The 57,671-nt window shown below is 38.6% G+C and carries 53 protein-coding genes and 1 other RNA gene (1 of these 54 running past the window's edge); 24 read left to right on the top strand and 30 right to left on the bottom strand.

Translation table 11 applies throughout. The features are described 5' to 3' along the window. From topA to H4J38_RS14710, 3 genes are all read left to right on the top strand, one after another. Positions 1-2,209, top strand: partial view of a type I DNA topoisomerase gene (topA, locus tag H4J38_RS14720; protein ID WP_182132847.1) — the 3' portion only. The gene continues 461 nt to the left of window position 1, outside the view; the window shows 2,209 of its 2,670 coding nt (coding positions 462-2,670); its start codon lies beyond the left edge, outside the window; the stop codon is at positions 2,207-2,209. A 190-nt stretch (positions 2,210-2,399) separates the two neighbouring features. After that, complete coding sequence (gene ylqF / locus H4J38_RS14715) at positions 2,400-3,332, top strand: ribosome biogenesis GTPase YlqF (protein ID WP_182132845.1); 933 nt, start codon at positions 2,400-2,402, stop codon at positions 3,330-3,332. Between the two features lie 43 nt (positions 3,333-3,375). Further along, positions 3,376-3,807, top strand: a complete 432-nt coding sequence (locus H4J38_RS14710; RefSeq protein WP_182132843.1) for an HIT domain-containing protein — start codon at positions 3,376-3,378, stop codon at positions 3,805-3,807. Between the two features lie 67 nt (positions 3,808-3,874). Here the strand turns inward: H4J38_RS14710 and megL are convergent, their stop codons facing one another. Then, a complete protein-coding gene (gene megL, locus H4J38_RS14705; RefSeq protein ID WP_182132841.1) occupies positions 3,875-5,056 on the bottom strand; it encodes a methionine gamma-lyase in 1,182 nt (393 codons plus the stop codon). A 318-nt stretch (positions 5,057-5,374) separates the two neighbouring features. Here megL and H4J38_RS14700 point away from each other — a divergent pair, with 318 nt between their 5' ends. Next, positions 5,375-6,940, top strand: coding sequence for a sigma 54-interacting transcriptional regulator (locus H4J38_RS14700; protein WP_182132839.1), 1,566 nt, complete (start codon positions 5,375-5,377; stop codon positions 6,938-6,940). A gap of 27 nt (positions 6,941-6,967) precedes the next feature. Here H4J38_RS14700 and H4J38_RS14695 read toward each other — a convergent pair whose 3' ends face one another. The 4 genes from H4J38_RS14695 to H4J38_RS14680 all read right to left on the bottom strand — a co-directional run bounded on the left by H4J38_RS14695 (position 6,968) and on the right by H4J38_RS14680 (position 10,011). After that, a complete protein-coding gene (locus tag H4J38_RS14695) occupies positions 6,968-7,768 on the bottom strand; it encodes a response regulator (RefSeq protein ID WP_182132837.1) in 801 nt (266 codons plus the stop codon). A 21-nt stretch (positions 7,769-7,789) separates the two neighbouring features. After that, on the bottom strand, positions 7,790-8,134 hold the full coding sequence (locus H4J38_RS14690) for a stress response translation initiation inhibitor YciH (RefSeq protein WP_404842624.1): 345 nt from the start codon (positions 8,132-8,134) through the stop codon (positions 7,790-7,792). A 201-nt stretch (positions 8,135-8,335) separates the two neighbouring features. Continuing rightward, on the bottom strand, positions 8,336-9,262 hold the full coding sequence (locus H4J38_RS14685; RefSeq protein WP_182132833.1) for an electron transfer flavoprotein subunit alpha/FixB family protein: 927 nt from the start codon (positions 9,260-9,262) through the stop codon (positions 8,336-8,338). After that, on the bottom strand, positions 9,259-10,011 hold the full coding sequence (locus tag H4J38_RS14680) for an electron transfer flavoprotein subunit beta/FixA family protein (protein ID WP_182132831.1): 753 nt from the start codon (positions 10,009-10,011) through the stop codon (positions 9,259-9,261). Before H4J38_RS14680 ends, H4J38_RS14685 begins: the two co-directional genes overlap by 4 nt. Positions 10,012-10,299: 288 nt before the next feature. Here H4J38_RS14680 and H4J38_RS14675 point away from each other — a divergent pair, with 288 nt between their 5' ends. Next, positions 10,300-11,949, top strand: coding sequence for an electron transfer flavoprotein-ubiquinone oxidoreductase (locus H4J38_RS14675; protein ID WP_182132829.1), 1,650 nt, complete (start codon positions 10,300-10,302; stop codon positions 11,947-11,949). 210 nt (positions 11,950-12,159) lie between these two features. Here H4J38_RS14675 and H4J38_RS14670 read toward each other — a convergent pair whose 3' ends face one another. The 4 genes from H4J38_RS14670 to H4J38_RS14655 all read right to left on the bottom strand — a co-directional run bounded on the left by H4J38_RS14670 (position 12,160) and on the right by H4J38_RS14655 (position 16,485). Then, the gene (locus H4J38_RS14670) at positions 12,160-12,933 is read right to left on the bottom strand and encodes a DUF2884 family protein (protein ID WP_182132827.1); all 774 of its coding nucleotides are present in this window, start codon (positions 12,931-12,933) and stop codon (positions 12,160-12,162) included. A 38-nt stretch (positions 12,934-12,971) separates the two neighbouring features. Beyond that, positions 12,972-14,657 (bottom strand): DUF342 domain-containing protein, encoded by a 1,686-nt coding sequence (locus H4J38_RS14665; protein ID WP_182132825.1) that lies wholly within the window; start codon positions 14,655-14,657, stop codon positions 12,972-12,974. A 39-nt stretch (positions 14,658-14,696) separates the two neighbouring features. Next, positions 14,697-15,023, bottom strand: a complete 327-nt coding sequence (locus H4J38_RS14660) for a hypothetical protein (protein WP_182132823.1) — start codon at positions 15,021-15,023, stop codon at positions 14,697-14,699. Between the two features lie 181 nt (positions 15,024-15,204). Beyond that, positions 15,205-16,485, bottom strand: a complete 1,281-nt coding sequence (locus tag H4J38_RS14655) for a CinA family nicotinamide mononucleotide deamidase-related protein (protein ID WP_182132821.1) — start codon at positions 16,483-16,485, stop codon at positions 15,205-15,207. Positions 16,486-16,688: 203 nt separating this feature from the next. Here H4J38_RS14655 and H4J38_RS14650 point away from each other — a divergent pair, with 203 nt between their 5' ends. The 3 genes from H4J38_RS14650 (at position 16,689) to dapA (ending at position 18,852) form a co-directional block, all read left to right on the top strand. After that, entirely contained in the window at positions 16,689-17,435 is a 747-nt protein-coding gene (locus H4J38_RS14650) for a hypothetical protein (protein ID WP_182132819.1), read from the top strand. Positions 17,436-17,470: 35 nt separating this feature from the next. Further along, positions 17,471-17,866 (top strand): hypothetical protein, encoded by a 396-nt coding sequence (locus H4J38_RS14645; protein ID WP_182132817.1) that lies wholly within the window; start codon positions 17,471-17,473, stop codon positions 17,864-17,866. Between the two features lie 77 nt (positions 17,867-17,943). Next, entirely contained in the window at positions 17,944-18,852 is a 909-nt protein-coding gene (gene dapA, locus H4J38_RS14640; RefSeq protein WP_404842622.1) for a 4-hydroxy-tetrahydrodipicolinate synthase, read from the top strand. 109 nt (positions 18,853-18,961) lie between these two features. On the opposite strand, the gene H4J38_RS14635 is transcribed toward dapA, so the two are convergent. Continuing rightward, on the bottom strand, positions 18,962-19,858 hold the full coding sequence (locus H4J38_RS14635) for an RluA family pseudouridine synthase (RefSeq protein WP_182132813.1): 897 nt from the start codon (positions 19,856-19,858) through the stop codon (positions 18,962-18,964). Between the two features lie 206 nt (positions 19,859-20,064). Here H4J38_RS14635 and H4J38_RS14630 point away from each other — a divergent pair, with 206 nt between their 5' ends. Both H4J38_RS14630 and H4J38_RS14625 read left to right on the top strand, forming a co-directional pair. Further along, positions 20,065-20,415 (top strand): ribonuclease E inhibitor RraB, encoded by a 351-nt coding sequence (locus H4J38_RS14630; RefSeq protein ID WP_182132811.1) that lies wholly within the window; start codon positions 20,065-20,067, stop codon positions 20,413-20,415. 24 nt (positions 20,416-20,439) lie between these two features. Then, positions 20,440-20,652, top strand: coding sequence for a hypothetical protein (locus H4J38_RS14625; protein ID WP_182132809.1), 213 nt, complete (start codon positions 20,440-20,442; stop codon positions 20,650-20,652). A 64-nt stretch (positions 20,653-20,716) separates the two neighbouring features. Here H4J38_RS14625 and H4J38_RS14620 read toward each other — a convergent pair whose 3' ends face one another. Beyond that, positions 20,717-21,391, bottom strand: a complete 675-nt coding sequence (locus H4J38_RS14620; RefSeq protein WP_182132890.1) for a nitroreductase family protein — start codon at positions 21,389-21,391, stop codon at positions 20,717-20,719. Between the two features lie 132 nt (positions 21,392-21,523). Beyond that, entirely contained in the window at positions 21,524-21,799 is a 276-nt protein-coding gene (locus H4J38_RS14615) for a hypothetical protein (protein ID WP_182132807.1), read from the bottom strand. 312 nt (positions 21,800-22,111) lie between these two features. Between H4J38_RS14615 and H4J38_RS14610 the strand changes: the two genes are divergently transcribed. Beyond that, a complete protein-coding gene (locus H4J38_RS14610) occupies positions 22,112-22,990 on the top strand; it encodes a universal stress protein (protein ID WP_182132805.1) in 879 nt (292 codons plus the stop codon). A gap of 78 nt (positions 22,991-23,068) precedes the next feature. Here the strand turns inward: H4J38_RS14610 and purL are convergent, their stop codons facing one another. Continuing rightward, entirely contained in the window at positions 23,069-27,016 is a 3,948-nt protein-coding gene (gene purL, locus H4J38_RS14605) for a phosphoribosylformylglycinamidine synthase (RefSeq protein ID WP_182132803.1), read from the bottom strand. Positions 27,017-27,212: 196 nt separating this feature from the next. Here purL and mltF point away from each other — a divergent pair, with 196 nt between their 5' ends. After that, positions 27,213-28,649 (top strand): membrane-bound lytic murein transglycosylase MltF, encoded by a 1,437-nt coding sequence (gene mltF / locus H4J38_RS14600; RefSeq protein WP_182132801.1) that lies wholly within the window; start codon positions 27,213-27,215, stop codon positions 28,647-28,649. 398 nt (positions 28,650-29,047) lie between these two features. Here the strand turns inward: mltF and H4J38_RS14595 are convergent, their stop codons facing one another. Beyond that, positions 29,048-29,638 (bottom strand): carboxymuconolactone decarboxylase family protein, encoded by a 591-nt coding sequence (locus H4J38_RS14595; RefSeq protein WP_182132799.1) that lies wholly within the window; start codon positions 29,636-29,638, stop codon positions 29,048-29,050. A 324-nt stretch (positions 29,639-29,962) separates the two neighbouring features. On the opposite strand from H4J38_RS14595, the gene H4J38_RS14590 reads away from it, so the two are divergent. Both H4J38_RS14590 and H4J38_RS14585 read left to right on the top strand, forming a co-directional pair. Beyond that, positions 29,963-30,439, top strand: a complete 477-nt coding sequence (locus H4J38_RS14590; RefSeq protein WP_220465569.1) for a helix-turn-helix domain-containing protein — start codon at positions 29,963-29,965, stop codon at positions 30,437-30,439. 58 nt (positions 30,440-30,497) lie between these two features. Then, positions 30,498-30,878: a hypothetical protein gene (locus H4J38_RS14585; protein ID WP_182132797.1), complete on the top strand. Its 381-nt coding sequence runs from the start codon at positions 30,498-30,500 to the stop codon at positions 30,876-30,878. A gap of 61 nt (positions 30,879-30,939) precedes the next feature. Here H4J38_RS14585 and tadA read toward each other — a convergent pair whose 3' ends face one another. From tadA to H4J38_RS14550, 7 genes are all read right to left on the bottom strand, one after another. Then, complete coding sequence (tadA, locus tag H4J38_RS14580; RefSeq protein ID WP_404842623.1) at positions 30,940-31,419, bottom strand: tRNA adenosine(34) deaminase TadA; 480 nt, start codon at positions 31,417-31,419, stop codon at positions 30,940-30,942. A 123-nt stretch (positions 31,420-31,542) separates the two neighbouring features. Then, positions 31,543-32,688: a radical SAM family heme chaperone HemW gene (hemW, locus tag H4J38_RS14575; RefSeq protein WP_182132793.1), complete on the bottom strand. Its 1,146-nt coding sequence runs from the start codon at positions 32,686-32,688 to the stop codon at positions 31,543-31,545. A gap of 1 nt (position 32,689) precedes the next feature. After that, on the bottom strand, positions 32,690-33,289 hold the full coding sequence (locus tag H4J38_RS14570; RefSeq protein ID WP_182132791.1) for an XTP/dITP diphosphatase: 600 nt from the start codon (positions 33,287-33,289) through the stop codon (positions 32,690-32,692). A 468-nt stretch (positions 33,290-33,757) separates the two neighbouring features. Further along, positions 33,758-34,198 (bottom strand): DUF4426 domain-containing protein, encoded by a 441-nt coding sequence (locus H4J38_RS14565; protein WP_182132789.1) that lies wholly within the window; start codon positions 34,196-34,198, stop codon positions 33,758-33,760. A gap of 71 nt (positions 34,199-34,269) precedes the next feature. Beyond that, positions 34,270-34,818, bottom strand: a complete 549-nt coding sequence (locus H4J38_RS14560) for a YggT family protein (RefSeq protein ID WP_182132788.1) — start codon at positions 34,816-34,818, stop codon at positions 34,270-34,272. Between the two features lie 104 nt (positions 34,819-34,922). Continuing rightward, positions 34,923-35,735 (bottom strand): pyrroline-5-carboxylate reductase, encoded by an 813-nt coding sequence (gene proC / locus H4J38_RS14555; RefSeq protein ID WP_182132786.1) that lies wholly within the window; start codon positions 35,733-35,735, stop codon positions 34,923-34,925. 171 nt (positions 35,736-35,906) lie between these two features. Next, positions 35,907-36,581 (bottom strand): YggS family pyridoxal phosphate-dependent enzyme, encoded by a 675-nt coding sequence (locus H4J38_RS14550; RefSeq protein WP_182132784.1) that lies wholly within the window; start codon positions 36,579-36,581, stop codon positions 35,907-35,909. 69 nt (positions 36,582-36,650) lie between these two features. On the opposite strand from H4J38_RS14550, the gene H4J38_RS14545 reads away from it, so the two are divergent. The 3 genes from H4J38_RS14545 to H4J38_RS14535 all read left to right on the top strand — a co-directional run bounded on the left by H4J38_RS14545 (position 36,651) and on the right by H4J38_RS14535 (position 39,619). Continuing rightward, on the top strand, positions 36,651-37,694 hold the full coding sequence (locus H4J38_RS14545) for a type IV pilus twitching motility protein PilT (RefSeq protein WP_182132782.1): 1,044 nt from the start codon (positions 36,651-36,653) through the stop codon (positions 37,692-37,694). Positions 37,695-37,720: 26 nt separating this feature from the next. Continuing rightward, positions 37,721-38,848, top strand: coding sequence for a PilT/PilU family type 4a pilus ATPase (locus tag H4J38_RS14540; protein WP_182132780.1), 1,128 nt, complete (start codon positions 37,721-37,723; stop codon positions 38,846-38,848). 225 nt (positions 38,849-39,073) lie between these two features. Next, complete coding sequence (locus tag H4J38_RS14535) at positions 39,074-39,619, top strand: DsrE family protein (protein WP_182132778.1); 546 nt, start codon at positions 39,074-39,076, stop codon at positions 39,617-39,619. A gap of 18 nt (positions 39,620-39,637) precedes the next feature. Here the strand turns inward: H4J38_RS14535 and H4J38_RS14530 are convergent, their stop codons facing one another. The 9 genes from H4J38_RS14530 to H4J38_RS14490 all read right to left on the bottom strand — a co-directional run bounded on the left by H4J38_RS14530 (position 39,638) and on the right by H4J38_RS14490 (position 47,197). Continuing rightward, entirely contained in the window at positions 39,638-40,570 is a 933-nt protein-coding gene (locus tag H4J38_RS14530) for an AEC family transporter (RefSeq protein ID WP_182132776.1), read from the bottom strand. Between the two features lie 93 nt (positions 40,571-40,663). Then, positions 40,664-41,101: a Holliday junction resolvase RuvX gene (ruvX, locus tag H4J38_RS14525; RefSeq protein WP_182132774.1), complete on the bottom strand. Its 438-nt coding sequence runs from the start codon at positions 41,099-41,101 to the stop codon at positions 40,664-40,666. Then, positions 41,101-41,655, bottom strand: coding sequence for a YqgE/AlgH family protein (locus H4J38_RS14520; RefSeq protein WP_182132772.1), 555 nt, complete (start codon positions 41,653-41,655; stop codon positions 41,101-41,103). Before H4J38_RS14520 ends, ruvX begins: the two co-directional genes overlap by 1 nt. A 75-nt stretch (positions 41,656-41,730) precedes the next feature. After that, a complete protein-coding gene (gene gshB, locus H4J38_RS14515) occupies positions 41,731-42,684 on the bottom strand; it encodes a glutathione synthase (protein WP_182132770.1) in 954 nt (317 codons plus the stop codon). A gap of 109 nt (positions 42,685-42,793) precedes the next feature. Beyond that, positions 42,794-43,540 (bottom strand): 16S rRNA (uracil(1498)-N(3))-methyltransferase, encoded by a 747-nt coding sequence (rsmE, locus tag H4J38_RS14510; protein ID WP_182132768.1) that lies wholly within the window; start codon positions 43,538-43,540, stop codon positions 42,794-42,796. A gap of 426 nt (positions 43,541-43,966) precedes the next feature. Further along, positions 43,967-45,154, bottom strand: coding sequence for a methionine adenosyltransferase (gene metK / locus H4J38_RS14505; RefSeq protein ID WP_182132766.1), 1,188 nt, complete (start codon positions 45,152-45,154; stop codon positions 43,967-43,969). 229 nt (positions 45,155-45,383) lie between these two features. Next, on the bottom strand, positions 45,384-46,238 hold the full coding sequence (gene murI, locus H4J38_RS14500; protein WP_220465568.1) for a glutamate racemase: 855 nt from the start codon (positions 46,236-46,238) through the stop codon (positions 45,384-45,386). 332 nt (positions 46,239-46,570) lie between these two features. Next, positions 46,571-46,752: non-coding RNA, 6S RNA (gene ssrS / locus H4J38_RS14495), on the bottom strand. Between the two features lie 139 nt (positions 46,753-46,891). After that, positions 46,892-47,197, bottom strand: a complete 306-nt coding sequence (locus H4J38_RS14490; protein ID WP_182132764.1) for a cell division protein ZapA — start codon at positions 47,195-47,197, stop codon at positions 46,892-46,894. 235 nt (positions 47,198-47,432) lie between these two features. Between H4J38_RS14490 and H4J38_RS14485 the strand changes: the two genes are divergently transcribed. From H4J38_RS14485 to gcvP, 7 genes are all read left to right on the top strand, one after another. Continuing rightward, positions 47,433-48,002, top strand: a complete 570-nt coding sequence (locus H4J38_RS14485; RefSeq protein WP_182132762.1) for a UPF0149 family protein — start codon at positions 47,433-47,435, stop codon at positions 48,000-48,002. Positions 48,003-48,062: 60 nt separating this feature from the next. Then, positions 48,063-49,403 (top strand): Xaa-Pro aminopeptidase, encoded by a 1,341-nt coding sequence (gene pepP, locus H4J38_RS14480; RefSeq protein ID WP_182132760.1) that lies wholly within the window; start codon positions 48,063-48,065, stop codon positions 49,401-49,403. A gap of 212 nt (positions 49,404-49,615) precedes the next feature. Further along, positions 49,616-50,953: a 2-octaprenyl-6-methoxyphenyl hydroxylase gene (gene ubiH / locus H4J38_RS14475; RefSeq protein WP_182132758.1), complete on the top strand. Its 1,338-nt coding sequence runs from the start codon at positions 49,616-49,618 to the stop codon at positions 50,951-50,953. A 39-nt stretch (positions 50,954-50,992) separates the two neighbouring features. Beyond that, positions 50,993-52,300 (top strand): UbiH/UbiF/VisC/COQ6 family ubiquinone biosynthesis hydroxylase, encoded by a 1,308-nt coding sequence (locus tag H4J38_RS14470; protein ID WP_182132756.1) that lies wholly within the window; start codon positions 50,993-50,995, stop codon positions 52,298-52,300. 397 nt (positions 52,301-52,697) lie between these two features. Then, positions 52,698-53,786, top strand: a complete 1,089-nt coding sequence (gene gcvT, locus H4J38_RS14465) for a glycine cleavage system aminomethyltransferase GcvT (protein WP_182132754.1) — start codon at positions 52,698-52,700, stop codon at positions 53,784-53,786. A gap of 152 nt (positions 53,787-53,938) precedes the next feature. Next, positions 53,939-54,328: a glycine cleavage system protein GcvH gene (gene gcvH / locus H4J38_RS14460; protein WP_182132752.1), complete on the top strand. Its 390-nt coding sequence runs from the start codon at positions 53,939-53,941 to the stop codon at positions 54,326-54,328. Between the two features lie 203 nt (positions 54,329-54,531). Next, the gene (gene gcvP, locus H4J38_RS14455; protein WP_182132750.1) at positions 54,532-57,432 is read left to right on the top strand and encodes an aminomethyl-transferring glycine dehydrogenase; all 2,901 of its coding nucleotides are present in this window, start codon (positions 54,532-54,534) and stop codon (positions 57,430-57,432) included. Positions 57,433-57,671 lie beyond the last annotated feature (239 nt).

Raw genomic sequence — 57,671 nt, 5'->3', positions numbered from 1 at the left:
TCAACAAGCATTTTCTACGCCTGGTGAATTAAGTATGCCAGGTGTAAATGCTCAACAAGCACGACGTTTCCTCGATCGAATCGTTGGTTTTATGGTTAGCCCACTATTGTGGAAAAAAGTTGCTCGAGGCTTATCTGCCGGTCGCGTTCAGTCTGTTGCCGTAAAATTAGTGGTTGAAAAAGAACGTGAAATCAAAGCCTTTGACCCGAAAGAATTTTGGGAAATTAGCGCTGATACGAAAACAGCTTCAGGTTTAGATTTTCCATTAGATGTTACCCACGAAAATGGTAAAGCATTTAAACCAACCAATGAAACTGAAACAAATAAAGCCTTAGCCACATTAAAAGATTCAGCATATACCGTTAATAAAAGAGATGACAAACCGTCTAAAAGTACGCCTTCAGCGCCTTTTATTACTTCAACTTTACAACAAGCGGCAAGTACTAAATTAGGTTTTGGTGTTAAACGTACAATGGGTCTTGCTCAACGTTTATATGAAGCAGGTCATATTACCTATATGCGTACCGACTCGACCAATTTAAGTAAAGACGCGGTTGAAATGTGTCGAGGCTATATTAGCGAAAATTTTGGCGAGAATTACTTGCCAGAAAAAGCCAAAATATACAGCAGTAAATCAGGTGCTCAAGAAGCCCATGAAGCGATTCGCCCGTCAAATGTAAAAATTGAATCTGCTTTTATGGAAGGTATTGAAGCCGACGCTAAAAAACTGTACGACCTTATTTGGCGTCAGTTTGTTGCTTGTCAAATGACAGCAGCACGCTACACGGTTAGTACCATTACCGTTGGTGCTTCTGGTTTTGATTTAAAAGCCAAAGGTCGGGTGATGCAATTTGATGGTTGGACTCGTGTACATCCACAATTATCAAAAGGTGATGATAAACATTTACCAGACTTATCTGTCGGTGAAGTATTATCACTCGAACAACTTAATCCTACTCAACACTTTACCAAGCCACCAGCACGTTTTGGTGAAGCATCATTAGTAAAAGAGTTAGAAAAACGTTCAATTGGTCGTCCTTCTACTTATGCGTCAATTATTTCTACCATTCAAGATCGTGGTTATGTTCGTTTAGAAACAAAACGTTTTTACGCCGAAAAAATGGGTGAAATCGTTACGGATAGTTTATCTGAAAGTTTTAAAAACCTAATGAGCTACGACTTTACCGCCAACATGGAGCAAGAGCTTGATGAAGTGGCTGATGGTAAAGCGAATTGGAAAGACGTGCTAAATGGTTTTTATAAAAACTTTACTAAGCAACTTGGCCAAGCCGATATGCCTACCGAAGAAGGTGGTATGCGCAATAACGAACCGGTATTAACCGATATTGACTGCCCAACCTGTGGTCGTAAAATGGGCATTCGTACTGCGCAAACAGGTGTTTTCTTAGGTTGTTCTGGCTATGCTTTACCACCCAAAGAACGTTGTACTAAAACAATGAACCTTACGCCAGGTGAAGAAGCCGTTAGCGTATTGGCTGAAGATCAAGAAACTGAAGCATTACGCGCTATGCATCGTTGTAAAAAATGTGGCACGGCTATGGATAGTTACCTGATTGATGAAACACGTAAATTGCATGTTTGTGGTAATAACCCCGTTTGTGATGGTATCGAAGTTGAAATTGGTGAATTCAAACTAAAAGGTTACGATGGTCCTATTTTAGAATGTGACCGTTGTGAAGCAGAAATGGAGCTTAAATCTGGTCGTTTCGGCAAGTATTTTGATTGTACTAACAGTGAATGTAAAAACACTCGTAAGTTATTAGCGAGTGGCGAAGCAGCGCCACCTAAAGAAGACCCAGTACAATTGCCTGAACTAGAATGTGAAAAGTCTGAAGCACATTTTGTTTTACGCGATGGTGCGGCCGGTATATTTTTAGCCGCGAATACTTTCCCAAGGTCACGTGAAACACGTGCGCCTAAAGTGGCCGAGTTAGCACGTTTTCGCGATAGAATTTCAGAAAAGTTCTATTACCTTGCTGATGCACCAACGCAAGATCCAGACGGCAATTTAGCTGTTGTACGTTATAGCCGAAAAACTAAATCACAATATGTGATGACAGAAGTTGAAGGTAAAGCGACAGGCTGGAATGCCAAGTATGTTGATGATAAGTGGGTTGAAGAGCTTGCCAAGAAAAAAGTCGTAAAAGCCAAAGCTAAAGCTAAGCCTAAAGCGAAAAAAACCGCATAGTTCAATGGCTAGCTCAGTATAAGACCATAATAAAAAGCGCTCATTGAGCGCTTTTTTTATGTTCAGGACGAACGATATATCCTGTTCACATGGATGTGAAAGAATGATGATGTAAAAAACAATATAGAGTTTCAAAAGCTTTTCATTAACATCAGTGATAAAATCTGGTTTATTTTCTAAAAGATTTATTATGGCGATTAATTGGTTCCCGGGGCATATGCATAAAGCCCAAAGAGAGATTAAAGAGATTTTACCGCAAATTGATGTGGTGATTGAAGTTTGTGATGCGCGATTACCTTTCAGTAGTGAAAATCCTATGATCACTGAAATTCGTGGTGATAAACCGTTAATTAAAATCTTAAATAAATCAGATTTAGCTGACCCTAAAGTTACACAGCTGTGGCTTGATTATTTAGAATCTCAGCACAACGTTAAAGCGATTGCATTAACCACAGAATCGCCTTCTGTCGCCAAGACTCTTCCCGCCTTAATTCGTAAATTGGCTGCCAGTAAAGATGAAGCAGGCAAGCAAATAAATGCCGTAATCATGGGTATTCCCAATGTAGGTAAATCTACTTTATTAAATACACTTGTTGGTAAAGCGAAGGCAAAAGTTGGTAACGAGCCTGCGGTTACCAAAGGCCAGCAACGCATTCGTTTAGATGATGGTTTATATTTATATGATACCCCTGGTATGCTTTGGCCTAAGATCGTAAATGAAAATAGTGGCTATCGTTTAGCGATTACGAGTGCAGTTAAAGATACTGCATTTGACCATGAAGAAATTGCCTGTTTTGCTGCTGAGTATTTATTAGCCGCTTACCCTGAGCGGTTAAAAGAGCGCTATAAAATTGAAGAGCTCCCAGAGCAAGAAGTTGAGTTGATTGAAGCTATCGGCAAACGTCGTGGCTGTGTTAAAAGCGGTGGTCATATTGACTTTCACAAAGCATCTGAAATATTGATTAATGAAATTCGTGATAAAACGCTAGGCGCTATCTCATTTGAAACACCGGAAATGGTGGTGGCCGAAGTTATTCACTTTGACAAGGTTGAAGCGGACAAAGTAGCCGCCCGAGAAGCAAAAAAAGTCGCCCGTGGCAGAGGTCGCCGTAATAAGCGTTAATCTTCATTAAAGTTTAATTATAAGATTAAGATAAGGCAGCAATATGAGTGAACAATTCCAATTACATCCACAATTAGCTAATGACTGTTTTGTTATTTGTGACTTTCCACTTTCACGTTTATTACTGTGTAATGACAGTGCCTTTCCTTGGTTTATTTTAGTGCCCAAAGTCGATGGCATTAAAGAAATATATCAACTGGATTGGCAACAACAACAACAGTTATTAAATGAATCAAGTATGCTGAGTGAAGTGCTGATGCAAGAATTTAATGGTGATAAAATGAATGTGGCCGCATTGGGTAATGTCGTGCCACAATTGCATTTACACCATATAGTGCGCTTTGAAAATGATGCTTGTTGGCCAAAGCCAATTTGGGGGCAGAAAGCGCTAACACCTTATACCGATGAAGAGCTAGAAGCGATTAAAAGCCGTATAATACCTAAGCTATCAGCGATATTATCCACTGACAGCTAAGAATTAAAACTCGTTCACATTAGCGTTGTTTAAGGGGCTTAAGCAACGTTACTACAACTGATTGTTTTTATATCAGTGCCAGCGATTGAGTCAAGTCTGCAATTAAATCATCAACATTTTCAAGACCAACAGATATTCTAATTAAACTATCGCTAATGCCTGCCGCTAAACGCTCTTCTTGCGTATAAGGTGAGTGTGTCATTGACGCAGGATGTTGAATAAGTGATTCTGCATCACCCAAACTTACCGCAATTGAAAATAACTGCATACGGTTAATAAAGTCACCACCACCAGATAAGTCGGTATCAATTTCAAAAGCAATGACACCACCAGCCGCTTTCATTTGTGAACCAATAAATTTATGCCCAGGATGACTTTTTAGGCCCGGATAATAAACTTGGGTTACTTTTTCATGATTCTCTAAAAATTCGGCTATTTTTTCAGCGTTGTTACAATGACGTTCCATACGAATAGGTAATGTTTTTAGACCTCGCATGATAAGCCAAGCATCGTGCGGGCTTATCGTTGCGCCAATATCTTTCAATACCGTCATTTTTATATTCATGATCATTTCATTAGTACCACAAATAATACCTGCAACAACATCACCATGACCGTTTAAATATTTGGTCGCACTATGTACAACGATGTCGATACCATACTTTCTCGGTTGCTGTAATACCGGTGTTAAAAATGTGTTGTCGACAATAGAAATAATGTTGTGTTTTTGAGCTATTTTGCCAATAACTGCTAAGTCGTATACCGCTAAGTTTGGATTAACCGGCGTTTCTAAGAAGATAACTTTAGTATTTGGCTTGATGGCAGCTTCAACCTCAGCAGGGTTTGCCATATCAACAAAGCTAACTTCGATGCCCCATCGGGTCAGTTGATGATTCATTAATGCAAATGAGCAACCATAAACAGCTTTTGATGAAATTAAATGATCACCACAAGATAAATTTGCCAGCAAAGCACCAGATACCGCACCCATGCCAGTAGCTGTTGCAGCAGCGTCTTCCATGCCTTCCATTGCTGCTACTCGCATTTCTAATTGTCGAGTTGTTGGGTTACCTAATCGGCTGTAAATATAACCTTCAGCTTCGCCTGCGAATCTATCTGCGCCTTGTTGCGCGTTGTCGAAGATAAATGTAGATGTTTGATAAAGTGGTGTGGCTAATGAACCAAATTGCTCGTCGTTAATACGGCCTGAATGAATTGCTTGAGTCTCAATATGTTTACTTTCCGACATGGGATACCTTATCTATAGGAGAATTATTATTGTTGCTAACGTTTAGTCGAACACTTATTAACTTCAGTATTGCAATTATACTGCCAATAATTTATATGTAAATATATCAATGGTTTATGTCGATATATTTATATCGCCTATTGATTTGTAATTTTTTTATTACAAACTCTTGTTGTTTTTAAAGCTGTTTGGTAATAATAAATTAATAAGTACCGTTTTATTTGGCTTTGCTCGATGTTTTCTTTCTTGTAATATTTTAGTTACAATGTAATTTAAATATTACAAAATTAATGTGTACTGTATTTATTAGGGGCTTTTGTGCGAATAGAGATAAAATCTGAAGACCGAATGGGTATTAGCCAAGAAATATTGGCAACTTTCACTCGCTTAGCTTTAAACATTCAAGCAATGGAGGTGAGTTCACAATTTATATTTGTTCATTTGGTAAAAAGCACAGTAAGTTTTAATAAAGTCAAAAAAGCGCTAATGAGCGTATCTGGAATTATTCACTGTTGTAAAGTTGATTTATTGCCATCAGAAAGTCGTGAGCGGCATTTAAGGGCGTTAGTTAACCGTTTACCTGACGCTATTATAGATATTGATGAAAACGCGCGTGTAATGGCATTAAACCAAGCGAGTGAAAAGCTATTAGTTAATCATCAACGCCATAAAGGTGTTTCGCCATTACTGGGTGAACAACTCAAAGGGGTGAAAGTTAACAGCCTACTAGATATAGACATAGTGCTGCCTTTATTGGATAAAATTAGCTCTCAAAATGTCGATATTGCTGGGCAAAGTTATCTAGCAGAAATTAGTCCTATCAGTGAACAAGAAAACAGCTCTGGTGCTGTCATATCATTAAAATCAATTACCAGTTTAGGTCGTCAAATTTCGATATTGCAGACGCGAGATGAGCAAGGTATCGATAATATTATTGGACGCTCAGCCAGTATTTTATTATTAAAAGAGCAAACCGCTCGATTTGCTGAATTAGAATTGCCGGTATTAATTAATGGTGAAACAGGTACAGGTAAAGAGCTTGTTGCTCGAGCATTACATAATGCGAGTAATCGCCAACAAGCGCCTTTTTTAGCACTAAATTGTGCTGCCTTGCCTGAGCATTTACTTGAAAGTGAGTTGTTTGGCTATGCCAACGGTGCTTTTACTGGTGCCCAAAAAGGTGGTAAACCGGGTTTACTTGAGCTAGCTGAAGGTGGGACATTATTTTTAGATGAAATTGCTGAAATGTCACCTTATCTGCAGGCAAAATTATTAAGGTTTCTACAAGATTTTAAATTTCGTCGGCTTGGTGGTACTAAAGAATTGCAAGCAAACATTAGGGTGCTGAGTGCGACTCATCAAAATTTATTAGCCATGATAGGTAAGCAGAAGTTTAGAGAAGATTTGTTTTATCGCTTAAATGTACTTAATTTAAATTCGCCGCCATTACGTGACCGATCAGAAGATATTGCTTTAATAGCGCGTCACTTTGTGGTGCTCGCGGCAACGCAAATGAACTTAAAACAACCGATAATAGATGAAAGTGCGATACAACTTCTGTCGTCTCATCAGTGGCCTGGTAATATTCGAGAGTTACAAAATGTGTTGTTTAGGGCCGTGGCACTAAATGAACGTGGTGATATCTCTTCGCAAGATATTAGTGTAGCTTTGGCTCAGTTTAAGCAAAAAGAAGTCACTAATTCGGTTGAGCTTACAGTCGAAAGCGAGGTTGGTAATTGGGCCAGTGCCCAAGCAAAGTTTGAAGAGCAGCTTATCAGGGCTTTATATCCTTATTACCCAACAACGCGAAAATTGGCAGAGCGATTAGAGGTATCACACAACAAAATTGCCATGAAGTTACGGCAGTTTTGCATTAGAAACTAAGACCTTTGTGATAGCTGTGAAGCTGAATTATTCTTCTAGTATCTTATAAAGAATTTTTTTAACATTTTCTGGCTCAAACGGTTTGTCACACATAGCTGTAACGCCTTCGGTAAGTATATTAGCTAGGTGTGTATCATTACTTTCACTGGTTACCATCAGTATGGGTAGGTGCGATTGCTCGCTTTCACTGCGAATATATCGCGTTAGCTCTTTACCATTAACTTCCGGCATATTGTAGTCAGTAACGACAAGATCAAACATATTTTCTTTCAATAAAGCAATCGCTTCACTACCATCAACCGCTTCGGTTATTTTTAATAAGCCTAAGTTATTTAGTACGCGTTTAATATGATTTCTGGCCAGGCGGCTATCATCAACGAGCAAAACACGAACTTGATGAACATCAAAGTATTCAAGTTCTAATTCATCAGTGGATAATAAATCAATGGTAGTACTTATTGCTGTTGCTAAGTGGTTAGAAGTAAAGGGTTTAGGGAGTAAAGCAATAACACCTGATTGCTTAAGTTCTTCTAAGTTTTCACGGCGATGCTCACTGGTTACTAGCATAAAAGGCGTTTCAGCAATGGTTGGGGTATTTCTGATTTTATGCAGCAATTCTATGGCGTCACCATCATCAAAATACATGGCGCTGGTAATTAAATCGCGAGGATGTTTTTTGGCACTTGCATAAGCTTCAGCAATGTTTTTAGCTTCTGCTACCTGGGTAATACCTTGTTGTGCTAACCCTTTAATTATTATCTTTCTTTGTAAATCAGAAGGTTCAACAACCAGTAAGGATAATTCGCTTGGGTTCATAGTATGACTCATATTTTTATCGGAAATGTTTTTCTAGCCACCAATGAATTTGACTTTAAATCCATTTTTCTCAAGTACTGATTTTATTTCTTCACGCTTATCACCCTGAACCTCGATCACTTCGCCAACCACACTACCGCCGGTACCACAGGTTTTCTTAAGTTTTTTTGCCAGCTCTTTTAAGGCTTTATTATCTAAAGCTAAACCGGTAATTGTGACGACCCCTTTACCTTTTCTGCCTTTAGTTTCTCGACGAACTTTTGCAAAGCCATCAGAAGGGGTTACCTTAGTACTTTTAGTGTGGGTGATTCTTCCGTCAGCCGTTGAATATACCAAAGATTGATCGTTATTATTTTGCTTATGGGTCGTATCGTCAATATTTTTACCAAAGGCACTTGCTAAGTCACTGAGGCTAGAAAATGTTTTTGTCATAATAATTTCTATAACTTCTAAAATTTAAATAAAATAAAACCACTACAAGAGTGGTTTTATTATATACCCGTTCTACTTCAATATACAGATTTCTGCATTTCAAGATGTAGAGCGGGTAAGTTTGATTTTGAGCGCGAAAAAGTTAACTTACAGCTTACTTTCTAACTCAGGTAAAGCGTCAAACAAATCTGCCACTAACCCGTAATCGGCTACTTGGAAGATTGGTGCTTCTGCATCTTTGTTAATAGCAACGATAACTTTAGAGTCTTTCATGCCGGCTAAATGTTGAATAGCACCTGAAATACCTACGGCAATGTATAAGTCAGGTGCAACAATTTTACCTGTTTGACCTACTTGCATATCGTTTGGTACAAAACCAGCATCAACAGCAGCACGAGAAGCGCCAATGGCTGCGCCTAACTTATCAGCAATACCTTCAAGTAACTTGAAGTTTTCACCGTTTTGCATACCACGACCACCAGAAATGACAATGCTTGCAGCGCCTAGGTCAGGTCGCTCTGAAACAGAAAGCTCATCATTTACATGGCTAGAAATACCGGCATCAGTAACTTTATCTACAGCAACAATTTCAGCATTACCATCGGTTGCTACAGCGTCAAAACCTGTAGAGCGAACGGTAATTACTTTTTTGCTATCTAAACTTTGTACTGTTGCAATAGCATTACCTGCGTAGATTGGACGTACAAAAGTGTCGCTACTTTCTACGGCAATAATGTCTGAAATTTGCGCAACGTCTAATAACGCAGCAACACGTGGCATAAAGTTTTTGCCCGTTGTTAGTGCTGTCGCTAAGATATGACTATAATCTGCTGCAAGCTCAGTGACGAGTAACGATACATTTTCAGCTAGTTGATGTTCATAAGCGGCGTTATCAGCCACTAACACTTTTGAAACACCATTGACCTTACTTGCTGCTTCAGCAACTGCTTGACAGTTGTGACCAGCGACTAAAAGGTGAATGTCACCGCCGATAGCTTGAGCTGCAGCAACTGTTTTTAATGTATCAGATTTTAATTCGCTATTATCGTGTTCGGCAAATACTAAAATGCTCATGAGATCACCTTCGCTTCATTTTTTAATTTTTCTACTAATTCATCAATGCTTTCAACAATAATACCGGCTTTACGCTGCGCAGGAGGTGTTACTTTAATTAAATTAGTACGTGCGGTTAAATCAATACCAAAGTCAGCGGCAGATTTTACATCTAAAGGCTTACGTTTTGCTTTCATAATATTAGGTAATGATGCATAACGAGGCTCATTCAAGCGTAAGTCAGTTGTTACAATAGCAGGCAAAGTTAAGGCTATAGTTTGTAAACCGCTATCAACTTCACGAGTTACGTTAACTTTATCGCCATCAACATTTACAGCAGAAGCGAATGTACCTTGTGCCATGCCAGTAAGGGCGGCTAACATTTGACCTGTTTGGTTGTTGTCGCTATCGATTGATTGCTTACCAAGAATAACCAGTTGTGGTTGTTCTTCTTCAACTATTTTTTGTAATAGTTTAGCAACGTTGATTGAATCTAAGTTTTCATCAGTCTCAATTTGAATAGCACGATCAGCGCCTAATGCCAGTGCTGTACGTAACTGTTCTTGGCAAGATTTATTACCAATAGATACCGCGATAACTTCAGTAGCTATGCCCGCTTCTTTTAAACGAACTGCCTCTTCAACTGCGATTTCACAAAATGGGTTGATTGCCATTTTTACATTAGCAAGATCGACATTGGAATTGTCTGCTTTCACACGTACTTTTACGTTATAGTCAATAACGCGTTTGATGGGTACTAATACTTTCATCGTTGCCTCTGATTATGCTTGTTGCATGTAATGTTGGTTAAACTAAAGTTAATTCAACTTAACGCTATAATAATGGTTTGAAGACTACTTGTAGATAACGTTTACGTCAACGTGTTCTGTCGATTACGTCACTCAAATTACGCTTAAATAAATATTATCAGTAAATAATGTAATACAGGATAGTATTTAACACGAAAATATCTATAATGATTGATATTATCAAACAGGTGTTTGAAAATCAAACGTGTGTTTGAATATTTCATATAAAATTGAATGATGGGAGAAATTATGGAACGCGAATCAATGGAATTTGATGTTGTAATTGTTGGTGCCGGTCCTGCAGGCCTTTCAACTGCTTGTCAACTTATGAAGTTAGCACAAGAAAAAGAACAAGAACTTATGGTGTGCGTAGTTGAAAAGGGCTCTGAAGTTGGCGCTCATATTCTTTCTGGCGCTGTTTTTGAACCTCGAGCATTAAATGAGCTGTTTCCAGATTGGAAAGAAAAGGGTGCTCCTTTAAATACCGCTGTTACTGGCGATGATATTTATTTATTTAATGGCGAAAGTAGTGCGATTAAATTACCTGGTTTTAGTGTGCCTAAAACCATGCACAATGACGGTAACTACATTGTTAGTATGGGCAATGTTTGTCGTTGGTTAGCAGAACAAGCAGAGCAATTAGGGGTGGAAATATTTCCAGGCTTTCCTGCGCAAGAAATTATTTATAATGAAGATGGTAGTGTTGGCGGTGTAATTACTGGTGATATGGGGCTCGACAAAGAAGGCAAACCAAAAGATTCATTTATGCCTGGTATGGAGCTAAAAGCGAAATATACCGTGTTTGCTGAAGGTTGTCGTGGTCATTTAGGCAAAGAACTTATCGCTAAGTTTTCCCTAGATGCTGATAAGTCACCACAACATTACGGTTTAGGCTTTAAAGAAATTTGGGATATTGCCCCTGAAAAGCATCAAGAAGGTTTAGTGGTGCATTCTGCAGGTTGGCCGCTTGAAAAAGACACCAACGGTGGCGGTTATTTATATCATGCAGAAAATAACCAAGTATTCGTTGGTTTAATTGTAGATCTTAGTTATAGCAATCCGCATTTAAGTCCGTTTGATGAGTTTCAACGTTACAAGCATCATCCTAAAATTGCCCAATACCTTGAAGGTGGTAAACGTGTGTCTTATGGCGCAAGAGCCATGGCAAAAGGTGGCTTTAATTCATTGCCTAAAATGACTATGCCAGGTGGTGTAATAGTAGGCTGTGACGCTGGTACCATTAATTTTGCCAAAATTAAAGGTAATCATACGGCGATGAAGTCGGGTATGTTAGCGGCTGAATCCATTTTTGAAAGCTTATTGTCGGGTGATGAAGGGGGTAAAGATCTCACCAGTTTTACTGAGAAATATCAAAACTCTTGGTTATATGAAGAGCTCTATAATACGCGTAACTTTGGCCCAGCTATGCACAAGTTTGGCACCTTTTGGGGCGGCGCTTATAATACGCTAGACCAAAACTTTTTTGGTGGTAAGTTACCATTCAACTTTAAAGATGACAGCTTAGATCATGAGCAATTAAAGCTAGCAGCAGATGCGCCGGTGATTAATTATCCAAAACCTGATAATAAATTGAGTTTTGATAAATTGACCTCAGTATTCTTATCGAACACCAATCATGAAGAAGAGCAGCCATGCCACTTAAAACTGGCTGATAGTAGCATTCCTATTGATGTTAACTTAGTGAAATATGGTGAGCCAGCCCGACTTTATTGTCCCGCTGGCGTATATGAAGTTGAAAGTACAGCAGAAGGTGATAAATTCGTTATTAACTCACAAAACTGCGTGCACTGTAAAACTTGTGACATAAAAGATCCAAGTCAAAATATTACTTGGGTAACACCTGAAGGTACTGGTGGCCCTAATTATCCTAATATGTAGGTATAAAATGGATTAATGAGTTTCGCGCGCTTAGCTATTTATATTTTCGCGGCTAAACTTATGCTAAATAAAAACCTGCAATTGCAGGTTTTTTTATCTTCTGAAGTTGGTGTTTTAATAAAAATATATTCGGGTAGGTAATATAGCGTTAAGTTTTCTTCAATTTAATTTATAGCTGAGAAAAGTCAGGTATTAACATGAAGGCAATTGCTAATTGGTTACTATTAAATTGAATTCAGCTAAGGCTGGGATTTCAAGTTGAAGTTTGTTTTCTATCTGATCAAGTTTTACCAAGTTTGCACAAATTATTTCTGCTTTATTTTCTAAAGCATTGGCTTGGTTGCTAATATCGATCTTTATATCATTTCCCATTGTTTCAATGCGTTGATCAAACGTTTCAACACGTTGCTCAGTACTTTGCTCTTCCCTGTGGGTCATAGCTTCACCGACAGCGACTAAAATGGTGCCAACAGAATCTGTGACAATAGTTTCGATTTCTTTTTCAAACTCACCAGCGAAAATTTCATCAAAATCATCGAAATCTTGTGGCGCAATATAGTAGCTATCATCACTATGGTTAAAACGAGTACGTAGTCGCCATTTCATTTCATCAAATTTTTCTTGGAACTGTTGATGTGATGCGCTGTTTTCGCCAGTTAAGCTACTAATAACTTTATTTACCGCTTTAAGTCCAAGCTCAACACCCTCTATGGCAATAGAAACGATAGCGGGCACTTGCGATCTAATACCATTGCTGTATTCGCTCAATTGTTTTTTTTGTTCATTATTGAGGGAGATTTCACGACCACTAACAAAAAGCTGATGCTGCCCATTTATTTGTACGTAAGTTTGACCCTGACTAATAATACGCAGGTGAGCGGGATCAATGATCACGCCATAATTAAAATTAATATCACATTGTTGAGCATTTGCTGCGCTAATAAATAAACAGCTAACAAATAAGCTGCGGGCGATGAATGCCATAGCAAAACTCCATATTATATTGAATAGTAGCCTAGACTTTATACTGAAACTAATGGGGCTATATGAATTTTTCGTTCTTTGTAGGTGAAACGGGTTGGACCATATTCCCGGCGTGTTTTATCGTGATATTCACCAACGGTTACCTGCACTCCATGATACACCCTTTCGTTTGCATCAACATACACGCTAGTCATATATTCTTGCAATATCTCTTCAAGCGATTCTTTTTCAAAAAGAAATGTACCCATTTGTTTTATATGGTACTGATAAGTAGAAATTACTTTCGCTAATATTTCTGGTTTGGCTTTATCTTTAGGTAGTTTATTTAATTTATTCGCCGCCACTTTTAACTCTGAAGATTTGTCAGACTCACTTTGAATCGACTCATCAATATCTGCAATTCTACCTAAGTATTCATTAACTTTATCTGCAAAAGTGATGATGGTGAAACTACCCGCTGTTGCGCCTATTGTACCTGCACATACTGACTCGCCAGCACTAATATGGCCGGCAATAAGTTTACCATTGGCTTTGTCTTTGCTGCCAACCCACAACGTTTTATCAACTTTTACGATGTTATGCATTATTTGTTTTTCAATACGTAATGAGTCACAAGTGATGTCAGCGTATTGGCTATATTTAGCAAAAATATTGCCTCCGGCTTTAATATTCACGCTCATCCTCATTTTAGAAACATCAAGAGCTTCAACCTCTTGTTTTTTACCAATAATACCTGTACCAATCGTTATGTCTCCGCCAGCATCTAGCGTTGCTGACTCAACAAAACCACCGATTGAAATATCGCCTGTAGCCGTTACCTTCATACTTTCACCAACGTCACCATCTATAATGACACTGCCTTCAAAGTTAACGTGGCCAGTACCGACATTAACATTTTTAAGATGGTAAACACTGTCAACTTGCATACCGTTTTCGATAATACGAGGAAGGCCAACTAAGGTGGAAATTAAAATACTATTATTTTTTGGACTTAAAACTGTGCCTTCACCTACACTCATTTGTATATCAGCGCCTGGCGCAGGTTCTAATATATCGCCAGTGACGGTATAACCTGAAATGCCGTTAGTAAGGGGGATTTTTTTCGCGAGAGGGTCACCTATCTTTACACAGATAATATCGCCAAGATCACGCATGTCTACACTGCCATCTTCACGTTTTTTGGGTTTCAATATTCTATCTTGTGCACTTTCTACCAAGAGTTTAATGTAAGCGTCTTTGCCGTCTATTGGCAGTTTACCACGGGCTATTTCACCCTTAACTGTTGAACCTGCCGGCTCTTTAGCCGAACGCCCGGCAAGTTTCACTAATTGTTCTTTACTAAAGCCTTTGCGCACATTAGCGGCTTGAGCCGCGTCAAGTATTGCTTTTGCGCTCATGTGTTGGCCACCCAACGCCGTGGTAATTTCAGCCGACGCTGACATGTTGTCGTTATCAATTTCAATTGCAATTGTAGCATCGCGTCGTTCAAGTACTTGGTATTTTATCTCACGGCCAACGTGGTCTTCTTTTAAAGGTTTTAAAACACTCTCTAATTCAGCAATGGCATTTTTAATATTGCCGTTAACAACATACAATTTACTGTATTCAGAGTTTTCAATTAGCTCATGAATATCAGCTTCAGTTAGTGTCGTCTTAGTTTTAACAGGAGACAACACTAAGTCGATGTTATTTTTATCGTTACTTACTAAGCTTGCCTTGGTCACACGCGTATAACTCCATTATTTTATAAAATTCATCGTTCCCTAAATATAATTTTCTTGATGAACTTTAATAAAATTATCTGTGCCTACTTTTGAATAATCTAATTTGTATTCTTTATTATCTAATGCTTGGACAAAAACTAACGTTTTTTCATCGCCAAACACTTCAGATGTACTCACATCGACAAGTTCTTGATAGGCTTTTTTCGCCTCAGAACGTCGTTGTGGCATAACACCTGTATATATGTTTATGCCGGTGTGGCTCACTATAGCCACTGGATGTTCACCATTAACCACAAGTAAATCAATTTTTTTGTTTTTATGAATGATGGTATTACGGCCACTGGTAATAAAGTTTTTATCGTTCAAAGTATTCCCCTTTATGATAATAAGTGGTTTGCCACTTTACCCTTTTGTAAAAGCAAATGTTGAAATTTATTGCTTTTATATCAATATGAACTATCAATAGCTTTTAATGAGTACAAATATATAAAGATTTGAATTACTAAGCAATATAAAAGCAACTAGATGTCTGAATTTATTCTTGAAATTAATTTACTCGGTCGTAGTGTGGATTCGCTTCACTAGCTATTAACATTCTTCGAACTAAATCGAGACTGCGAGCAGCAACGATTTGCTGAAAATACTGTCTAGCTACTGGGATACAATAATACTTTGTATGTAACACTTGTTTATTCCCCCAAGCTATCCAAACTGAACCTACAGGTTTATCTTTCGTGCCGCCATCGGGCCCTGCTATACCGGAAACCGCGATAACATAATCAGCACTAGATTTTGCTAAAGCGCCTTTTGCCATAGCTAACACCGTTTCTTCGCTAACAGCGCCGTGGCTAACTAATGTAGACTCAGGTACATCAATGAGTTTACTTTTCATATGATTAGAATAGGTGACGAAACCTGCTTCAAAAGCTGCAGAAGCACCCGCTATAGCGGTTATTTGGCTAGCAATTAATCCGCCAGTGCAAGATTCTGCAACAGTAATTTTTTGTTGTGACTTTATCAGTAATGGCACCAAGTAATCTGCGATTGTTACATGGTTACTTTTACCTGTTGCTAGAATATGGTCGCCTAATAACTGACTCAGTTTTTTTTGCCATTGTGGTAATAATTTATTTCCTTTTGGGCATTGCACGCTCAACTTTATTTCAAGTACTGGCATTGCTGCGCGAAAGCCAATCACTATTTCATCAGGCCAATCGGGTAGGTTGTCGTTCACTAGTGCCTGTAACGTCGATTCGCCAAGGCCAAAAGTTTGAAAACGAATGAGACTTTGCTTGTTTCTCATTGGAAAAACTTGCTGCAAGTTAGGAATTATTTCATCTTTTAGCATGTGGGATAATTCACTTGGCACACCAGGGGTACAAATAATAAGGCACTGGCCTAGTTTAATGCTAATACCGACAGCACTGCCGGTTGCATTGGCAACAACCTTGCTGCCTAAAGGTAGGTAGGCTTGTTTTAAATTAGGTTGATTGAGTGTTGTGTTTCGACGCTCAGCCCATTTCTTTAAGTGTAAATGGGCCTGGGGATTTAGGTGTAGGTCAACCCCGCAAGCTTGAGCTAGTGCTTGTGATGTAAGATCGTCAATAGTTGGGCCTAAGCCACCATTAATAAGTAGTAAATCTGCTGTTTGACTGAGTTGAATTATTTCTGCACGTAATAGTGCTAAATCATCGGAAATAGTAACTTTTTTTCTGATGTTTAGGCCAATGTCACTGAGCTGCTGTGCAAACATTACTGAATTTGTATCAATAACATCGCCATTCATCAATTCGTTACCCGTCAACAATAGGTTCACCTGAGTAGTCATACGGTTCCATAATTCAATTTTACTTAAGTTTATGTTAACGAAAAAGCTTAACGATTGCGCTGTAAATTTAAGTCGCATAGCTTTGGCTGTTTTTTACACAATTTATAATTTGGACTATTATGATTATATTAGATTCAATGTAGGTTAAAAAATTGGGCTATCAATCGAAACAAATAAAAAATTTAAGGTCATTCAGTGCTTTAATGTTTCACATTGTTGTTATTCTATCGTTCAGCAATAGTAACTTGCAGGCTAAAGAATATATTATTGGCGTAGAAGACGTTAACTACTATCCCTTTTATGACTTTTCTGCAGATGAGCTTGACCGAAAAAGCTTTACTAATGAGTTGCTCAGCACTTTTTTTCGTCGTCAAGGTTATAAATTTAAGTTTGTCTCACTTCCGTTGAAACGATTTGATAAATGGTATGTTGAAGAAGCGATAGATTTTAAATTTCCTGATAATGAACGCTGGCGAGTCGGTGAAAGTAAAAAACTCAATATCACATACAGTAAACCAGTATTGCGTTTAATTGCCGGTACCTTTGTGTTGAAAAAAAACAAAGATAAACCTCGGAAAGCCATTAAACGTTTAGGCACTATTTTCGGTTTCTTTCCAACACTTTGGTACGATAGGATGTTAGATAACACTATCGAATTAGTTGAAGCGTCATCATCATATAGCCTAGTTAAGCATTTGTTGTATGGAAATGTTGATGGTATAAATATCGATAATAATGTGATTAGTTACAACCTTAAACTATTACAGGAAGACGAAGGTGTTATTGTACTTAATAAGCATATTAATCATGAACGTTATGCTTATTATTTTTCGACTATATTATACCCCCAAGTTATTCAAGAATTTGATGAATTCTTAAGTGAAAATAGTCAACTAGTAGCTGAAATAAAAACTAAATATGGTATTGTGGAAACACTAGAAAACTTTTAGTTATATTAGCAAAAATTAAGAAGATATTTTATAACATGACCAAGAATATGCAGTCGTACCATAGAACACTTTTGTTTGGTAAATGGTATCGAAGCGAACGAGATGACGAAGGTTATATGTTTACCGAGTTTGCAGAAATTTCATCCGATGGCCGCTATGAGTTTACTTTTATTCAACATGATGAACATGGCAACGTTTCAGAGCAATCGGTAGAGTCAGGAGATTGGGGATTAGTTGGCGACATTCATTTTACCATTAGTAAGAGTGAATTTATTAATGATGAACATTATGCGGCTGATTTAGAGCATGATGACAATTATCATGCCTATCGCGTATTAACCTTAAATAGCCAAATTTTTGAATATCAACACATCTTGAGTAATGAAGTGTTTATACTACGCCGAGTTATTGATAATATTGCCCTAAGTTAGCGCTATATAACTTAGGCAAGCATTAGAACATCGCCTCCTTGTTACCAGTTTCCATTAATCATTTTTTGAGAGTTCGGATGAAGCAATTTAAAGCAGCCAGTTTAATGACGGCAATTAAAACACCATTTAATAACAAAGGTGATATCGATTTTAGTACTTATGATCAATTAGTCGCTGAACAAATTAAAGCGGGTGTTGATGGTATTGTTGTTGGTGGTACAACTGGCGAAGGACATTTACTTACCTGGGAAGAGCATTTAATTCTTATCGCTCATAGTGTTCATAAACACGGAAAAGATTTACTTATTATTGGTAATACCGGTAGTAACAATACCCGTGAAGCTATTAAGGCTACACAATATGGCTTTGCCGCGGGTATGGACGCAACACTGCAAATTAATCCTTATTATGGCCGCAGTTCATCTGCTGGCGTAAGTGCCCATTTTAATAAACTACTTGATATTGGCCCTGCCTTTATTTACAACGTTCCAGGGCGTACTGGTCAAGATCTTACACCTGAGTTAATTGAGCCATTATCAAAACATAAAAACTTTATTGGTGTGAAAGAATGTACGGGCAATGATCGTATTGCTTACTATGAAGAGCGTGGAATTGCTTGCTGGTCAGGTAATGACGATGAAAGTGCTGCTGGGCGTCATAAGCATGGCTCTCATGGTGTTATTTCAGTCACGTCTAACATTGTTCCAGGCATGATGCGACAGTTAATGGATGCACCAAATGATAGCTTACAGCAACGTATGAAGCCGCTAATGGAATGGCTTTTCTGTGAGCCTAACCCTATTGCGATTAACACGGCACTAATGATGACAGGTGCAGTATCGCCTATTTTCAGAATGCCTTACAAAGCATTAACTAAAATTCAGCGTGAGCAAGGTTTAGCACTGCTTGCTGAATTAGCGAAGGATGAACTAGTTGGCGATAAACTGATGTTAATGGCTGATGAAGATTTTCAATATTGTTGTTAACAAAGATAATCAGTTATCGATATAACAACAATTTTATGACTTAATATAGAAATAAGCGTTAATAAACAGTGAGCACATGCTCACTGTTTTTGTTTCTAAGCCCATAATATTAGCCAGTTGGCTTGATCTGGCACTCGTTAATTAATTTTGCTAATTGTGGTCGTAACTCTTCAGCTAAGACAAAGTGTTGTTCAACCTGTTTTATTGGACAAATAAACTTTAGCTGTACGGCGCAAAGTTGCAGATTTGCCGGTTCGTTGTCAGCGTTAAGTTTATTTAACTCAAGTGCGTTTCCGTGCAGTCGGTCACCCACTATCGGCAAGCCTATACTGGCAGCGTGAATACGTATTTGATGTTTGCGACCAGACTCAATGTTTACTTGCAGTAAAGATACGTTATTTTCTTGGTTATATTCAAGACTTAGAAAATGGCTACGCGCATCTTTCTCATTAATCAATGATTCAATTGTTTCAGGTTGCGGTCGTTGTTGGTGATCACCATGCACAATAATGTGATAGGTTTTTTCAATTTGATGTTGCTCAAACATTAGACTTAAAGCACGTGAGGCGTTTTTACTGTGTGCGACTAATATTAAACCAGTAGCTGCACGGTCAAGGCGATGCACCGGAAAAACGGCACGTTCAGGCAGTAATTTTTTTTGTGCCCAACGCGTTATGGTACAATGGTCACTCCACTTTGAGCCTTGAGATAACATGCCATAAGGTTTATACCAAACACTGTAATCCATTAAGTCTGCTATTAATGTTGCGGATGTCGGTATTTGGGATAAAACATCGGCGTCATAATAAAAATGCAGTTTATCATCTATATGCAATTTCTTTTTTAGACGACGGCAGCGCTGCGTGGTTTTTCCTCTGCTATGCCATAATGCGCCTTTATCTATTGCTTTTTTTATTTCACCGACTGTTAAGTCACATTGAATTTGCAGCGCTTGGACGATATTTATGGCGCGATCAACATTAATATGGCATTCAAATTTTTTCAAAACGAATCTACTTAATAAACTTATATCAGCTAGTTTAACAAATTTATGACTGTAATTGGCATATCTGATGACAACTTAGTTGTTATCAAATAATAAAGAATAGAGTAAGCGTAATATTCGTTTAATTTACTGTAATTGAGCGTGGTCTTTACCTGAATACAAGGATAAAATGCCAGTTAATAGCAAAACTAATACGAGAATAAAAAATGCAACGTAACGAAGAATTATTTCCACTAGATAATGTCGGTAACGCCTTATGGGAAATGTTAGAGGGTGGCGACGATTTAACACTCGAAAGAGAATTTGAATTTTCGATTATTTTTTCTGATCAAGAGCAGGCGTTAAAGTTTGGTCAATTGTTATTAGAAAACAATCAAAAATTATCATTTTGTCCTTATCAAGGTGATGACGCTTTTCCGTGGGAAATTACCGCTTACCCATTTATGTCAGCAAGCTATGAAAATATTGCGGCTTATCAAGAGTTATTAACCACAAGTGCGACACCATTTTCAGGAAAGTATGATGGTTGGTACTGTGTTGATAGCACTAAAGCATAGTAATGCCAAAAGAGAGGATTACTTATGGATGAACAACAGTTTGACCGCCTGAAAAGTGTTAGTGCTAAGTCATTTAACGATCAAAAAGCTTTGATAAAAAAAGTGCTAGCGGGACGAGACATTGCGTGTAAACAATGTGGAACACCTATTAGAGTGACCTTGCCGGAAGATAAAAAAACTACAGGCTTATACTGTGCTAAAGGTTGTACTAATATTGCTTTAGATTTTGTCTTATAAAAAAGCTAAGTCGCTTTGAACTATGCAAAGTTCATACTATTAGCTTAATTTTCATTAATTATTTTTACAAAAATGTCGCAATATCTTCAAGGCTTTTTTTGGTCGTTGCATGATGCGGCACTGTAGCGTCTTCACTTGGATAACCGGCAATAATTAGCATGTAAGGGCGACTATTTTCATCACGGCCGCATACTTTACTCAAAAAAGACATTGGCTTTGGCGTATGGGTTAAGGTTACTAGGCCGCTGGAGTGCAAGGCATTAATTAAAAAACCTGTGGCGATACCCACCGACTCATGCACATAGTAATTAGTGTTTTTATCTTCAATAGCAATACCGCCTTTTTTCTCACTAAAAACCGCAATTAACCAAGGCGCGTGTTCTAAGTAAGGCTTGTTTGCATCTGTACCTAAAGGTTTTAACGCATCTAACCATTCCTCACTGCCTCGACCTTGATAGAAATTACTTTCGTGAATTTCTGCTTGCTCGCGTATTTGCTTTTTAACCTCGTTACTGTGGATGGCGACAAAGTGCCATGGCTGATGATTAGCACCGCTTGGCGCTGTGCCTGCCGCTTTTATACAGTTTTCTATAATTTCTTTTGCAACAGGGCGGTTACTAAAACTGCGAACACTATGACGGCGTTTAATATTTGCATAAAACTCAGCAGAGCGCTGCAGCATTTCGTCACTTGGGTATTCAATATAATCGCTTAAAGGCGATGAATCATGGGCTTTCATAATACTTGCTGCACTTATCATTATTTTCTTCTAGCTTATCGATAAAACTAGTTATAAGGCAAGGTTATGTCGGAATAATATCTTTGAAAATAAAGTATAAAGAGTAAACTTTAAAAAGGTAAGAATCGTGTTTTAAAAATCGTTATGTTTTTGATTAGATAACTTAATGAAATAGCTATTTAGCCCAGTATCACGACGTGTCACTTCAGCTTTATACACGCCAATGCAAAGAAATATCGTCATGATTACACTAATAATAGGTAAATTTACTGCTTGAATGAAGGCAGAAACGAGCGTTGTAATAACAGCACCAACTACACAATAACTCAACGCTATGCGTAGCCATACATAAGTTGCAATCATCATTTTCTGCAAATCGAGAGGCTTTACAGGTGTCGCTATTTTCAAAGGAAAGTAATCTTATAAGTTAAGTTCATCATTAACCACTAAGTATAATTAACTAAATAGGAATATATAAGTTAATTTATATTCAAAAATAATATATGAAAGAGGTTAAGTTTATAAACTGATGTTGCGATAAATATTCAGGTATTAAAAACAATTTATTTCAATAGCTTATAACGTTTTATTTTTTAATATTCTCAGACTGAGTAAAATCTTAAAAATTCTAAGGATGTCTGATATAAAAATTATCAACGAAGTGATTTAAATGGACTAAAATTATTGAGCAAACTACTTAGGGATAAATAAGGTTTTAACATGAAAAACTTTAAAAATATTTTAGTGATTGCTGAAGATATTGGCCTAAATCAAACGGTATTACATAAAGCGTTGAGGCTTGCTCAAAGTGCAAAGGCAACTTTAACTATTATTGCCAATAAACAAGATATAGAAATAGAGCAGCATCTTGAGCTGATTTATCAACAAAAAGCTGCAAACTTAACGACGTTAAACGGACTTAAGCCAACAAAATTAGAAATAGATATCAATATAAAATATTGTGTAGCGCCGTTTTCTCACAAAGATATATTGGCTGAAATTACGAATAATACTTATGATTTATTGATTAAGGACATACATGCAGCACATTTTCGCTGGGGTTTATCTTGGTCTGATAATCATTATTTATTGCGAGAAGGCAATACTAATATATTGCTCGTTGGTGAAACACAATGGCCAGACAGAGGGAATATCTTAGCGGCGCTAGAAACAGAAGAGTCGACTGAAAAACATCAAAAACTCAACCAGTTTATGATAGATGAAAGTCAGTATTTGGCTAAACTATTAAATAGCGATGTTCATTTGATCAACTGTTATCAAGAACAACCAAGCATTTCATTAGCTGAACGTTTACCTGTTGAAGGTGTTGAAGAACCATTACAACAACACTGGCGTCATATACAAGACTCAGCGTCACGCTATGCTGTAGAGCAAGATCACATTCACGTAGAATCAGGGTTGCCTGAATTTGTTATTCCACACGAAGCAAAAAAATATAATGCTGACATTGTCGCTCTTGGTGCTGGAGAACATCATGGTTTAATTAATCGACTTAAAGGACACTCTTCTGAGTATGTTGTTGATGGGCTATCTTGTGATGCTCTTATTTTAAAAGCCAATATGTGTAATATACCTTAGTATTTTTGTGGTATAAAAAAAACGCCAAAAGGCGCTTTTTTAGTACATTTTACTGACGACAGTAATTTTATCGGTTGCTTAACCAACAAATTTACGTGCGTTACGGAACATACGTACCCAAGGCGAATCTTCTTGCCATTCATCAGGGTGCCATGAGTTAGCAACGGTGCGAAATACACGCTCAGGATGAGGCATCATAATAGTGACTCGACCATCGGTAGTGGTTAATGCTGTAATGCCATCAGGCGAACCATTCGGGTTAGCCGGGTAGGTTTCAGTGATATGACCATAATTATCGACAAAGCGCATAGCAACTGTGCCAGACTCGTTCGCGTTATCAATAGCATCATCAGAGCTAAATTCTGCACGACCTTCACCGTGAGAAACGGCGATTGGCATACGAGAGCCTTCCATACCCGCAAAAAAGATAGAGGGGGTTTCTTGTATTTCAACTAAACTAAAGCGCGCTTCAAATCGTTCTGATTTGTTTTGTACAAAGCGCGGCCATGCTTCAGCGCCTGGGATTATTTCTTTTAGGTTTGACAACATTTGACAGCCGTTACACACACCTAATGAGAAAGTATCTTCACGTTCAAAGAATGTTTTGAACATAGCTTTAGCATCTTTGTTGAACAATATTGATTTTGCCCAACCTTCACCAGCGCCAAGAACATCACCGTATGAGAAACCACCACAAGCAACTAAACCATTAAAGTCGGCTAAATCAGTACGGCCAGATAAAATGTCTGACATATGAACGTCAATCGTAATAAAGCCAGCACGATCAAATGCCGCTGCCATTTCTACATGAGAGTTAACACCTTGTTCGCGCAAAATGGCAATACGAGGGTTGCTTAAACCATGGACACTATTTTGCGCATCTTTAGCTATTAAATCAGCCACTATATCTTCATTGATATCAAAGCTTAAATCAGCATTTAGGCCCGGATCTTCAGTATCAAATTTAACATCATGCTCTTGCTGTGCACATTCTGGATTGTCACGTAACGATTGCATTCTATGGGTAGTTTGTGCCCATGTAGTACGGTAATAAGTACGAGAGTTTTCTAACACAAGGTTACCATCTCGGCTGAAACGAATAGTATCTTCGTTATTAATACGGCCGATATCAGTACAACAATCTTCAATACCAAAATCAGCAAAAACCGTATTGATAGCCTCAGCGTCGCTTTCGCGAATTTGAATGACTGCACCAAGCTCTTCATTAAACAATACATCAACGTCATTGCCAGATGTTGATGTTAGCTTTGTTAAGTCAATATTAACGCCGGTATGGCCAGCAAATGCCATTTCAACAACAGTAGTAAATAAACCACCGTCAGAAATATCATGATAGGCGATAAGCTTTTCATCACGCACTAGCTTTTGCATCGCGTTAAAAAAGCCTTTTAAGGTTTCAGGACAATCAACATCAGGTGTTTCGTTACCTAGCTGTTTATAAACTTGTGCTAAACATGAACCGCCTAAACGCTGTTTACCTTTAGATAAATCAATGGCGATTAATTTTGTTTCACCTAAATCGATGCGAAGCTCAGGCGTTACAGTTTTGCGAATGTCTTCAACAACACCAAAAGCGGTAATAATTAATGACATTGGCGAAGTTACTGACTTCTCGCTACCATTTTCTTGCCACTTGGTTTTCATTGACATTGAGTCTTTGCCAACAGGTATAGTTAAGCCAAGTGCAGGACAAAGTTCTTCACCAATAGCTTTAACCGCTTCGTATAAACCCGCATCTTCTCCCGGGTGACCCGCAGGCGACATCCAGTTAGCTGAAAGCTTAATACGATTTAAATCACCGATATCAGTGCCTGCGATGTTAGTTAATGACTCAGCTACGGCTAAACGTGCTGAAGCGCCAAAGTTTAATAACGCAACCGGTGTTCGTTCACCCAACGACATGGCTTCACCGTGGTAAGAGTCTAATGCTGAAGCAGTAACACCACAGTCAGCTACTGGCACTTGCCAAGGGCCAACCATTTGGTCACGATTAACCATACCCGTTACCGAGCGATCACCAATGGTAATTAAGAAAGTTTTCTCTGCAACGGTTGGTAATGACAAAATACGCTCAGCGGCATCAGCTAAAGTGATGTCAGCAACACTAAAGTTATCACCAGTCGCTACTTTTGACTGAACGTCTTTGAATATTTTAGGGGTTTTACCTAATAACACTTCAAGCGGTAAATCAATTGGCGTATCGAGTTTATCGTTACCCGAAAAGTGCTCATCAGTAACGGTTAAATGTAGTTCTTCAGTAGCGCGACCAACAACAGAAAATGGCGCACGCTCACGCAGACATATTTGTTCAAATTTGGCTAAGTTTTTATCTGATACGGCAATAACATAGCGTTCTTGTGATTCATTACACCAAATTTCATGAGGTGCCATGCTACGTTCATCATTAGGCACATTACGAAGTTCAAAAACACCACCACGGCCGCCATCAGAAACTAGCTCAGGAAAAGCATTAGATAAACCACCTGCGCCAACATCATGAATAAAAGCAATAGGGTTTTCTTCACCTAGCTGCCAACATTTATCGATAACTTCTTGGCAACGACGTTCCATTTCAGGATTTTCACGTTGAACCGAAGCGAAATCTAAACTCTCAGCCGATTGACCTGATGCCATTGACGAAGCAGCACCGCCACCTAAACCTATATTCATGGCTGGGCCGCCAAGCGCAATTAAGTTTGCGCCAACAACAATTTCACGTTTTTGTACGTGTTCATCACGAATGTTGCCTAAACCACCTGCCAACATAATTGGCTTGTGGTAACCGCGCACTTCACTGCCGTTAAACGAGTTAACTTGCTCTTCGTAAGTACGGAAATAACCTAAAATAGCCGGGCGACCGAATTCGTTATTAAATGCCGCACCGCCCAAAGGACCTTCGGTCATAATATCTAAGGCCGAAACGATACGGTTTGGTTTGCCAAAGTCAGTTTCCCACGGTTGCTCAAAACCAGGGATACGTAAGTTTGAAACTGAAAATCCGACTAAGCCCGCTTTAGGTTTTGAACCAATACCCGTAGCGCCTTCATCACGAATCTCACCACCTGAGCCTGTTGCTGCACCAGGATAAGGAGAAATGGCCGTTGGGTGGTTATGGGTTTCAACCTTCATTAAAATTTGAATATCTTCATGGTGGTACCCATAAATATTCGTTTCAGGATTTGGGAAGAAACGTCCGCCTTTGTTGCCTACCATAACCGCAGCGTTATCTTTATAAGCACTTAAGACATAGTCAGGATTGATTTCATGAGTATTGCGGATCATTTTAAATAATGATTTAGGCTGCTTTACGCCATCGATAGTCCAATCAGCGTTAAATATTTTATGACGACAATGCTCTGAGTTTGCTTGGGCAAACATGTAAAGTTCAATGTCGTGCGGATTACGGCCAAGTTTACTGAAGTTTTCAAATAAATAATTAACTTCGTCATCGGCTAAGGCAAGGCCTAATTCAATATTGGCTTGAACTAAAGCATTTTTTCCGCCGTGTTCAATGTCAATGCTGGTAAGTTCACCTGGCTCTGCACTGGCAAATAATGCGGTGGCTTCATTGATGTCAGTGAAAATTGATTCCATCATGCGATCATGAATCAAATTATTTAATGTCGATTGTTGCGCTGGCGTTAATGGCGCTGCGTTTTCGGTGCTGATGTAATAAGCCAAACCACGTTCTAGGCGTGTAACTTTAGTTAAACCACAGTTATTGGCAATGTCGGTAGATTTTGATGACCAAGGAGAAATAGTGCCAGGTCGAGGTGTTACTAAAACAAATTGTCCAACAGGATCATGCTCTTCAATTGTTGGTCCATACTTAAGAAGTTGTTGCAAAATCAGAGATTCTTCAACGTTAAGTGCTTCTGTAATATGAGCGAAGTGGGTAAATTCAGCATAGATATCCGTGACGGGCAGTTGCAGCTCAGAACACTGATTTAGTAACTTGTTTACTCTAAAATCAGATAGTGCTGGTGCACCTCTATAGGTTTTCATCAACATCGACATAGTCTATTTCACCGGGTTATATTAATTAAGAAAATTAAGGATAAAAAACGCGCGTATTATAGATGAAATAGGGTGATTAGAGAAACGATTTGTCTCATTTCAAACTAATTTTATATGAGCAAAATTTGTAAAGGAGTAAAAAAATAGCTTTTTAAATAACTCAATTCACGTGACAATGGGCGCTATGATAAAAACACACATAAAATTATTTGCTAATAAAGTTAGCCTAAATAAGCTGTTGGGCTTATTTTTACTGCCATGTATCTTCATGCTATCTGGTTGTGAAACGCAAGAAACGTCAGCAAATTTGCAACGTATTATTGATCGTGGCTATGTAACCGTTGGCACTCTTTATGGCAACACTAGCTATTATCTTGATGCGGAAGGACCTGCAGGGTTTGAATACGAACTTGCGCAAAAGTATGCCCAATACTTAGGCGTCGAATTAAAAATGATGCCAAGTTACAACTTAAGCGAATTATTTCAACAACTTGATAATGGCAGTGTCGATTTTTTGGCTGCTGGATTAGCGGTAACTGACGAACGTCGTAAAAACTATCACTTCTCACCAAGTTATGACGATGTTAGCCAAAAACTGGTATTTAAACAGGGTAATATTCGCCCACGTAAATTGGCAGATTTAACCGGCACGTTAGAGGTACTAGAGCAATCTAGCCATGTGGAAAGTTTAGCGCAATTAAAATTATCTAACCCTGAGCTTTCATGGACGACGACTAGCGAATTAGATAGCGAAGAGCTTTTGTTACGTGTGCTTTCGGATGAAATTGATTACACCATCGCAGACAGTAATACCTTAGCCGTTAGTCGCCGATATTATCCAGAAATTAGTATAGGGTTTACAATTCGCAAAGAAGAGTCTTTAGCTTGGATGATTAACAAACATAGTGATGATTCTATTTTTGCCAGTTTAATTGAATTTTTTGGTCAGGTGCATCATAACGGTGTTTTGTTAGCTTTAGATGATAAACATTATGGCCATATCGAAGAGTTTAATTATGTCGATACTCGCATGTTTATTAAAGCGATTGAAAACAAATTACCTGAATATCAGCCGCTATTTGAAAAATATGGTCAGGAAGTCGACTGGCGCTTATTAGCAGCGATAAGTTACCAAGAATCGCATTGGGAACCCCATGCTCGCTCTTATACCGGAGTGAGAGGCATGATGATGCTAACCTTGCCGACGGCAAAACAAATGGGTATAAAAAGTCGCTTAGATGCTGAACAAAGTATTCGGGGTGGCGCTAAGTATTTTAAGCAAATGATTGGACGTATGCCGGCGCGAGTGCCTTCGCCCGATCGACTTTGGTTTGCGCTTGCTTCTTATAATATTGGCTTAGGGCATTTAAATGATGCTCGAAAAATTACTAAACAACAAGGCGGAGACCCTGACCGTTGGGTAGAAGTAAAAGAACGCTTGCCGTTATTAAAACAGAAAAAATATTATAAAAAAACTCGTTATGGTTATGCGCGCGGAGATGAGCCGGTTAATTACGTAGAAAATATTCGTCGTTACTATGATACATTGACTTGGATGGATGATCAGGCCAAGCAAAATGCGATGAAAACTGAATTAGCGGCCAATGGCGAACAAGAATGAATGTTAAGGTGGTCTAGAAATATTATCTGCTATGTTATTAACTATCATAAATATTGGTGATACTAAGTGAAAATATTGTCAGGCTGAAAAGGGGATTTAGGCCATGTCTCTAAAGTATTCAGGCAATATTTAGCTGTACTTTAGACAAGCAAGATATGCCCTTGTACTCAACACATTAGTAATACGTAGTCCAAAGAGGTGGATATGAAAATAAAAAAACGATTAGTAAGTAATCAAAGAAAAAGAACATTACATCGTAACAAAGTCAGACTAGCTAACCGACGCCACACTCAGTTTGCATCAGAGCAGTTTCATAATGAAACATCATCACTGAATGCAAATAAAGAGTTAGAGAGTCGTTAGCTCGTCAATATAAATAATCACCATTAACCCAAATGTTAAAGGTGTTTACCACGAATCCAATCCGTTTCTTTTAAGAGTCTGTCCCCAGCGTTAATTGCACCATCTTCCATTGTGGTCCCCATAGAATCATTCCAACGGTTTAAATATCCGAACAAAGATATTACAGCTAAAATTTCCACAATTTCGCCATCATCCCAATATTTATGTAGTTGTTTAGCAATATTATCATCGACAGCATTAGGAATACTTGAGGCTGCTAGAGCAAATTCAAAAGCTACTTTCTCTGCTTCAGTGTATAAATTACTCTCGCGAAAGCTCCATATGTTTTCTAAACGTTCGTCGGTGCTACCGTAACGTTCAGCCGCTAAAATAGTATGAGCTTCACAATATCGACAACCTGTATTAGCACTAGTGATATAGCCGATTAAACGCTTTTGTTCGGCATTAACACGCCCGTCATTTGCCATTACTGCCATATTTAAATTAATAAATGCTTTAGCGATTGCTGGACGACGTTGCATGGTGAGTACACTATTGGGACAAAAGCCGAGAGTTTCATTGAAAAAGCGCGCAAGCTCGGCAACTTCTTCATTTTCGTCACTAGCAAGTGGTGCAACAAGTGGCATATTTTAATCTCCAATGATTAATTTATAGTATGGGAATTTACATAGAATAGATAAAAGCTAACACATCTCTGAGATATTGCAAATGCAACATTTGATTTTAACAGACTTCTTTTAATTGTTAAAAAAGGGGTAATTAAATTGTAGTGATTTGACTTGTTTCAATGAGAAGTGCGAGGTAAAGTAATTTTTTGATGAATTTTCATAATTTAAGGTGTAATTATTTCTACTTCAGCGAGAGAGCAAGTATTTAACCTAACTAGGTTAATCGAAGAACCATTAGACTTATCTAAGCACCTGCCATTTCGTGTGGCAGTGGTCAGTAATTTGTTGGCACTTAACCGTGATTTGAGTGTCCGTAGTTTATCTGATTTAGAGCCAAGAGAAATGCGTGTGCTACTTAATATTGGCTCATATATGCCAATAAAAGCCGCAGATATTGCTTATCAGTCTCGAATTGATTCTCCTAATGTCAGTCGAGCGGTGAAAGTGCTTTTAGCGAAAAAATTGATTGAAGCTGAGCCCGATCCCGCAAGTAAAAATATTAAATACCTAACTCTAACTACTTTAGGTTTAAGCTTGTACAAGCAACTTATTAACACGCTTGAACCCCGTGCGCAGGCACTTGAAAGTGTGTTGAATGATGATGAAAAAAAGAGTTTTTATGCGTGTTTAATAAAAATTGAAACAAAAGCGGAACAATTATTAGCGCAACAGGCACTATCATTTGTAAATCAAGGTGTTGAAATTCCTGCTGATCAAAAAGAGCTTTTACGTTGGTTTAAAAAAACACAGAGTATTTAAGCTTAATTCAAGGTAAGCAAAATGTTAGCAAATCTATTTTAGTGAGATATTTTACATTATGATTGAACACGGCACTTATTCAGTAGTACTTGAGAACAATTTGTTAAGCATTACTTTAGTAGGTACGTTTAATGACCTTGCAACGCGATCGGTTTGCCAGAAAATAAAAACTAAAGTTGAAAGCTTAAATGGTCAAGGTTTTGGTATATTGCTTGATTGTATTGAATATGAAGGTAGTACACGCGATGCGCATGAAATATCAAACCAGCACTTGTTGTGGCTAAACAAGCAAAACTGTATTGCTAGAGCCGTTATTTATAGTCAGACACTTTATGTTGATATGGTGAAAAATGAGCAACCCGCTTTGTTTGAATTGCAAAACCGTCGTGAATTTCATGACGTAAAATCAGCAAAATATTGGCTCGTGAGCCAGTTGTAATAAATAATATCTAAGCACAACCTTTCCAAGTCAATATATACATTTGCTTGTTATAACCCTATTACTGCACCCGATTGGTCTGCTTTCTGGCTTGTTTATCTGCTTTTTTTTCCGCTCTTCTACGTTTAAAAAAAGTTGACAACATTGTGCTGCACTCGTCGTCTAAGAGACCGGATTTTACAGTCACTTGATGATTATGCTTTTCATGATTTAATAATGAAAATGCACTACCTGCAGCGCCTGTTTTTAAATCTTCACTGGCAAATATTAAACGATTGATACGGCTGTGAACCAAAAGACCTGCACACATAGGACAAGGCTCAAGCGTAACGTATAGGGTGCAATCGAGCAGACGATAGTTTTGTAAGTTTTTACCTGCATCACGAATGGCCATCATTTCTGCATGCGCTGAAGGATCGTTATTCATGATCGATTGATTAAAACCTTCACCCACAATTTCACCATTACAAACAACTACAGCGCCAACAGGTATTTCATTATGGCTGTCGGCAACTTTTGCTAGTTCAATAGCGCGGCGCATAAACTTAATATCAAGTTCACAAAAGGCGTGTTCAGACAAAGCGTCTTCCGTAAAACCGTCGTCATTCGGTTTACTGATTATTTGATCATTAAGTTTATCTGCTAGAGTATTTTTAATCATAAGCTATAAAAACATTTCTAATAAATCGTTAAGGTAGCGGTGGCCAAGCTTACTGACTGACCAAAGTGTGCCATCAAATTCCATTAGATCTTTATCTTGAGCTTTTAACAAAGTAGGTAAAACACTGTCGATACTTAAACCAGTAAACGCTTGATATTCATCGAGCGAGAAACCAGAAAATAAACGCAAACGGTTCATCATGTATTCAAAGGGTAATTCTTCAGCCGTTACCGTATGCAGTTTATCAAGTGCTTTTCTGCTGGTATCTAAATATCCTTTTGGATGTTTTACTTTTACCGTACGGTGAATGGTTTGTTTATTAACATCAGTAATTTTACCGTGCGCACCACAACCAATACCGAGGTAGTCACCAAACTTCCAGTAGTTAAGGTTATGCTGGCATTGAAATTCAGGTTTAGCGTAGGCTGAAATTTCATATTGCTGATATCCGGCTTGGTTTAGTAAGGCAATACCTTGGTCTTGGATATTCCAAAGTACTTCATCTTGCGGTAATTTTGGTGGCCGAGAATGAAACGCTGTATTAGGTTCGATGGTTAATTGATACCAGGAAATATGGCTCGGATGTAAACTAATAGCGGTTTTTAAATCATCAAGTGCATGGGCGACTGTTTGTTCCGGCAAGCCATGCATTAAATCGAGATTGAAGCTTTTTACGCCACATTCACTGGCTAAATTTGCCGCTATTTTAGCTTGTTCGCTATCATGAATACGACCTAGCTTAATTAATTTATCAGAGGCAAAACTTTGCACTCCGATTGATAATCTTGAAACACCACCATTAAAAAAACCAATAAACTTTTCTGCTTCAACGGTGCCAGGATTAGCTTCTAAGGTAATTTCAATATCCGCTTTATGCTCAAAGCGTTGTAACACCTCAGTTAATAGCTGGTCGATAGCCGGAGCTGAAAATAAGCTTGGCGTACCGCCACCAATAAAAATTGAATGCAAGGGTCTTTTATCTAAACTAAAACGCTCCATGTCGCTGTCTAAATCAAGCAGTAACTGGGCAATGTAGTCTTGTTCAGGAATCGCATGCTTTAATGCGTGAGAGTTAAAGTCACAGTAAGGGCATTTTTCAACACACCAAGGTATGTGAATATATAACGAAAGTGGCGGCGCAATTAACATCTTAAGCTAATACTGATAAAAGCTGTGGGACAATTTTTTGCAGTGCTTGGCCGCGATGACTCAATTGGTTTTTTAAATCTCTTGGCAATTGTGCCGATGTCATTTGATGATCAGCTTGCCAAAACACTGGGTCGTAGCCAAAACCTTGCTCGCCTATTTTTTCTCTAGCGATAGTACCTTGCCACACGCCATGGCAAATTAGCGGAGTTGGATCATTTTCATGACGCATATAAACCAGCACACAATGAAAACGAGCAGTACGCTGCTTATTATCAACATTTTCTAGCGCACTTAAAAGCTTGTTGGTATTGTCATCATCGCTAGCGTTTTCACCAGCAAAGCGTGCAGAATAAACGCCGGGCGCGCCGTTTAATGCGTCAACTTCTAAACCAGAATCATCAGCAATAGCGGGTAGGCCAGTAATTTTTGCGGCATGACGCGCTTTTATAATCGCATTTTCAACAAAGGTGGTACCTGTTTCTGCAACATCACCAACATTGAATTCGCTTTGTGGCTTAATCTCAATATTATGTGCAGCCAACAAACTTGCTAATTCGTTAACTTTACCTTTATTACCTGTTGCTAATACGATAGTGGTCATGCAAACACCTTTTACTTTTTAAATTACGCGCTTAAATATTTAAGGTAAATAAGCCACTAACCAAGTCTCTATACAAATAAATAAGTGACTTGATAAATTAATTAAAACAATGGCGCGCATAATACCTTAATCTGCTGCAAAGAGGGAGCAACAAACACTGAATTTTGCAGTACGCAATAGTAATTATGCCGCTAAACTATTTATTTGCTCCTAAGGCAAGTAGCGTGGTTAATCTTAGCATATCAATAGTTATTAAAATTTCAATTTTCAGGCAATAAAAAACGGCAAATTAATTGCCGTTTATGTTCAGGACGAACAGTATGCCACGCTCACATGGATGTGAATAAGCGGCGATGTTCAGGAGATACGGTTTGCCACGCTCACATGGATTTAAATAAGTGGCGTTCTTTATCAATAAAATTTTACTGAGAACAGTATTATGTGTATCTCCACCTAATCAAGGTAATTCTAATCTACATAGAACTTTTGCGAGAACTTTAACTTATGCTGCCTGCCTTTATCAGTGATAGTAATATCGAAGTGTATGGTTTCTTCGTTGGTATAACTGACTTGTGCTAAATAATAAATAGCATCGCCTTCTTTTACTTCCATAAAATCTAAGGATTTAATTTGCCCAACATCGTTACGCGCTCTGCCATTAATATTTACCGTTTTTGACTTATGGTCAGCTTGTGTATTATCAAGCACTGAAATATTAATTAAACCTTTATAACGACTACGTTCAATACCGTAAGCTTTAGCAATTTCAGGTGTTAAAAAAGTGGAACCTAAAGCGATATAATGTACATTGATATCGTTCATTTTCTTCATGTTTTCAGCATTAACGAAACCGATAAATGACAGCGCTAAAAAACCTATTAACACGAGCTTATTGGTAATGTTTTTCATATTTTTGACCTTATAATTTATGTCGTTATTGTTAAGTATATACGACGATGCTCATTAGGATAAAATAACGGCTATAGCATCGCCCAATATGGCACCCAACCGCCAAGTAAAATATTAATCACATTCAATAACAAAAAGGCGATAAGCACTGATAAATCGAGTCCACCAATACTTGGTACTATGCGTCTAATCGGTGATAAAACTGGTGCTGTAAGTTGATTAAATATCATTTGAGTAGGGTTGTAACCTTGCACTACCCAGCTCATTATCGCCATTACAAGCATCATAATAAACAGCAATACACCGGTTTGCTTAATGAGGTAAATCAAGCCTAAATACAAAGCCGAAATAATATCAATTGGGCCGCCATTAATTAATGGGATTATAATAAAAGTTAAGCTAGCGAAAACGTAGGCTAAAACAACAGTCGCTAAATCAACACCACCAACACTCGGAATAATACGGCGTAATGGGATAACTAATGGATTACTTACTTTTACAATAAACTGACTTAGTGGATTGTAAAAATCAGCGCGAACAAGTTGTAACCATACTCGCAACACTAAAATCATAAGAAATGTGTCAAAGGCAAATTTAAGCAAGTAATTAATTGCTTCCATCTAAAACTCCAAAATTAAAACTAATAATATAAAAAATTAAAATAATCAGTGCGTTACTGACTTTTAAAATGCTTGATACTTCAAGTAAGTTGATAGTAATACTATTAACCATTTTTCGCCATTTCTTTAGCGCGATCTACAGCACAATTCATCGCATTGGATACTAGCTGTTCCAAACCACCATCAATAAAAGATTTAAGTGCTGCTTGAGTTGTACCGCCTTTAGAAGTTACGTTTTCCCGTAGTTTGCCAATGGGCAGTTTATTTTCAATCACCATTTTAGCTGCACCTAGTGCCGTTTGTTGCACTAGATCTCGACTATCTTGCTCACTAAAACCATATGCCATGGCTTGCTTTTGCATCGCTTCCATAAATAAGAAAAAATAGGCAGGGGCTGAGCCTGAAACGGCAATAATATGATCGATCTGCTCTTCAGAGGTGAGCCATTTAACAATGCCGACAGACTCCATAAGTGATGTGGTAAAGGCTTTTTCTTCAGTAGTCGTATGTTCGTTAGCAAAAAGCCCCGACACGCCAAAACCAAGTTGTGAAGGGGTGTTTGGCATGGTTCTGATCACCGTACAGGGTTTATTTAGCGCCTGTTCAATTTGTTGAATGGTGCATCCTGCTGCTACAGAGATAAAACATTTATCGCTAATATCGATACTTTCACCCAAGTTTTGGCAAACTTCTTCAATAAGGTAAGGCTTAACGCCAAGCACTATAACGTCAGCAAAAGTTGTCGCTTCAATATTACATTGTGTTTGTTTAATGTTGTGTGCTGCTTGCAGAGCCAAACGCTTTTCTGCTGAAGGGTTCGACACTATAATATGCTCAGGATTAAAGCCACCGTTTATAAGGCCAGAAATAATTGCGCCGTTCATGTTGCCTGCGCCGATAAAAGCTATTTTTTTCATAATTTTCCTATCAGTATTGTCATTCGATATTTAGTCGCAGCTCAAATATCAAATTTTTAAATAAATTGTAAGCTGGGGGCTATTGTTAGCTGTATGCTACTTATGTCTTAGTATTAATATACTACTTAATTTTGTCTGTACATTTACTTGGTTTCGAGCTCTAGGCTTTGTTTAACTTCTAGCACCAAATATTGCTGAACCAATGCGTACTAAGGTTGAGCCGGCATTAATTGCCAGTTGTAAATCGCCCGACATGCCCATGGATAATGTGTCCATGGTAGGGTAGTGCTTTTTAAGCTCAATGAACAGGGTTTGCATCTGTATAAAGCTGGCTTGAGAAGCATTTTTTTCTGGAATTGCCATCAAACCGCGTAAACATAAATTGTCACAAGTTTCGATAACAGCAAGTAGCGCAGGAAGGTCTTGGGGTAAAACCCCTGATTTACTTAATTCGCGACTAATATTCACTTGTAAACAAATGTTTAGCGGGGTATCTTGATCAGACCTATGCTCGTTAAGGCGTTTTGCAACTTTAATTCTATCTATGCTGTGTACCCACGAAAAATGGCTGGCAATTAACTTGGTTTTATTCGTTTGAATTGGGCCAATAAAATGCCACGTTATATCAGTTTTATTTTGCAAAGCGGTAATTTTATCCACTGCTTCTTGTACATAGCTTTCGCCAAAATTTCGTTGCCCAGCATCATAAGCTTGCTCGAGCATTTTAATAGGTTTAGTTTTACTAACTGCAAGCAAAGTAACTTCATCAGCGTTGCGATTAGCACGTTGACAAGCAGAAGAAATTTGCAGTTCTACAGCAGCAATATTATCTTTAATAGCAATCATATTGTTTATTTCAGTTCTCAATGACTTATTCAGTTGTTAGTTAATTATTAATTATACTCAGAGGTTTGTATGGATATTACCGAATTACTAGCATTTAGTGTGGAAAATAATGCTTCAGATTTACATCTATCAACGGGTACACCGCCGTCAATTCGCGTCGATGGTGACGTACGTAAACTAAATATACCAGCATTTGACGAAAAAGATGTTAACGCTTTGGTCTATGATATTATGAATGACCGCCAACGCAAAGAGTACGAAGAAAATTTAGAGGTCGATTTTTCTTTTGAAGTACCAAACCTAGCGCGTTTCAGGGTAAATGCATTTAATCAAAACCGTGGCCCTGCAGCCGTATTTCGTACCATTCCAAGTAAAATTTTATCATTAGACGATTTAGGTTGCCCTGATATTTTTAGAGATATATCTATGCTTCCTCGTGGGTTAGTTTTGGTTACTGGACCGACAGGCTCTGGTAAATCAACCACGCTAGCGGCTATGGTTGATCACATAAATAAAACCAAACATGATCACATTTTAACCATTGAAGATCCTATCGAATTTGTTCATCAAAATCATTCATGTTTGATTAACCAACGTGAAGTTCATCGCGACACTTTAAGTTTTAGCGCGGCATTACGCTCAGCATTACGTGAAGATCCCGATGTTATTTTGGTTGGTGAGATGCGTGATTTAGAAACCATACGATTAGCAATGACCGCCGCTGAAACTGGCCATTTAGTTTTTGGTACCTTGCATACAACCTCAGCGCCAAAAACCATTGACCGTATTATTGATGTATTCCCAGGTGAAGAGAAAGCCATGGTGCGCTCAATGCTTTCAGAATCATTACGTGCAGTAATTTCTCAAACACTGGTGAAAAAAGTAGGTGGAGGACGTGTTGCTGCACACGAAATTATGATGGGTGTACCGGCCATTCGTAACCTTATTCGTGAAGATAAAATTGCCCAAATGTATTCTGTTATTCAAACCGGTATGTCTCATGGTATGCAAACGATGGATCAATGTTTACAAAACCTTATCAGTCGCGGCATGATCACCAGACAAGATGCGATGGACAAAGCACAAGATAAAAACCAGTTTACCGGTTATTAGTATCGAAAAAAGCAAAGGGTAATTAAATGAATTTTCACGATTTATTACAAAAAATGGTGCAGCATGAAGCATCAGATATGTTTGTTACGGCTAAGTTGCCCGTAAGTGCAAAAATTAACGGTGAACTTGTCCCTATTGACGATAAAGTTTTATCGGCTGATGAATCTTTAGGCTTAGTACATAATTCTATGTCTGAAAAACAAAGGCTTGCGTTTGACGAAGAAAAAGAATGTAACTTCGCGATTTCGATTGACGGCATTGGTCGATTTCGTATTTCTGCTTTTTGGCAACGAGATATGGCTGGTATGGTTATTCGCCGTATTGTTACCGAAATACCCAATGTAGATGATCTTGGTTTACCCTCGGTATTAAAAGATGTGGTGATGTCAAAGCGTGGTTTGCTGCTCTTTGTTGGTGGCACGGGTACAGGTAAATCAACTTCAATGGCGTCGTTAATTGGCTATCGAAATAATAACTCTCGTGGTCATATTCTGACCATAGAAGACCCTGTCGAGTTTGTTCATGAGCACGGTAAATGTATGGTAACGCAACGAGAGGTAGGACTAGATACAGAAAGTTTTGACGCCGCACTAAAAAGCTCTTTACGCCAAGCCCCTGACGTTATACTGATTGGTGAAATTCGTAACCAAGAAACCATGGAGCATGCGCTGAGTTTTGCCGAAACAGGTCACTTATGTATTGCGACCCTGCATGCTAACAATGCCAACCAAGCTATTGACCGTATTATGCATTTAGTTCCAGCAGAGCAGCATGGTAAGTTACTGTTTGATCTTGCGTTAAATCTTCGCGGCATAGTTGCTCAACAATTAATACCTACGCGAGATGGAAATGGTCGTTTAGCCGCGATTGAAATTTTACTTAATTCGCCTTATGTAGGCGAGTTAATTAAAAAAGGCGATGTCGGAAGTATTAAAGAGGTAATGGAAAAATCTACTGATCAAGGTATGCAAACTTTCGATCAAGCATTATTTAATTTGTATCAACAAGGTCTTATTAATTACGCTGATGCATTGCATCATGCTGATTCAGCTAATGATTTACGCTTGATGATCAAATTGCGTAGTAATGATCAAGGTGGTACAGGCTCGTTGTCCGGTGTAACTATTGATGGTTTAGCGCCGAAAGAAGACTAAGGTCACTGAAGTCAGTAAATACTAAAAAGCATGCTTATATCGGCATGCTTTTTTGTTTTTAAGCAGTGACTTCTTTGTTCACTAACATTATATGACCATTATATGCCATCTCAGTAACTTATAAATATATTACTCTATTGGTTAAAATTAAACTTGAAGCAATTTCTTTATTACTAGTAAGCTTCAGCTCATAAAATTATTTACAGACAATAAAAGGACAATCCAATGTTATCAAGAATACGTTTTATCATGATCATCTTAGCTTTAATTACCGCTAATATGGCAACCGCGAGCGCTGATAAATTTATGTCAGGACCCGCTATCAAAAACTATGGTAAGCATGCCAAAGTACAGCAAGATTTTAATTTTGATAAAAACAGTACCTTTAAAGTCGCTTTTGACCTTGTCAAGCAAAGTGAAATTGGTGCTGTTAATACAAAAATTGAAAAGCTAGCGCGTTTTATCAATATGCATGTAGCGAATGGTGTGCCGGCAAAAAATATTAATTTAGCGCTAGTCGTTCACGGTAAAGCAGGGTTTGACTTACTAAAAGGGCAGTTGTACCAAGAAAAACATCAACAGAAAAATGCCAATACTGCACTGCTGCAAGATTTAATGAAAAACCAAGTAACGATTTATGTCTGTGGCCAATCTGCAGCGTACCACGGTATTAGCAATGAAATGTTAGAGCCTGGCGTTCAAATGGCATTATCTGCAATGACAGCTCATAGCGTTTTACAAAACCAAGGTTATACTCTGAACCCATTTTAGTGTAATAGACAAGCGGCTTTATAAGCTAAATACGCTCGACAAGCCCCATATCCATAGCGGAATAGAAATAATAGACATTAGGGTAGTAACAACCACTATTCCAGCTATGGTTTCTTGATGTTTACCATGTTGTTTTGCAATTAAATAAGCATTTACCCCAGTAGGGCTTGCGCTTAAAATAACTAAAGTCATGGTAGTGATAGCCGAAAACTGAAATATAAAGTGGCTAGTTAACAGGATAATACTTGGTAAAAGTAATAATTTTATTACGCTGGCAGTAACAATAAACTTAACTTCACTGCGTATTTTATAAAAGGCAAGCGAGGCGCCAAGTAAAAACAATGCCAATGTAATCGCTGGTTTACCTAACAATAACAAACTGTTGTTAATTACTATTGGCAACTTTATCGCCAGTAAATTAATGATAAAACCGCCCGTTATGGCAATTAATAATGGGTTGCTAAAGGTTTGCTTGATAAATATCCGCCATTTAAACTCTGCAATATTAACCGCTAATACACTGGTTATGCCAATTAACAGCGCGCTATGTAAACTGATGACAAGAAATATTGTTGGAAGCACTTGCTCGCCTAGCACCATTAAGGCAATAGGCATTCCAACAATAACATTATTTGAATAACCAGCGCCAAAGGCGTAAACAGCCGAGGCAGGAAGATCGTGCTTTAAATGTTTATGAAAATAATAGTTTATTGCCCAAGCTAAGGCATACACCAATAATAACGGCAAATAAAAGGCACTATAGATATTTAAATCTATTTTGCTCATATCGGCATTAGCTAGTTGTTGAAATAAAAAAGCTGGAATGGCGAGATTAAAGGTAAATTTAGTTAAGGTATCAACTTGGGCTTTGTTAAACCAACCACTTTTAGCCAGTAAAAAGCCGATAAAGCCTACAATAATCAATGGACTAATAAGGGTAAAAATATCCATTAAATACTCGTAATATTAGGTAAGGGCGTAAGCCAAGATAAACAAAACATTGGCATTACTAATAACTGAACGATTTTATCAAAATTTATACGCTTAATATTGATTTTCAAAGTAACTTTCTATAATTAATTTTGCCGATGCTGCATCGATATTATCTTTTTTAAGATTACGGTAACCACCCTCAGCGAACAAGGCTTCTTTAGCGGTAGCCGTTGTTAGACGTTCATCTTGAAATTCAACTTTGAGGCCAAAACGCCCAGATACACGGTTACCAAACTTTTTAGCGTCGTGTGTTAGCTGCTGCTCGCTGCCGTCCATATTTAGTGGTAAACCTACAACAATGAAGTCGGGTTGCCATTCGTTGATAAACTTAGTCATGCCATCCCAATCAGGAATGCCATCACGTGCTTTAACTGAGCCTAAAGGCGAAGCTGAGCCGGTTATTTCTTGACCCACAGCAACACCAATATATTTTTTGCCAAAATCAAAACCCAGTATTGTACGTTCGCCAACCGTTGCTTTACTCGCCATTATGCATGCCCAACTTCACTGGATAAATGCGCCATATCAATGCCCAACTTTTCAGTGGCTTTTTTCCATCTTTGTTCAATAGGGGTATTAAATATAATATCGCCGTCAGCAGGAGTTAGTAGCCAAGAGTTAGCTTTAATTTCTTCTTCTAATTGGCCGGGTCCCCAACCTGCATAACCAAGCGTGACCATAAATTTTTTCGGTGCTTGTGTTGTACCAAGTGCCATTAAAATATCTTTTGAGGTGGTGATCATCACGTCATCAGTTAACGCCAAAGAGCTATTCCAACCAGTTTGCGTACTGTGTAAAACAAAACCGCGGTCTTGTGATACTGGGCCGCCGGTTAATACTTGTTGGTCTAACTCAGGTGCTTCAGTTTTATCTTCATCAATTTGGGTTAATAATTCGTTTAAGGTGATGTTGATAGGAAGATTTATGATCAAACCCATCGCCCCTTCCGCGTTATGCTCGCAGATATAAGTCACCGTTTTATTAAAATAGGAGTCGTCTAAATTGGGCATAGCAATCAAAAGTTGATTTTCAAAACTATTCATAAATATACCTTAATAATCAAGAAGAAATACGCTAAAGGTAATTTGCCTTTAGCATCTAATACTAAAAGGATTAAATTAGCGTTTTTTAATGTTTTGCTCGATAGCATCCATTAATTTACCGCTAATATTTATCGGGTATGCTGCTTCAATTTCGCGAATACAAGTTGGGCTAGTAACATTAATTTCAGTGACTTTGTCACCAATAACATCTAAACCAACAAAAAATAAGCCGCGTTTTTTCAATTCTGGAGCAATAGTTTCAGCAATAAGTTTATCACTAGCACTTAATGGCCGTGCTACACCACGACCACCTGCGGCTAAATTACCTCGGGTTTCTCCTTGTGCAGGAATGCGGGCTAAACAGTAAGGCATTGGTTCACCATTCACGATTAATATACGTTTATCACCGTCAACGATTTCTGGAAGGTACTCTTGAACCATAGCATATTGTGTCGAATGCGCAGTTAATGTTTCTAGAATTACGCCAACATTAGGATCATTTTCACCGATACGGAAAATTGATGAGCCGCCCATTCCGTCCAGAGGTTTGATGATAATGTCTTTGTTTTCTTTATGAAACTCTCGAATTTTTTGGTTATTACGTGTCACCAATGTTTTCGGGGTTAATTCTGGAAACCAAGCGGTAAATAATTTTTCGTTACAATCGCGCAAACTTTGCGGCTTATTAACAATTAAGGTACCGGCAACTTCAGCACGTTCTAACATGTAAGTGGCATAAATAAATTCAGTGTCAAACGGCGGATCTTTACGCATTAATACCGCATCTAAATCAGCAACGTTGATGTCTTCTCGTTCATCTAACTCATACCAATGTTCTGTGTCGTCAAATACTCTAACTTTTGCTGCTGTTGCGCGACAAACACCTTGCTCTAAATAGAGATCTTGCATTTCCATGTAGTAAATTTCATAACCACGCGCTTGCGCTTCAAGCATCATCGCCATTGAAGAATCTTTTTTTACCTTGACCTCAGAAATAGGGTCCATAACAACGCCAATTTTTATGCTCATGTGTTTGTCCTAAATATTATATTTTGATAAATGCCATTGCATTGTTTACATGCGCCAAGCCGTTAAATTCTGCTAACCGTTATTGAGGGTGATTTAACTTAACGCTAAGTTAAGTTAAATCACCATAACGACACTGTAATGCTGTAATCGCGGTTAAGGCTGCAGTTTCTGTTCTTAATACCCTAGGCCCAAGTAATACGTCGTGAAAACCAGCCGTATTAGCACGAGCAATTTCATTGTTACTTAAACCGCCTTCTGGCCCGATCAATAATCGAACCCGTTGATTTTCAATCGGTAAACTCATAATCGAGTGTTGGGCTTTAGGGTGTAAATTTAGCTTTAATGCGGTACTTTCTTGCTGTAACCAATCATCTAAATAAATGGGCGCTGCAACAATAGGGACCGTACATCGGCCACTTTGCTCACAAGCACTGATGACTATTTTTTGCCATTGCTGATGTTTTTTCTCTAAACGCTCGCCACTGAGTTTTACATTACAACGTTCAGTAAAAATAGGTGTAATCGTATTAACACCTAGCTCTACTGATTTTTGCAGGGTAAAGTCCATGCGCTCGCCACGTGAAATACCTTGCGCTAAATGAATGTTGAGTGGTGATTCGTTTTCGATGAGATTTTTAGCAATAATTTCTACATCGGCATGTTTTTTATTTACATTACAAAGCTTTGCTTGATACTCGAAATACCCTTGTTGCTCTGCGATGCCATTAAATAGCGTAATGTCATCGCCGTCTTTAAGACGTAATACTCGCACAATATGTCCAAAAGCGTCTTCATTTAATGCTTGTGTTTGGCCAACTTCAAATGCTTGTGCTTGGTAAATACGAGGGTTACGCATAAAAGTTATCCATATTTAGTAATCTGCTATTCGTTTATTGAGTTTATATTAATTTGACTGATTAAGTGAGCTACTTTTTCATCAGTAAAAATGGATAAATACAAAGCATTAAATTTAATAAGTAGTTATTCTACATATAAATTTTATAACGCTATAGATTTTAATTTTAACCAGTAAAAATGAGCTGTTCATTAATCAAATTGGTATTACATTAACTGTCTGCGCTAAGGCTAATGTTGATGAAAGGCTAATGTTTTGTGCCAGATTATGTTATTGATTACAATTTCTAATATAGCCTGTAGATAAGGGCATTAAACAGTAAATTCAATTGTTGGTGAGAAAAAAGTTGGTATTATTTATCTTTGGCAGTATCCATAAACAAAAAAAAACCGCTCAATGAGCGGCTTTTGTTAAATAAACATTTTATTAGATACCAGCTGACAGGCGAAGTGCCTCCGCTTTATCCGTTTTTTCCCAGCTAAATGCTGTGAAGGTATCATCGCCAACGGTCATTTCAAATGGTTCACGACCAAAGTGACCATAAGCAGCTGTTTGCTTATACATAGGGTGAAGCAGATCTAACATTTTAGTTATACCGTATGGGCGTAGGTCAAAATGTTCACGTACAATTTCAACTAAGCGCTCTTCAGATACTTTACCCGTACCAAAAGTATCAATTGATATTGAGGTCGGTTCAGCAACACCAATGGCGTAAGATATTTGAATTTCACAGCGATCAGCCAAGCCAGCCGCAACAATATTTTTAGCAACGTAACGACCTGCATAAGCAGCACTGCGATCGACTTTTGATGGATCTTTACCAGAGAAAGCACCACCACCATGACGAGCCATGCCGCCATAAGTATCAACAATAATTTTACGACCGGTTAAACCACAATCACCCACTGGGCCACCAATAACAAAACGGCCAGTAGGGTTGATATGGTATTTAGTGTCTTTAGTTAACAATTCTGCAGGTAAAACATGCTTGATAATGTTTTCCATTACCGCATCGTGCAAGTCTTCTTGTTTGATATCAGGGTTATGTTGTGTTGACAATACAACTGTATCAATAGCAACAGGCTTGTTATCTTCATAAATAAAGGTAACTTGGCTTTTTGCATCAGGACGCAACCAAGGTAAAATACCTGACTTTCGCGCTTCTGCTTGACGTTCAACTAAACGATGAGAGTAGTATAATGGCGCAGGCATTAAGGTTTCGGTTTCATTGGTTGCATAACCAAACATTAAACCTTGGTCACCAGCACCTTGGTCTTCTGGCTTAACGCGATCTACACCTTGAGCAATTTCTGGTGATTGTTGACCTATTAAATTCATAATGCCACAGGTTGCGCCATCAAAACCAACATCTGAAGATGTATAACCTATCTCAGAAATAACGTCACGGGTAATTTGTTCTAAATCTACCCAAGCAGAAGTGGAAACCTCACCTGAAATAATAGCAACACCAGTTTTTACCATAGTTTCACAAGCAACGCGTGCATTTTTGTCTTTGGCAATAATAGCATCTAAAACCGCATCAGAAATTTGATCGGCTATTTTATCTGGATGTCCTTCTGACACTGACTCAGAAGTAAAAAGGTGTGTAGACATAAACCCTCGTAAAAATTAACTGAAAAACAATCTTATACCAATTGGACTTTTAAATAAGTCACTTAGCGTTAACCGCTTATTTGGTATTAGTCTTTAATGGCGATATTCTAACTGTTTAGCAAGCGTTTTTCTAGAATTATTTACGCCTAGATGTCTAAACGTCTTTAATGATAGTCATACTCTCGGCAGATATTAAATTTTTCAGAGATAAACATCTGTAAATACTAGATTAGGGATAAGAATTTAGAATTAATGGGCCTTGCCAAATGTGAGTAAAAAGCGCTCGCTGTGTTGGGCTATATTTTGAACTATAAAATGTAGTTGTACCTAAGTTATTGCTCAGGTTAACGAGTTTATGTAACGCTAATTGTCTTTGTAATTGCTCAGTTACAGGTTGTGCTGTTTCCATGACCATTACGCTGTCACCACAAATTTCACCAATTAAGTTTTTTACTAACGGGTAATGTGTACAACCTAGCACAATAGTATCTACACCTTTTTCGAGCAAAGGCATTAAATAGGTTGTGAGCATTAATTTGCACTCAGGCGAATTTTTCATATCTTGCTCAATAAGCTCAACCAAGCCAGGGCAGGGTTGGATTATAACTTCACTGTTATTACTATATTGTGTCACTAAAGCTAAAAAACGTTGATTTTCAGCCGTAGCTTTAGTCACTAATATCGCTACTTTTTTGTTTTTACTTAAATTTGCCGCAGGCTTTATGGCAGGCTCTACACCAATAACAGGAATTGAAATATTTTTACGTAGTTGGTCTATAGCATTAACAGTGGCGGTATTGCAGGCAACAACAATTGCTTTGGCTTTACGTTTAATAAACCACTGGGCAATTTCATTAACGCGTTGCTGAATAAACTCAGCCGACTTTTCACCGTAAGGCGCATGTAAGGTATCGGCAACGTAGAGTAAGTTTTCATTGGGTAATTGCTGATTTATGCATTGAGCGATAGATAAACCACCCACGCCTGAGTCGAAAATACCAATAGGCTCATCATTAGTCGCTTGCAGCTCACTTTTTAAGGTTGAAATAGTGCTTTTTATATCAGCTTTGTTTTGTGTGGGCATTAAGTCAGAGCAGCTTAGGTCGAGGTGTTGTTAGTTGTAATAAGTATATTATCAACATGTAAATGAGATCTATACATTTTTAGATAAAGGAAAGTGCTTTGCGAAATTTCGTAGTCAAAATTACATCTGATTACTGCTGTGCTTCCTTTCGTTTTACGACGATATTTAGGCTGACAATTGTTAAATCACATCTAACGATTTATGTGCAGTTGTTCATGGTGTAAAGGTGTTAATACTATGATTTTTAAGTGCTAAAATCCGATATGCATTTTTGCTGCGGGCTGTAATATATATTATTGATATGCAGTGGAATTATAATGAGGCTGATAGAAGTGACTTCCAAGGTGCCGCAGTTCACATTTGTCCTGAACACCGGGTGTTCAGGGCGGACGTATCATTCTAACCGTAGGCTTCCCGATACGAGCCGGGCTTGCACAATAGCTAATAATCAACATCCTTAGGTAAAACTTATCGGCTCAGGGACATAGTTCACATACAAACACCCCAGAAGTCAGAGTCATTATAGCGAATAATGCTAGCCGAATTAAGTCTTTTATCACTTGTAAGACCTGATTGGTTAATGCTTGAACGAATTGAAGTTTCTTTAAACGAAAATGCAATTTTTGAAATTGTGTTGAATAATAGGTAGGTAACTAGGCTGTTTTGGTACGGTTTACCGCTTGTTCTATGGTGGCTTGCAGTAATTCAATTTTACTTTGCATTTTCTCGCGTTCTTGTTCGAGTTCATTGCGGGCTTGAAGCAAATCATGGGCAAGGTTTAATGACATCATCACCAGTGATTGTTCAGGGGTTTTTGAAGAGTGGTTTTTCTTGGCGTCTTGCTCTAAACGTTTGTTTATTTCATCCGCTGCTTGCAGTAACGCCGATTCATGGCCAGCAGGACAAGCGACTTTTAGTCGTTTGCTGGCAACATTTATGGTTACTGTGTGTTGGCTCATTGCGCGGTTATTCTCAATGCATTATTTAAATTTATTGAGCCATCAGCTCAAAATATTGTGCTACTAGCTTGAAATACCAAGAAAAGTAATGAACACCAAACTTAGTACGCCATAAAGGGGAACTATAACGATGAGTGTTGCACTATGCAAGTGATCTCTATGGTTTTTTCTGGAATCAAGGCTATGCCAATGTTAAGATAGCTAGCAATATACCCCCGATTGAATTTATATTTTTATGGCTGATAGCACCTCTTTAGATTTTTCCTCTGTACAAGCGATTTTAACCAGCGAAGGTATTGAAGCACATGCCGCTGAAATTCATGGAGTGCTTACCGGTTTAATTTCTGCAGGCTTTGAATTTGAAAGTAGCGACTATATCGCTATGGTTAACGATATGCTCAATAACGCTGAAGGTTTACCCGCAGTAATTAAAAGCTTAGTAAAAGACATTTACAGTGATATTTGGCAGCATATTCTTGATGATTCATACGGCTTTCAATTAATGCTGCCAGATGACGACGACTCAATTATTGAACGCGGACACGCATTAGGTAAGTGGGTACAAGGCTTTAACTTAGGCTTTGGTTTACAACAAACAAAAAACGCTGCGTTATCTGACGATGTTAAAGAAGTGTTGGTAGACTTTGGTGAAATTGCTAACTTGTCTGACGAAATGGAAGAAAATGAAGCTACAGAGCAAGCGTATTTTGAAATTGCCGAATATGTCAGAATTTCCGCTTTACTTTGTTTTACTGAATTAGGTGCACCACCAGCGCAACAAGATAAAAAAGAGACTTTGCACTAGCGTTTTCTGACTAAAGCACGTTAGCGATAATAATTCACAATAAAAAGTAAACTGATAACCATGATCAAACATACCTTATTACCTGTTGCTGAATTTTATCAGCGTAGAAATGATTTTATTGCGCAAATGCCAGAAAATAGCATAGCGTTAATTTCTGCAGGTAAGGAAGTTACACGCAGTAATGACACCGAATATCCGTTTTGCCAAAGTAAGCATTTCTATTATCTTACCGGCTTTAACGAACCCGATGCTATTTTGGCATTAATAAAAGGTGATAAATCAGCATCAGTGCGCAGTGTTTTATTTTCCCGCGAAAAAGACAGTCTACAAGAAGTTTGGCATGGACGACGCGTAGGTCAAAAACAAGCTATAGAAGTATATAAATTTGATAACTGCTTTAGCTTAGCTGAAGTTAATGAGCAACTATTACCCTTAATTACTGGCAAAACGGCGGTGTTAATTTGTCAACATGAGCAGAATGAATTTCAGCAACAGGTACTCAATTGGTTAGCTGAAATCAGAAAGGCTGCTCGTACCGGTGTTAAAGCGCCAACTACCTTGATCGATTGCAGTGGTATATTAAATGAAATGCGTTTACATAAATCAAATGCCGAACTTGATATAATGCGGCAAGTAAATATTATCAGTGGCGCTGCGCATCAAAGAGCCATGCAACAAACTAAAACGGGTAAGTTTGAGTATCAAATAGAAGCAGAATTGCTGCACGAATTTGCCACTAATGGTGCGCGTTATCCAGCTTATAGTTCAATTGTTGCAGGTGGCGATAATGCCAATATTTTACATTATACCGACAATGATGAAGTGCTAAATAACGGTGATTTATTACTGATTGATGCGGGTGGCGAGTTAGCTGGCTATGCTGCCGATATCACTCGTACATTTCCGGTTAATGGTAAGTTTAGTCCTGAACAAAGTACTATTTATCAGTTAGTGCTAGATAGCCAAAACCTAGCCATTGCCGCGATAAAACCTGGACAAACCCTTGCTGAGCTCAACCGTATTGTTTGTAATTTTCTTACCGAAGGTTTATATGATTTAGGCATTCTAAAGGGGAACTTAACCGTATTATTAGCCCAGCGAGCCTGCAAAAAATATTTTATTCATGGTCTTGGACATTGGTTAGGTCTTGATGTTCATGATGTTGGTGATTACCATGCCAGCTCAAAACGTGAGCAATTACGGGCCTTTGTTGCCGGAATGGTAATGACTATCGAACCGGGTATTTACATTCCGAACAGTGATAAAAGTGTTGATGAAAAATGGCGTGGTATTGGCGTACGCATTGAAGACAATATATTAGTCACCGCAACAGGTTTTGAAAACCTAACTGTTAATGCGCCAAAAACAATTGCTGATATTGAAGCGGTTATGGCACATTGATTTGTAGTTAAAATGTAATTAACTACTCAGTAAACGCCCAGTTCTAAAAAGAGTGAAAATACAGAGTAAAAATAAAGTAAACGTATTTAAATAAAAAACAGCGTTATCAAAACACAAAAGAAGCGAAGTAAATCACGATAAGGTTAGCGTTATTTTTCGAATGGTGATTCGGTAAGTAATACGCTAATTAAAACCACATTAATAGGTTAACGATGGATAAGAGCGCACAGAGTTCAAATAGTCAAAGCTCAACTAGCCAAAACGCCAATAATACGGCTAATACCGCCCAGCACTTTGATGTGATAATTTCGGGTGGCGGTTTATCTGGTAGCTTAATGGCATTGAGCTTATCCGCGTTAGTCGATCACCAGCAAACACCATTAAAAATAGCTATTGTTGAAGCTAACCCCGTATTAACTGAGCCATCACCTAGTTTTGATGATCGTGTATTAGCCTTGTCACACGGCAGTGCTGCCTATCTAGCTAGGGTTGGGGCATGGCAATATTTACAACATCATGCTGAGCCAATTAATAACATTCATATTTCAGATCGTGGCTTTTATGGCAAAGCTCGGCTTTATGCCCAGCATCATCGTGTTGTTGCACTGGGTTATGTAGCTGAAATGTCTAATATTGGCGGCGCTTTTCTCAAAGCTTTAGCGACTAAAAATAATGTGACTTGGTTTACGCCTGACAGTATTCGCGATGTAAAATGGCAAGCTGAACAGGTTAATGTTGAGTTAAGCTCAGGTTTGAAATTATCTGCAGCTTTATTACTTGCCTGCGATGGCGCAAAGTCGCCATGTCGACAGTTTGCTAACATTGCCACCACCACTCGTGATTATCAGCAATCAGCCTTAATAGCCAATGTTGCAACATCTATTCATCATAATAACATTGCCTACGAACGCTTTACCGAAACCGGTCCAATTGCCATGCTGCCTTTGTCGGCTGCGCCAAATTCAAGTGCTAAGCTAAGCAGTGTTAAACCAAATAGCTCTATAATTAGCAGTGCGATACATAATAGTGCGGGGCGTTGCTCATTAGTGTGGACCCTAACACCAGAACTGGCTGAGCAGATGGTAAATTTATCAGATAACGAATTTGCTCAACAGTTAGAACAATCATTTGGTCATTGGCTTGGCAATATTACCCAAGTCGGTAAACGGGTAATTTATCCGTTAAAGTTAGTACAAGCCACCGAACAGGTTTATCATCGTATGGCCTTAATTGGTAACGCTTCACACACCATTCATCCTATTGCCGGGCAAGGTTTTAATTTAGGACTGCGTGATGTGAGTGACATGACTGAGGTGATCAAAAACGCTTTAGCGCAGCAACAAGATATCGGCGCTTTTGCCAGTTTAATGCAATATGGCGAGTCGCGTAAGCAAGACCAAAAACAAGTGATTAGCTTAACTGACTCTTTAGTTACTTTATTTTCGAATACGTTACCGCCATTGGTGGCAGGGCGTAATATTGGCTTAAAAGTAGTAAACTATTTTCCAGCCTTGAAAAATGCGCTAGTTAAGAAAACGATGGGCTATTAGAAATAAAAATAAATATGAAAAAAATGAATGTGACAAATAATGCAAAAATTTGATCTGTTAATTGTGGGTGGCGGTATGGTTGGCTTAACGCTGGCGCTTGCTATTCGCCAACAAAGCGAGCTTAGCGTTGCTATTGTTGATAACACAGCGGTTGACACACTGAGCGATGAACCTGAAGTTCGGGTGAGCGCTATTAATGCCGCCAGTCAGCAAATGTTCAACAACCTTAATGTTTGGCAAGACATTATTGCCCAACGCGCACAGCCTTATCACGATATGCATATTTGGGATAAAGCCGGTTACGGACAGCTTGATTTTGCACTAAAAGATGTTAGCCATTCAGCAGTAGGAAATGCCCCAGAGCAATTAGGTTTTATTATTGAAAATAAAGTTATTCGCAATGCTCTTTGGCAAAAAGCGGCACAAGACAGTGGTATCGAGTTTTTCACCGAGAATAAACTTCAGCAATTAAACCCTAGCGATAACGAAGTATTTGCCACCTTTGAGCCCAACAGCAACACCCAACCTATGCCGATAGTGGCAAAATTAGTAGTTGGCGCAGACGGTGCAAATTCTTGGGTGCGTAAGCAAATGAACGTGCCGTTAACGTTTCGAGATTATGATCACCATAGCATTGTTGCTACGGTTAAATGTCAGCAAGGCCATCAAAATACAGCATGGCAAGTATTTTTAGACACTGGGCCACTAGCGCTATTACCTTTATATCAACATGATTTATGTTCTATTGTTTGGTCAACAAGCCCTGAAGAGGCTACTCGCTTAAGCGGCATTTCTGCCGATGATTTTGGTAAAGAAATTACTGCGGCTAGCGATGGTAAGCTCGGGCAAGTAACATTAGTCAGTGAGCGATTTACACATCCGTTAACCATGCGCTTTGCCCAAGAGTTTGTTAAAGGCCGTATGGTATTGGTAGGCGATGCAGCTCATACTATTCACCCGTTAGCTGGGCAGGGCGTTAACTTAGGCTTGCTCGATGCCGCCGCGTTATCACAAGCTATCGCCGAGCAACTTAATAAAGCACAAGCGAATGGCATGGTTGATGACAACGCTTGGTATAGTGATAAATCGTTACAACAATTTGCCCGCTGGCGCAAAAGTGAAGCAGCAGAAATGATCGCCGCTATGGAGGCTATTAAACAAGCCTTTACGCCTCAGCAAAGCGTGTTTAAATTGTTTCGCGGCTTGGGCATGTCGTTGCTTAACCATATTAAACCTGCAAAAGCGTTAATGATTAATCAAGCATTAGGGTTCAAAGCCAATTTACCAGAATTGTCTAAAGCACGTTTTCAACAAGTGCAGCATAAAATGTCGAAACACAAAAATTAGTGGTAGTTTCACGCTAATTACCTCATTTTTATTGACCATTAAGTCAAGAAAAACGCTATTTCTCTCAATCAGCCAATAACAAATTGGCCAGTTGAGAAAATAGTTGTTTTTATTCTTTTAATTGATATAAAATTTTAGTTTGCTACGGGCTTATTTTTTATGCGCTCAAGGAATTATATTTTCAAAATGTGATGTTTTGAAAATATAATTTTGAATAGCTTAATTAGTCTGCTTAAAATTTTAAAATTGCTTTCTTATCTGTTGAATCAACAGCCACTCAGGGCTATAATCTTTGCCACTTTTTGTAAATCTTCCGTCTTTATCCTAGGTTTAGTTATTACGCTTTTTTTAAGCGCTGAAAACTTAGGTAAAACAACTAACGTGAGTGAAACGTACGATGACAAATAAAACAGTATTACATGCTAAGCACATAGAAGCTGGCGCCAAAATGGTTGATTTTTACGGCTGGGAAATGCCGATCAACTATGGTTCTCAAATTGAAGAACATCATGCGGTGCGCACAGACGCTGGTATGTTCGATGTTTCACACATGACAATTGTTGATGTTCAAGGCGCTGATGCACAAGCATTTTTACGCCGTTTAGTGATTAACGACGTAGCCAAGTTAGACATTGCAGGTAAAGCACTTTATACCGGCATGTGTAACCTTGAAGGCGGTGTTATCGATGACTTAATCGTATACTTCTTCACTAACACAGATTACCGCTTAGTGGTTAACTCAGCGACTCGCGTAAAAGACTTAGCGTGGATAAACGAACAAGCAGCAACCTTTGACGTAACCATTACCGAACGTCCAGAATTTGCCATGATCGCCGTGCAAGGCCCACAAGCTAAAGCTAAAGTAGCCACGTTACTTAATGCCGAGCAAACCGCCGCTGTTGATGGCATGAAGCCATTTTTCTCAGCACAAGCGGGCGACTTATTTATTGCCACAACTGGTTACACAGGTGAAAACGGTTACGAAATCGCTTTACCGGCTGACCAAGCGGCTGACCTTTGGCAACAATTGCTAGATGCTGGTGTTAAACCTTGTGGTTTAGGTGCTCGTGATACTTTACGTTTAGAAGCTGGCATGAACCTTTATGGTTTAGACATGGACGAAAGTGTTTCGCCATTAGCGGCTAACATGGCTTGGACCATTAGCTGGGAACCAGAAGATCGTAACTTTAACGGTCGTGAAGCATTAGCAGCACAACGTGCAGCTGGCGACCAACCTAAATTGGTGGGTTTAGTACTGGAAGAAAAAGGCGTATTGCGCACTGGTTTAAAAGTACTTACTGAAGCAGGCGAAGGTATTATTACCTCAGGTACTTTCTCTCCAACTTTAGGTCACAGTATCGCTATGGCACGTGTACCACGCAGTGTAGTACTAGGCAGCACAGTAGAAGTTGAAATGCGTAAAAAGCTCGTTAACGTGAAAGTAATTAAGCCAAGCTTCGTACGTAACGGCAAAAAAGTTTTTTAAACAAATTACTCGACGCTAACTTTCATTAGTTAGCGGTAAAACCCTATTAAAAATGCTGAGAATTTAAGCTATAGTATGGATGCTTTACTCAAGCAAGCTTCATACTATAGTAATTTAAACCGAATTTAAAAATACAGACTAGGAAAAAAACAATGAGCAACATTCCTTCAGAACTAAAATATGCAACATCACATGAGTGGGTACGTAACGAAGGTAACGGTGTCGTTACTGTCGGTATTACTGAACACGCACAAGACCTTTTAGGCGATATGGTATTTGTTGAATTGCCTGAGGTTGGCGACACAGTAAGTACTGGTGACGACGTTGCAGTAGCAGAATCTGTAAAAGCCGCCTCAGACATTTACGCACCGTTAACCGGTGAAGTAATTGAAGTGAATGAAGATCTTGAAGATTCACCAGAACTAGTCAACTCAGACGCGTTTGGTGACGGTTGGTTATTCAAATTAAAAATTGAAGACGAAGGTGAGTTAGAAAACTTACTAGATGCCGAAGGTTATGCAAATTCGATCGACGAAGACTAATTTTCGGGCACATTTTGTCTTTATACTGCGTTGCTTTTGTTATTCGTCTAAATCACTTAGTACACTAAGCTCATAAGACTCATAACTTTAGCGCCTTGTCTAAATAACAAACTGTTTACGAAAAGCTTTTTAAGCCTCGAAGATTCTGCTGAATACCGAGGCTTTCTTTTATATTATGTTTAAATACTAAGTGAAGCTGTTTTATGACTACTCAATATAATGACTCTTTATCTTTGACTGAACTAGAGCAAAGACAAGATTTTATTCGACGTCACATCGGTCCAAATGCCGAGCAAACGCAAGCCATGCTCAAAGATATTGGTGCTGAATCTGTCGATGCTCTTATCGACGAAATCGTACCAAGTGATATTCGTTTAGCTGATTTACCGGCTATCGAAGAAAGCAAAACTGAAGTACAAGCCTTAGCTGACTTAAAAAAAGTGGCAAGCTTGAACAAAGTAAACGAGACATATATTGGTTTAGGTTACTATGGCACACTTACACCGAACGTTATTTTACGTAACGTGTTAGAAAATCCAGGCTGGTACACGGCATACACGCCTTACCAACCAGAAATTGCCCAAGGTCGTTTAGAGTCTTTATTAAACTTCCAACAAATGTGTATCGACCTAACAGGTTTAGACCTAGCGTCGGCGTCATTACTTGATGAAGGCACAGCCGCTGCTGAAGCTATGGCATTAGCGAAGCGTGTTTCAAAAAATAAGAAATCAAACTTGTTTTTTATCTCAAGCGACGTTTACCCACAAACTATCGATTTAGTTAAGCAACGTGCCGAAATGTTTGATTTCGACATCGTTGTAGCACCTGCTGGCGAAGTGGTAGAACACGACGTATTTGGCGCATTATTACAATACCCAAGTGCCAGTGGTGAAATTACCGACATTAGCGACTTAATTGCTAAAGTGCATGACAAAAAAGGTATTGTTGCCGTTGCTGCCGACATTATGAGCTTAGTGCTATTAAAAGCACCAGGTGAATTAGGTGCTGATGCCGTTATCGGTTCAACTCAGCGTTTTGGTGTGCCCATGGGCTACGGCGGACCTCACGCTGCATTTTTTACTACTTCTGAAAAATACAAACGTTCATTACCTGGTCGTATTATTGGCGTATCGAAAGACACGCGTGATAACCCAGCACTGCGTATGGCAATGCAAACGCGCGAGCAACATATTCGCCGCGAAAAAGCCAACTCAAACATTTGTACAGCACAAGTGTTATTAGCTAACATGGCGGCGTTTTACGCGGTTTATCATGGTCCTAAAGGCTTAAAAATTATTGCTGAACGTATTCACCGTTTTGCTGATATTTTATGTTTAGGTACAGCAACAAATGGCTTACAAGCACTTCATAAAAACTACTTTGATACCTTAACGTTCAACGTTAGTAATAAAGATGAAATTGTTGCACGTGCATTAGCGGCTGGCGTTAACTTCCGCACTGATGTTGACGGTCAAATCAGCATTTCGTTAGATGAAACCACCACGCGTGAAAACGTACAAACCTTGTTTGATATTTTATTAGGCGAAGGGCATGGTTTAGACGTAGCAGTACTTGATAAGAAAATTATCGACTCAGGTCATTCGTCAATTCCTGCGACAATAAAGCGTGAGTCAGCCATTCTAACGCACCCCGTATTTAACTCGTATCACAGTGAAACTGAGATGCTACGTTACATCAAAAAATTAGAAAACAAAGATTTAGCCTTGAATCATTCCATGATTTCATTGGGCTCTTGTACCATGAAATTAAATGCTACAGCGCAAATGATCCCAGTATCATGGCCTGAATTTGCCAACATGCATCCATTTGCCCCTGTTGACCAAGCACAAGGTTACAAGCAAATGATTGACGAGTTGGGTGATTGGTTAATAGAACTTACCGGTTACGACAACATATCAATGCAACCAAACTCAGGTGCACAAGGCGAGTACGCTGGCCTTATCGCTATTCACAAATATCACCAAAGTCGCGGCGATGCACATCGTAATATTTGTTTAATTCCTTCATCTGCCCATGGTACTAACCCAGCGTCTGCGCAAATGGTTGGCATGAAGGTAGTAGTGGTTGCTTGTGACAAAGCCGGTAACGTTGATATGGCCGACTTAAAAGCGAAAGCAGAAGAGTTAGCTGACAACCTATCTTGTATCATGATCACATACCCGTCTACACACGGTGTTTATGAAACAACGATTGCTGAAATTTGTAACATAGTTCACGAGCACGGCGGTCAGGTTTATCTTGATGGTGCGAACATGAATGCACAAGTAGGTTTAACATCACCGGGCTTTATCGGTGCTGACGTTTCACACTTAAACTTACACAAAACGTTTTCAATTCCACACGGTGGTGGCGGACCAGGTATGGGACCTATCGGCGTTAAATCGCACTTAGCACCATTTTTACCTGACCATGCACTCATTAACGTTAACGAAAACACCCAAGGTAATGGCGCCGTTTCAGCAGCACCATACGGCAGTGCTGGTATATTATGTATCTCATACCTTTACTGTGCCTTACTCGGTAAAAAAGGTGTTACTGATGCAACTAAATACGCCATTACTAACGCCAACTATATAGCGACAAAACTTAGCCAACACTTCCCGCTTTTATATGCAGGAAAAAATGGCCGAGTAGCGCACGAATGTATTATCGATTTACGCCCACTTAAAGCGGAATCAGGTATTACTGAAGTGGATATCGCCAAACGCTTAATAGATTACGGTTTTCATGCGCCAACTATGTCGTTCCCAGTAGCGGGTACGTTTATGATTGAGCCAACTGAATCTGAGTCAAAAGTAGAACTTGACCGTTTCATTGAAGCCATGGTGTCAATTCGCAGCGAAGTACGCAAAGTTGAGTCAGGTGAGTGGACAAGCGAAGATAACCCACTTCACAACGCACCACACACACTAGCGGATATTACAGCACCTTGGGATCGAGCTTACACGATTCAAGAAGCCGTATTCCCAGTGCCTGCAGCAGCAAAGAATAAATTTTGGCCAACGGTTAACCGTATTGATGATGTATATGGGGATAGAAATTTGATTTGTAGTTGCCCTCCGGTTTCTAGTTACCAAGACTAGTGTCATCTGTCATCCATTAATTAAGTTTGTGAAGGTTTAATTAAGTTTGAAAAATTAATTAAGTTTGTGAAACTTAAAAAGGCGAATCAGAAATGATTCGCCTTTTATGTTTTTATTGTCCCGTCCTGAAATGTGTTTACACATTTAGGACTTTAAAATGAAAAATTCAATTACTAAAGGCACCAAACGTTCACAACGTGATTATACGTTGGGCTTTAAATTAGCAGTCATAGAGCAAG

Origin of the sequence: Colwellia sp. BRX10-3, from assembly GCF_014077505.1 — a bacterium.
GTDB lineage: Bacteria > Pseudomonadota > Gammaproteobacteria > Enterobacterales > Alteromonadaceae > Cognaticolwellia.
Note: the sequence above shows the minus strand (reverse complement) of the source record. Positions and strands in the feature narration are given on the sequence as shown.

What these genes read in the sequence shown, in the direction of transcription:
- ylqF (WP_182132845.1), top strand. Translation starts at nt 2,400, where the DNA reads ATGGCGATTAATTGGTTCCCGGGGCATATGCATAAAGCCCAAAGAGAG.
- H4J38_RS14710 (WP_182132843.1), top strand. Translation starts at nt 3,376, where the DNA reads ATGAGTGAACAATTCCAATTACATCCACAATTAGCTAATGACTGTTTT.
- megL (WP_182132841.1), bottom strand. Translation starts at nt 5,056, where the DNA reads ATGTCGGAAAGTAAACATATTGAGACTCAAGCAATTCATTCAGGCCGT.
- H4J38_RS14695 (WP_182132837.1), bottom strand. Translation starts at nt 7,768, where the DNA reads ATGAGTCATACTATGAACCCAAGCGAATTATCCTTACTGGTTGTTGAA.
- H4J38_RS14685 (WP_182132833.1), bottom strand. Translation starts at nt 9,262, where the DNA reads ATGAGCATTTTAGTATTTGCCGAACACGATAATAGCGAATTAAAATCT.
- H4J38_RS14680 (WP_182132831.1), bottom strand. Translation starts at nt 10,011, where the DNA reads ATGAAAGTATTAGTACCCATCAAACGCGTTATTGACTATAACGTAAAA.
- H4J38_RS14675 (WP_182132829.1), top strand. Translation starts at nt 10,300, where the DNA reads ATGGAACGCGAATCAATGGAATTTGATGTTGTAATTGTTGGTGCCGGT.
- H4J38_RS14670 (WP_182132827.1), bottom strand. Translation starts at nt 12,933, where the DNA reads ATGGCATTCATCGCCCGCAGCTTATTTGTTAGCTGTTTATTTATTAGC.
- H4J38_RS14655 (WP_182132821.1), bottom strand. Translation starts at nt 16,485, where the DNA reads ATGACTACTCAGGTGAACCTATTGTTGACGGGTAACGAATTGATGAAT.
- H4J38_RS14650 (WP_182132819.1), top strand. Translation starts at nt 16,689, where the DNA reads ATGTTTCACATTGTTGTTATTCTATCGTTCAGCAATAGTAACTTGCAG.
- H4J38_RS14645 (WP_182132817.1), top strand. Translation starts at nt 17,471, where the DNA reads ATGACCAAGAATATGCAGTCGTACCATAGAACACTTTTGTTTGGTAAA.
- dapA (WP_404842622.1), top strand. Translation starts at nt 17,944, where the DNA reads ATGAAGCAATTTAAAGCAGCCAGTTTAATGACGGCAATTAAAACACCA.
- H4J38_RS14630 (WP_182132811.1), top strand. Translation starts at nt 20,065, where the DNA reads ATGCAACGTAACGAAGAATTATTTCCACTAGATAATGTCGGTAACGCC.
- H4J38_RS14625 (WP_182132809.1), top strand. Translation starts at nt 20,440, where the DNA reads ATGGATGAACAACAGTTTGACCGCCTGAAAAGTGTTAGTGCTAAGTCA.
- H4J38_RS14620 (WP_182132890.1), bottom strand. Translation starts at nt 21,391, where the DNA reads ATGAAAGCCCATGATTCATCGCCTTTAAGCGATTATATTGAATACCCA.
- H4J38_RS14610 (WP_182132805.1), top strand. Translation starts at nt 22,112, where the DNA reads ATGAAAAACTTTAAAAATATTTTAGTGATTGCTGAAGATATTGGCCTA.
- purL (WP_182132803.1), bottom strand. Translation starts at nt 27,016, where the DNA reads ATGAAAACCTATAGAGGTGCACCAGCACTATCTGATTTTAGAGTAAAC.
- mltF (WP_182132801.1), top strand. Translation starts at nt 27,213, where the DNA reads ATGATAAAAACACACATAAAATTATTTGCTAATAAAGTTAGCCTAAAT.
- H4J38_RS14595 (WP_182132799.1), bottom strand. Translation starts at nt 29,638, where the DNA reads ATGCCACTTGTTGCACCACTTGCTAGTGACGAAAATGAAGAAGTTGCC.
- H4J38_RS14585 (WP_182132797.1), top strand. Translation starts at nt 30,498, where the DNA reads ATGATTGAACACGGCACTTATTCAGTAGTACTTGAGAACAATTTGTTA.
- tadA (WP_404842623.1), bottom strand. Translation starts at nt 31,419, where the DNA reads ATGCGCCGCGCTATTGAACTAGCAAAAGTTGCCGACAGCCATAATGAA.
- hemW (WP_182132793.1), bottom strand. Translation starts at nt 32,688, where the DNA reads ATGTTAATTGCGCCGCCACTTTCGTTATATATTCACATACCTTGGTGT.
- H4J38_RS14570 (WP_182132791.1), bottom strand. Translation starts at nt 33,289, where the DNA reads ATGACCACTATCGTATTAGCAACAGGTAATAAAGGTAAAGTTAACGAA.
- H4J38_RS14565 (WP_182132789.1), bottom strand. Translation starts at nt 34,198, where the DNA reads ATGAAAAACATTACCAATAAGCTCGTGTTAATAGGTTTTTTAGCGCTG.
- H4J38_RS14560 (WP_182132788.1), bottom strand. Translation starts at nt 34,818, where the DNA reads ATGGAAGCAATTAATTACTTGCTTAAATTTGCCTTTGACACATTTCTT.
- proC (WP_182132786.1), bottom strand. Translation starts at nt 35,735, where the DNA reads ATGAAAAAAATAGCTTTTATCGGCGCAGGCAACATGAACGGCGCAATT.
- H4J38_RS14550 (WP_182132784.1), bottom strand. Translation starts at nt 36,581, where the DNA reads ATGATTGCTATTAAAGATAATATTGCTGCTGTAGAACTGCAAATTTCT.
- H4J38_RS14545 (WP_182132782.1), top strand. Translation starts at nt 36,651, where the DNA reads ATGGATATTACCGAATTACTAGCATTTAGTGTGGAAAATAATGCTTCA.
- H4J38_RS14540 (WP_182132780.1), top strand. Translation starts at nt 37,721, where the DNA reads ATGAATTTTCACGATTTATTACAAAAAATGGTGCAGCATGAAGCATCA.
- H4J38_RS14535 (WP_182132778.1), top strand. Translation starts at nt 39,074, where the DNA reads ATGTTATCAAGAATACGTTTTATCATGATCATCTTAGCTTTAATTACC.
- H4J38_RS14530 (WP_182132776.1), bottom strand. Translation starts at nt 40,570, where the DNA reads ATGGATATTTTTACCCTTATTAGTCCATTGATTATTGTAGGCTTTATC.
- ruvX (WP_182132774.1), bottom strand. Translation starts at nt 41,101, where the DNA reads ATGGCGAGTAAAGCAACGGTTGGCGAACGTACAATACTGGGTTTTGAT.
- H4J38_RS14520 (WP_182132772.1), bottom strand. Translation starts at nt 41,655, where the DNA reads ATGAATAGTTTTGAAAATCAACTTTTGATTGCTATGCCCAATTTAGAC.
- gshB (WP_182132770.1), bottom strand. Translation starts at nt 42,684, where the DNA reads ATGAGCATAAAAATTGGCGTTGTTATGGACCCTATTTCTGAGGTCAAG.
- rsmE (WP_182132768.1), bottom strand. Translation starts at nt 43,540, where the DNA reads ATGCGTAACCCTCGTATTTACCAAGCACAAGCATTTGAAGTTGGCCAA.
- metK (WP_182132766.1), bottom strand. Translation starts at nt 45,154, where the DNA reads ATGTCTACACACCTTTTTACTTCTGAGTCAGTGTCAGAAGGACATCCA.
- murI (WP_220465568.1), bottom strand. Translation starts at nt 46,238, where the DNA reads ATGCCCACACAAAACAAAGCTGATATAAAAAGCACTATTTCAACCTTA.
- H4J38_RS14490 (WP_182132764.1), bottom strand. Translation starts at nt 47,197, where the DNA reads ATGAGCCAACACACAGTAACCATAAATGTTGCCAGCAAACGACTAAAA.
- H4J38_RS14485 (WP_182132762.1), top strand. Translation starts at nt 47,433, where the DNA reads ATGGCTGATAGCACCTCTTTAGATTTTTCCTCTGTACAAGCGATTTTA.
- pepP (WP_182132760.1), top strand. Translation starts at nt 48,063, where the DNA reads ATGATCAAACATACCTTATTACCTGTTGCTGAATTTTATCAGCGTAGA.
- ubiH (WP_182132758.1), top strand. Translation starts at nt 49,616, where the DNA reads ATGGATAAGAGCGCACAGAGTTCAAATAGTCAAAGCTCAACTAGCCAA.
- H4J38_RS14470 (WP_182132756.1), top strand. Translation starts at nt 50,993, where the DNA reads ATGCAAAAATTTGATCTGTTAATTGTGGGTGGCGGTATGGTTGGCTTA.
- gcvT (WP_182132754.1), top strand. Translation starts at nt 52,698, where the DNA reads ATGACAAATAAAACAGTATTACATGCTAAGCACATAGAAGCTGGCGCC.
- gcvH (WP_182132752.1), top strand. Translation starts at nt 53,939, where the DNA reads ATGAGCAACATTCCTTCAGAACTAAAATATGCAACATCACATGAGTGG.
- gcvP (WP_182132750.1), top strand. Translation starts at nt 54,532, where the DNA reads ATGACTACTCAATATAATGACTCTTTATCTTTGACTGAACTAGAGCAA.